This window comes from Blastococcus sp. SYSU D00813 (assembly GCF_054050735.1).
Window position 1 is genome coordinate 56,016 of the sequence record NZ_JBJGZX010000013.1, and the last position, 56,533, is coordinate 112,548.

The window sequence follows — 56,533 nt, forward strand, 5'->3', positions numbered from 1 at the left end:
GCTCGTCGCGCAGCTCGGGGGCCAGGCCCTGCTCCAGCTCGCGGATGGACGACGCGTGGATGTCGCGCAGCCGCTGCCGGCTGGCGTCGTCCAGCGGCGCGGCGCGGACCTCCTCGAGCAGCTGCTTGATCATCGTGCCGATCCGCATGACCTTCGCCGGCTGCTCGACCATGTCACCGACGCTCGCGGCACCGTCCTGGCCGCCGTCCTCGGCGCCGGCGGGAGCGAGGGGCATCGCGCCGACCGGGCGACCGTCCGGCCCGACGACGACGACCTGCTGCGGACGATCACTGCCGTTCCCGGGGATGGTCATGCCTCCATCCTGCCCCGGCCGGGGCGCCCTCCGCCCGGCCGGTGCGGACTCCCGCGCACCGCCGTTGCGTCTAGGGTCGGTGTACATGGGATCGGGGGACGCGCGGCTGGACGTCGCCCGCGTCCGCGGTCAGTTCCCGGGGCTCTCCGACGGGCTCGTGCACACCGAGGGCGCGATGGGCACGCTCGTGCCGGAGAACGTCGTCCACGCGATCACGCAGGCCATGCGCGTGCCGGTGGCGCCTCGAGGCGGGGTGTTCCCGGCCTCGGCGCGGGCGGAGGGGCTGGTCGCCGGTGCCCGGGCGGCGCTGGCCGACCTGACCGGCGGGGTGGCCGCGGGCGTCGTCCTCGGGCCGAGCGCCACGGCGCTGACCTACGTCCTGGCCGGCGCGCTCGCCCGCACCTGGCGGCCGGGTGACGAGATCGTGGTGAGCCGGCTGGACCACGACGCGAACATCCGCCCCTGGGTCCAGATGGCCGAGCGGCGCGGCGTGCAGGTCCGGTGGGCGGAGGTGGACATCGAGACCGGTGAGCTGCCCGCCTGGCAGTACGACGAGCTGCTCACCCGCCGGACCCGGCTGGTCGCCGTCACCGCCGCCAGCAGCGCGATCGGCACCCGACCCGACGTGGCCGCGATCGCCGCCCGCGCGCACGCCGTCGGGGCGCTGGTCTTCGTCGACGCCGTCCACGCCGCGGCCCACCACCCGGTCGACCGGCTGGCGCTGGGCGCGGACTTCCTCACCGTCTCCGCCTACAAGTGGTGCGGGCCGCACGTCGGCGCGGTGGTGGCCGACCCCGAGCTCCTCGCCGGGCTGCGGCCGGACAAGCTGCTGCCCGCGCCGGACCGGGTACCCGACCGGTTCGAGGTGGGCGGGCAGCCCTTCCCGCTGTACGCCGGCGTCACGGCGGCCGTCGACCACCTCGCCGGGCTGTGCGGCGAGGCCTCGGGGAGCCGGCGCGAGCGGCTGCGCCGGTCGATGGCGGCCGTCGCCACCTACGAGGGCCAGCTGTTCGACTGGCTGGACCAGGCCCTGCGCGCGATGCGGCACGTCACGGTGCTCGGCTCGGCCGGCGACCCGACGCCGGTGCTGTCGTTCACCGTGGCCGGCATGCGCCCGCGGCAGGTCACCGCCGACCTGGCCCGCCGGGGGATCTGCGCCTGGGACGGCGACCGCTACGCCCGCGAGCTCTTCGACGCCATCGGCGCCACCGAGCACGGCGGGGCGGTCGGGCTCGGGCTGATGCACTACAACACGGCCGAGGAGGTCGGCTACGTGATCGACGCGGTCGCCGCGCTGCGGCCGCGCTGAGCCGCCTCGTCACCTCGCCGTCCCCGGACCGCGACGCACCGTCAGGAACCGCCGCGACGGCGACCCCCGGGACGCCTGCCGTGCACCCGGTGAACCACCGGTCGGCTCCTCCCGTGCTCCCTGGTGTCGCGCCCGCGCCGGGCGGGCCGTGCCGGAGGGAGTCCCCATGCGCAGGACGTCGGGTAGTGCGGTCCCCACGCCGGTCCCCGCGCCCGGGTGGTGACGGACCGTGGACGGCACTTCCAGCCGGCCGGCCGCCTCGCGACCGCTGCTGCTGCTCCTGAGGATCGCCGGTGCGGCGCTCCTCGTCGCCATGGCCTGGATCCACCTGGACCTGTGGGGCGACGGCTACCGCACCATCGAGTGGATCGGCCCGCTGTTCGTGGTCAACGTCGTCGCCGGTGCCGCCATGGCGCTGGCCGTGCTCCTGGCCCCGGAGCGCTGGCTGTCCGCGGTCGCCGCGCTCGGCGCGCTCCTGATGGCCGGGACCCTCGGGGCGCTGTTCCTGTCGGTCTGGGTCGGCCTGTTCGGCTTCCAGGAGTCCACCCGCGCCGAGCTGTTCTGGGAGACGGTGTGGGTGGAGGCCGGCGGCACCGTCGTCCTCGCGCTGCTGGCGGTCCTCGCCCTGCCGCGGCAGCGGGTGTCCCGCGGCGGACGGAGCCGGGCGGACCGGGTCCGCGTGCGCTGATGAGGGCGGGCGGCAGCGACACGCGGGAGCAGACCCTGCGCGCCCTGTGCGACGCGCACGCCTCCGCGCTGCTCGGGTACGCCCTGCGGCTGTGCGGCGGGGACCGCGCCTCCGCCGAGGACCTGGTGCAGGAGACGCTCGTCCGGGCCTGGCGTCACCTCGACCAGCTGGACGAGCACGCGGCGCCCGTCCGGCCGTGGCTGTTCACCGTCGCCCACCACCTGGCCATCGACGCGCACCGGGCCCGGCACGCACGGCCGCACGAGGTCGCCGACGACGACGCCGTGGCCGCGATGCCCAGCCTGGACGCGCTCGAGGGGGCCCTGGACCGCATCATCCTCGTGGACGCCCTGGACTCCCTCTCCCGCGACCACCGCGCCGTCCTGGTGGAGACGTACTACCGCGGACGGAGCGTCGAGGAGGCGGCCGCGGTCCTCGGCGTGCCGCCGGGAACCGTGAAGTCGCGGTGCTACTACGCGCTGCGGGCACTCAAGCTGGCGCTCGCCGAACGAGGGGTGACCACGTGACCGGCCCGCACGCGGGAACCGACCTGGGCGCCTACGTGCTCGGGGCGCTGCCGCCGGACGACCGGCGCCGCGTCGACGCGCACCTGGGCGGCTGCGCGGCGTGCCGGGCCGAGCTGGCCGAGTTCCAGGCGCTGACACCGCTCCTGTCCCGCCTCGACGAGGCCGACCTGTCCGGCCCGCAGGCGCTCCCGCCACCGGACCTGTACGAACGGGTCCGGGCAGCGGTGGACGAGCAGACCCGGCCCGCGCGCCTCCGGCGGCGCCGGCTGCTGATCGCAGCGGCGGCGCTCCTGCTCGTCGTCGCGTCCGCCGTCGTCTGGGTCGTGCTCGCGACGCGGCCGGCCGACGGGCCGGCGACGCACACCGCGGTGGCCGGCCCGGTGCGCATCAGCGTCGTCGCGACGGGGGAGCCCGGGGGCACCGACCTCGACGTCACCGTCGCCGGGCTGGCGAGCTACACGGAGTGCCGGCTGCTCGTGGTCGACCGGGACGGCGGCTGGCACCCGGCAGGCGAGTGGGCGGCCACCTACGACGGCGAGGGGTGGTTCCGCGGCTGGACGGACGTCGAGCGGGAGGCGCTGGCCGCGGTCGTGCTGCGCGACGGGAGCGGCGAGGAGCTGATCCGGGTACCGGTGTGACCGCTCAGTCTGCGGTCAGCAGCAGCACCTTCCCGACGTGCTCGCTGGCCTCCACCACCCGGTGGGCCTCGGGCGCGCGGGACATCGGCAGCCGGCGGTCCACGATCGGCCGGACGACACCCCGCTCGACGTCGGGCCACACGTCGTGCCGCACCGCCGCGACGATCTCGGCCTTGCCGCCCGGGCCGTCGGCCGGCCGGGACCGCAGCGTCGTCGCGTGCACGGCGGCGCGCTTGCGCATCAGCTTCCCGAGGTCGAGCTCGGCCCTGGTGCCGCCCTGCATGCCGATGCACACCAGCCGCCCGCCGGTGGCCAGCGCGTCGACGTTGCGGGCCAGGTACTTCGCGCCCATGTTGTCCAGGACGACGTCCACCCCGGCGCCGCCGGTCTCCTCGCGGACCCGCTCGACGAAGTCCTCGTCCCGGTAGTTGATGCCCACGTCCGCCCCGAGCTCGCGGCACACGTCGAGCTTCGCGGCGGTGCCCGCGGTGGTGAACACCCGGGCACCGGCCCGGGCGGCGAGCTGGACGGCCATCGTGCCGATGCCGCTGGAGCCGCCGTGGACGAGGAAGGTGTCGCCGCGGCGCAGGCCGGCCAGCATGAACACGTTCGACCAGACCGTGCACACGACCTCGGGCAGCGCGGCGGCGGTGGCCAGCTCCACGCCGGCCGGCCGCGGGAGGAGCTGTCCGGCGGGGACGGCGACCCGCTCGGCGTAGCCGCCGCCGGACAGCAGCGCGCACACCTCGTCGCCCACCCGCCAGCCGGTCACGCCCTCGCCGACCTCGCTGACGACGCCGCTGCACTCCAGCCCGAGCACCTCGGTGGCGCCGGGCGGGGGCGGGTAGAAGCCCTGCCGCTGCAGCAGGTCGGCGCGGTTCACCGCGGTGGCGACGACGTCGACCACCACCTCGCCGGGCCCGCACACCGGGTCGGGGACCTCGCCCCAGCCCATGACCTCGGGACCGCCGGATCCGTCCAGGGTGACCGCGCGCATGGCCCGACACTAGAAGGGCCCGTGCAAGGCGGGTGCAAGCCGGTCACCAGCGCCCCGGGCCACCGTCTGGGCCATGACGACGACGTTGACCGCCCGCCCCGCCGCCCCGCCGAACGTGGTGCTGGACCTGCCTGCGATCCGGCCCGCCTCCGGCGACGTCCGCCCCGCCGTCCCCCCGGCCGGCTCCGCCGCGCCGTCCGCGGCCGCGCTCTGCCCGATCGAGCTGCGCGCCCTGCGCTGCGGCGCCCGGGTGCTGGCCGACGCGCTCACCGGCATCGCGCTCGACGCACCGTGCGACCGGGAGCGGCAGCGCGCCGTCCGCGACCTGACCCGCCTCGTGCTCGGCGGCGTGCGCGCCGCGGCGGAGCGGCTCGCCGACGAGGACGTCGACGCCGCCGCCGTCCGCGTGCGGGAGGCGCTGCCGACCTTCCAGCACGACGTCAGCGCCGGGGCGCCGGCGCTGGCCATGGCGTGCGCCGTGCTCGCCGACCGGCTCGACGCGCGGGCGGCGGACGTCGCCGCGCACGAGCACGGGTGGCGGGCGTCGCCGCTGGTGTGCGAGCGCCGCGTCCGGGCCGCCGCCGGCCTGGCGGCGCGGTCGGTGGTGCCGTGGTTCCTGGACGCGGCGCGGCCGGAGGAGCGGATGACCCTGGTGCGCGACGGCTCCCGCCGGCTGCGCTGGGCCCTCCGGTCCGGCGAGGACCGGTACCTGCGCACGGTGGCGCTCGTCCGCGGCTGACGGCGGGTCGCGACCGGCAGCACCACGGGGGCTGCCGTGAGCCGGAGTCGTCCTGAGACGACGGAGGCCGGGAGCGCAGGAGACCTGCGCTCCCAGCCTCCGCGGCGTCAGGCGCGGGCCTTGAGGTCCTTGCGCAGGATCTTCCCGGCCGCCGACTTCGGCACCTGCTCGATGAACTCGACGAACCGGATCTTCTTGTGCGGGGCGACGCGCTCGCTCATGTAGGCCATGACGGCGTCCTCGGTGATGTCCGAGCCGGGTGCACGGACGACGAACGCCTTGGGCAGCTCCTCGCCGCTCTCCTCGTCCTTGACCCCGATCACGGCCGCGTCGGCGATCTCCGGGTGGCCGATGAGCACGGCCTCCAGCTCCGCCGGCGCCACCTGGTAGCCCTTGTACTTGATGAGCTCCTTGACGCGGTCGACGACCGTGTACCGGCCGGCCTCGTCGACGACGGCGACGTCCCCGGTGTGCAGCCAGCCCTCGTCGTCGAGGGTGTTGCGGGTCGCCTCCTCGTTGTTGAGGTAGCCCTTCATCACCTGCGGCCCGCGCACCCACAGCTCGCCGCTCTCGCCGGGGGCGGCGTCCTGGCCGGTGCCGGGGTCGATGAGCCTGCACTCGGTGTTGGGCACCGCGTAGCCGACCGAGCCCTTCGGCACCTCGCTGGTGACGCCCGGGGGCTCCTGCCCGAGGTCCGGGGTGGTGTGCGAGACCGGGGAGAGCTCGGTCATCCCGTAGCCCTGCGCCACGGTGACGCCGTCCGGGTTCCCCTTGCGCAGCCGCTCCTGCGCGGCGTTGGCCAGGCCCTCGTCCAGCGGCGCCGCGCCGGACAGGATCGACGTCAGCGACGACAGGTCGTACTGGTCGACCAGCGGGTGCTTGGCCAGGGCCAGCAGGATCGGGGGCGCCACGAAGGCCCGGGTGATCTTGTGGTCCTGGATGGTGCGGAGGAAGTCCTCCAGGTCGAAGCGCGGCAGCGTCACGACCGCGCCGCCCCAGGCCAGCCCCTGGTTCATCAGCACGGTCAGCCCGTAGATGTGGAAGAACGGCAGGACGGCGATGATCCGCTCGTCCTCGCCCAGCGCGATCAGCGGCCGGCACTGGGCCACGTTCGCCACCAGGTTGCGGTGGGTCAGCATGACGCCCTTGGGCAGGCCGGTCGTCCCGCTGGAGTACGGGAGCGCGACCAGGTCGTTCGCCGGGTCGATGTCCACCTGCACCGACGGCGCCTCGCCGCCGAGCAGGTCGAGCATGCCGGCGTGGCCCTCCATGCCGTCGAGGACGATCACCTCGTCGACCGGGGACTTCTCCACGGCCGCGCCGGCGCGGTCCATGAACAGCGAGATGGTGATGAGGACCTTCGCGCCCGAGTCCTTGAGCTGGAAGGCGATCTCCTCGGGCGTGTACAGCGAGTTGATCGGCGACATGACGCACCCGGCCGCGGCGATGCCGTGGAAGACCACCGGGAACCAGGGCGTGTTCGGGCAGAAGACGGCGACGACGTCGCCCTTCCGCAGGCCGCGCGCGTGCAGGTTCGCCGCGACGCGGTCGACGTAGGCGGCGAGCTGACCGTGCGTGATGGTGTCGCCCTTGAGCCCGTCGATCAGGGCGGGGGCGTCGGGCCGCTCGCGGCCGGCCGCCAGGACGAACTGCGGCACGGACAGGTCCGGGATCTCGACGTCGGGATACGGGCTCCGCAGGGCCACGTGGCCTCCTCTTCTGTGCTGATGTGGCGCCAGTCTCACACTCCCCGACGATCAACGGCACGCCGGGGTTTCACGCGGTTCCCGTCAGCGGGGCCAGAGGACCGACTGCGTGCAGCGGAACAGCGCCAGGGTCCGGTCACCGGCGGTGACGACGGCGTCCCACACCTGCGTCGTCCGCCCGGCGTGCGCGTTGGTCGCCACGCAGCTGATCCGGCCCTCCCGGGCGGTGCCCAGGTGGTTGCTCTTCAGCTCGATGGTGGTGAAGCCGGTCGACCCCTCGGGCAGCAGCGCGCGGGTGGGCAGCCCGCAGCTGGTGTCGGCGAGCGTGACGACGGTGCCGGCGTGCAGGTAGCCGTTGGGGGCCAGCAGCTCGGGGCGGACGTCGAGGTGGCTGGTCAGCCGGCCGCGCTCGTGGGTGTCGACCACGATGCCGAGCAGGCCCGGGAGGGTGCCCGGCAGGAGGTCGTTGAGCTCGTCGGCGGTGAGGAACCCGGTGGCGGCCATGCCCGGCAACCTAACGACGGGCCGGTGCGGGCATCAGGCGAGGCCGCGCACCGTGCGGACGGGCGGACGGTCGCCGCGGATGGAGGCGACCATGTCGAGCGTCTGCCGGGTCGGCGCGACGTCGTGGGCGCGGAAGACCCGGGCGCCGAGCCAGGCGCTCACGGCGGTGGTGGCCAGGGTGCCGGTCAGCCGCTGGTCCAGGACGACGTCGAGGGTCTCGCCGACGAAGTCCTTGTTCGACAGCGCCACGAGCACCGGCCAGCCGGTGCCGACCAGCTCGTCGAGGCGGCGGGTGGCCTCGAGCGAGTGCCGGGTGTTCTTGCCGAAGTCGTGCCCGGGGTCGACGAGCACCCGGTCGCGGTCGACGCCGGCGGCGACGGCGGCCTCGGCCAGCGCCGTCGTCCGCGTCACGATGTCGGCGACGACGTCGTCGTAGGCGACCCGGTGCGGGCGGGTGCGCGGCGGCAGCCCGCCGGCGTGCGTGCAGACGATCCCCGCGCCGGCCTCGGCGGCGACGACGGCCAGCTCGGGGTCGACCCCGCCCCAGGCGTCGTTCACCACGTCGGCGCCGGCGGCCAGCACCTCGCGGGCGACCTCGGCGCGCCAGGTGTCGATCGAGATGGGCAGCGTCGGGTGCGCGGCGCGGATGGCGGCCACCAGGTCGACGGTCCGGCGGATCTCCTCCGCGGCGTCCACCTCCTCGCCGGGCGCGGCCTTGACCCCGCCGACGTCCACCATGTCCGCCCCCTCGGCGACCACCTGGTCCACCCGCTCGACGGCCTTGGCCAGCTCGTAGGTGGCCCCGCGGTCGTAGAACGAGTCGGGGGTGCGGTTGACGATCGCCATGACGACCAGGTGGCCGTCGGGCACGTCGAGCGCGCCGATGCGCAGCAACCCGTCCCTCCCTCGCCGGAGCCGGTGTGGTGGAGTTCGCCAACGTAGTCGAGTCGGAGGGACAGGACAGATGGCGCAGACGGTTGTCGAGGGCATCGAGGGCGTGCAGGGCCTCGTCGGCCAGCACATGGGCTACAGCGACTGGGTGACGATCACCCAGGAGCAGGTGAACCAGTTCGCCGAGGCGACCGGTGACCACCAGTGGATCCACGTCGACCCCGAGCGTGCCAAGGCCGAGAGCCCCTTCGGCGGGCCGATCGCGCACGGGTACCTGACGCTGTCCCTGGTCCCGAGCCTGCTGCCGCAGATCGTGGACATGCAGGGCTTCCGGATGGGCGTCAACTACGGCACCGAGAAGGTGCGCTTCCCCTCGCCGGTGCCGGTCGGCGCCCGGGTGCGGGCGGGCGCGACCCTGGCCGCGGCCACGCCCTTCGACGGCGGCGTCCAGGTGAACATCGACGTCACGATCGAGATCGAGGGCGGCACCAAGCCGGCGATGGTCGCCACCGTCGTCTACCGCCGCTACCTCTGACGAAGGACCCCGCTGCCCCCCACTCCTCGCGAGCTCGGCGCGGGCCCCTGCACCGGGGCCGGGGGGCAGCGGTGGTCACATCAGCGCCTGGTGCACCAGTGAGCGCAGGTAGGGGCGGATCGGCAGCGTGCTCGAGGGCAGCAGCTGCGTGTAGAAGGTGACCGTCAGGTCCTCGACCGGGTCCACGTAGAACGTGGTGGAGGCCGCCCCGCCCCAGCTGTACTCGCCGGGGCTGGCGACCACGCCGTAGCGGACCGGGTCGATCACCATGGAGAAGCCGAGGCCGAAGCCGACCCCGCGCAGCGGCGTCTCGGCGTACAGCGGCCGGCCGAAGGTCTCCAGGTCCTGGCCGCCGGGCAGGTGGTTGCGGACCATGTGGGCGAGCGTCCGCGCCGCCAGCACCCGTCCGCCGTCGTACGCGCCGCCGCGGCGCAGGCACTCGACGAAGCGCAGGTAGTCGCCCGCGGTCGAGACGAGCCCGCCGCCGCCGGAGAGGAACGCGGGCTTGCGGTGCGCGGCCGCGCCGGCCGCCTCGAGCAGGGCGAACGTCGTCTCCGGCCCCTCGGGGACGCCGGGGACGGCGCCGTAGAGCGCCGCCAGCGAGTCGGGGTCGTCGCCCTCGCGCAGCCCGAACGACGTCTCGGTCATGCCCAGCCGGCCGAACACCCGCTCGGCGAACACCTCGTCCAGCGGCTTGCCGGCCCAGATCTCGACCAGCCGGCCGAGGACGTCGGTGGAGACGCCGTAGTTCCACTCGCTGCCCGGCTGGAAGACCAGGGGGAGGGCCGCCCACTGCCGGCAGACCTCGGCGGAGTCCGCGCCGGGCGGCGTGCCGAAGCCGTGCTCGGCGGCCCGGTACATGGCGTCGACGGGGTGGGCCTCGTGGAAGCCGTAGGTGAGCCCCGAGGTGTGGGTGAGCAGGTGCCACACGCGGATCGGCTCGACCTGCGGGGCGGTGACCGGCCTGGTCGCCGAGCCGGCCACGTAGACGCGGGTCTCGGCGAACTCGGGCAGCCACCGGCTGATCGGGTCGGTGAGCTGGAAGGCGCCCTCCTCGTACAGCGCCATCGCCGCGACCGAGGTGACCGGCTTGGTCATCGAGTAGATGCGCCAGCGGGTGTCGTCGGTGACCGGCAGGCCGCGCTCGACGTCCCGCTGCCCGTACCGGCCCACGTGCACCAGCCGCCCGGAGCGCGCGACGGTGACGAGGAAGCCGGGCATGCGGCCCTCGTCGACGAAGCGGGCCAGCCGGCGGTCGAGGCGGGCCAGCCGTGCGGCGTCGACCCCGACCTCGGCGGGGTCGGTGTCGACCCTGAGTTCCGTCACGCCGTCTCCCCTCGCACGTCGTCGTCCTCCCTCACTGCAGCGCGTCCTCCCTCACCGCGCACGGTGAGGGAGGACGCAGCACGACCAGGTGACCTGATCGGAGCAGAGCGGCGCGGCTCAGACCGGGACGTTGCTCGCGGCCTTCTTGAGGTTCGAGCCGGCGGTCACCTTGACGGTGTTGGCGGCCGGGATCTCGATCGACTCGCCGGTCTGCGGGTTGCGGCCGGTGCGGGCCGACCGCTGGGTGCGCTCGACGGTCAGCAGGCCGGAGACGGCGACCTTCTCGCCACGGGTGATGGCGTCGACCAGCTCCTCCTGGAGCCCGGCGAGCACGGAGTCGACGGTCGAGGACGGGACGTCGGCGCGCTTGGCGATGGCGGAGACGAGTTCGGCCTTGTTCACGGGGGTCCTCTCGAGTGGGTGTGGCCGGCACCGGTGGTCGGCCCTGTCGGTACGGACGGTTCCGTCTCCTCGCCGGACGAGCCGGGAGTGGCGGACCGGGGGCGCACGTTGCCACGTTCGCCCGGGATCACGCCACTGTGGGGGTCTCGCTGCCCCGCAGGTCACAGCCGTCCCAGGGCGGTGACCGGCCCCGCGACCTACGGTGGGGAGGTGCCCCAGGTGCCCCGGACCGACCTCGTCGTCAGCGATCTGTGCCTCGGGGCCAACGTCTTCGGGTGGACGGCGGACGAGCCCACGTCGCACGCGCTGCTCGACCGCTTCGTCGACGCCGTGCCGAGCACGCAGCAGCCGATGGTCGACACCGCGGAGATGTACGGCGACGGGCGGTCCGAGCAGATCCTCGGCGCCTGGCTGGCCGCCGGTGGGCGCCGCGACCGGGTCGTCGTCGCCACCAAGGCCTCGCCCGGCCGCAAGGTGCGCCCGCTGTCGGCCGCCGAGATCCGCGCCGCCGCCGAGCGCTCGCTGAGCAACCTGCGCACCGACCGGATCGACGTCTACTACGCGCACTACGACGACGACGGCACGCCGCTGGAGGAGACGTTGCAGGCCTTCGACGACCTGGTGCAGGCCGGCAAGGTCCGCCACGCGGCGGCGTCCAACTACTCCGCCGCCCGGCTCACCGAGGCGCTGGGCACCGCCGAGCGGCTCGGCGTGGCCGGCTACGTGGCGCTGCAGCCGCACTACAACCTGGTGGAGCGGGCGGTCTACGAGGACGACCTGCGCGACGTCGTCGCCGGCGCGGACCTCGGCTGCTTCCCCTACTTCGGGCTGGCCAAGGGCTTCCTCACCGGGAAGTACCGCGCGGGGGAGCGCGTCGACTCGCCGCGCGCGAAGGGGGCGGCCGCCTACGTCGGCGAGCGCGGCGACCGGGTGCTGGAGGCGCTCGGCCAGGTGGCTGGCGCGCACGGGGTCCCGCAGGCCGCGGTGGCGCTGCGCTGGCTGGCCGACCGGCCGACCGTCACCGCGCCGATCGCGAGCGGCCGGTCGGTCGAGCAGCTGGCCGACCTGCTGCCGATGCTCGACCTCGTGCTCACCGACGACGAGCGCACGCTGCTGACCGACGCCTCGTCCTGAGCGGAGTGCGCGAGCGCAGGTCTCCTGCGCTCCGGCACTCCGCCTCAGGCGGCGTCGCGGATGTGGGCGCGGACGGGGCCGTCGCTGTCGGTGCCGGGCTCGGCCATGCCGTGCGCCTCGACGGCGTGCCGGCGGGTCTGCGCGAGGATGCCGCCCTCGTCGGGGGCGCTGAACGTGGCGCCGCAGCCGGGGATGATGTCGCCGCAGGCGAAGGTCTTCACGGGGTTCCTCCGGGACGGGGGTGGGACGGCGGCCCGTGGCCGGGGGCGGGCTCTGGGTGCGTCACGGCCGGGCGACGGCGGCGGCCAGGTCGTCGACGCGCAGCAGGCCGACCACCGCCCCGCTGGTGTCGGTGCAGACGACGGGGTCGAAGCGCTGGCCGGGCGCCCGGGTGAGGGCCCGCTGCAGGGTCTGGCGGACGTCGGCGTCGGGCGGCACCCGCAGGGAGACCGGCGCGGTGTAGCCCTCGCCGGTGCGCGGGTCGGCCAGCCGCAGTGCACGGGGCTCCCCGTCGTCGGAGACCAGGACGGCGGGCGGGACGGCGCGCGCCGCCTCGCCGGGGGACACCTGGCGCACGGGGCGGACCAGGCCGGCCACGGAGTCGGTGAGCCGGGCGCGGGCGGCGTGCGCGCGGACCAGGCGCGCCACCTCGGGCGCCAGCGGCCGGAACTCCGGCGCCGGGCGGCCCAGCAGCCAGCCCTGGGCCAGCGGCGTGCCCAGCCGGGCGAACGCGGCCAGTTCCGCCTGGGTCTCGATGCCCTCGGCCAGCAGCCAGGCGTCGATGCGGCCGGCGAAGTCGCCGACCATCTCGGCCAGGGCCAGCCGTGCCGGGTCGCCGTCCACGTCGCTGACGAGGGACCGGTCGAGCTTCACCAGCTGCGGGCGCACCGTCGTCAGCACCTGCAGCCCCGAGTAGCCGCTGCCGGCGTCGTCGAGCGCGATCAGCGCACCGCGCGCCCGCAGCACCTCCACCTGGCGGCGCAGCGCGGGGACGTCGTCGACGACTGCGTGCTCGGTGAGCTCCACGACCACCCGCCGCAGGTCCGGGACGGAGTGCAGCGCCGCCCGGACCACCGGCGAGTCCAGCAGGTGCGGGCTGACGTTGACGGTGAGGAACGTGTCGGGCGGCAGGTCGGCGCGGGCGGCCAGCGCCTTGTGCAGGGCCAGCGCCTCCAACTCCGCGCCCACGCCGGCGTCGTGGGCCGCGGCGAACCAGACCTCGGGTGAGGCGGTGCCGGGGAACCGCGAGAGCGCCTCGTAGCCGGCCACACGCGCGGCCGCGAGGTCGACGATCGGCTGGAACACCAGCGTCAGGTCGTCGGGGTCGGCCAGCAGGGGACGGCAGTCGGGCAGCGCGGTGCTGCGGGTGCGGGTCGCCGTCATGCGGGTCACATCGGACCGTGCGGCTCCCCGGTTGACGGGAGCCCCGGCCAGGCCACCCCACCGGGGGAGGCGAGGCGCGCGTCGGACGACTCCGTTCCGCGACGGCGTGTCAGCATGGTGCGACTCGTGGCCGGGGGGCGGCCGCGGTGGGCGCACCGAGGAGGAGCCGTGGCCGGCCCCGTGTCCCTCACCGCGCCCGACCCGCTGGCCGACCCGCACCGGATCGCGGCCGCCCGCCGGCTGTTCGTCGAGGTCCCCGGGCCCGCGGCCTTCGACCGGCTCTCCGGCCTCGCCGCCCGGCTGCTCGGCGCCGGCCAGGCCAAGGTCACCCTCTACACCGACCGGGAGACCGTCGTCGGGGGCCACGGCCTGCCGCCCGGCGTCGTCGGCGGGCGGGCGCTGCTCACCGGCCCGCTGTCCGCGCTCGCCATCCGCGCCGGGCAGCCGCTCGTCGTCACCGACGCCGCCGCCGACCCCCGGGTGGCCGATCTCCCCGCCGTCGCCTCCGGCCAGGTCGCCGCCTACCTCGGGGCGCCGCTGCTGTCGGCCTCCGGGCTCGTGGTCGGCGTCCTGGCCGTCTACGACGCCAGGCCGCGTCGCTGGACCGACGACGACGCCGCGCTGCTGCAGCAGCTGGCCGCCTCGGTCGTCGCCGAGCTCGAGCTCTCCGCGGCCCGGTCGGCGATCGGTTCCACGGCCGCCCGGCTCGACGTCGCCCTGGAGGCCAGCGGCATCGGCATCTGGGAGCGCGACCTGCGCACCGGCACCGTGTCCTGGGACGAGCGGTGCGCGGCGATCTTCGGCCAGGACGCGGCCCTCGCCGACGCCGACGTGGAGGAGGTGCTGCGCTCGAGCGTGCACCCCGACGACCTGGCCGCCGTCCGGGAGGCCATGGAGCGGGCCGACGCCGGCACCGGCGAGTACTCGCTGGAGTCGCGGGTGGTCCGCGCCGACGGGTCGGTGCGCTGGACGGTCTCCCGGGGCCGGCTGGTGCGCGACGTCCGCGGCGCGCGGGTGCGCATGGTCGGCACCATCCTCGACGTCACCGAGGCACGCGCGGAGGCCGAACGGCGGATGGCCGCCGTCCAGCGCGCGGGGGCGATCGCCGAGGTGGCGGCCCAGATGGCGAACGCGACCGCCGTCCCCCAGCTGGCCGAGATCGCGCTGCGGGGCGCGGCCGTGCTCGGCGCGTCGGCCAGCGGGCTGACCGTCCGCGAGCCCGACGGCAGCCTGCGGCTGCACCTCACCCGGCGGCTGGCCGACACCGTCGCCGACGTGACCGACGTGGAGCTGCCCCCCGAGGGCGTCGTCCTCCCCTCGGGCCGGGACCTGCCCACCGGCCACGCCGCCGAGACCGGTGAGCGGCTGCTGTTCGCCGACCGGGCCGCGGCCGAGGCCCGCTTCCCGAGGCTGGCCGAGATCAACGACGTGCTGGGCACCCAGGCCCTGGCGGCGCTGCCGCTGCGCGTGGAGGGCCGGCTGCTGGGCAGCTACGCGGTCGTCTGGGACACCGAGCACGGCTTCGCCGGCGAGGACGTCGACCTGCTGGAGGCCCTGGCGGCGCAGATCGCGCTCAGCGTCTCGCGGCTGCGGGCCGACGCCGAGCGGGACGCGGCCAACCGGCGGCTCCAGCTGCTGGCCGACGTCGGGCGGGTCCTCTCCGGCGACGTCGACATCTCCCGGCAGGTCGCCCAGCTGGCCGAGCTGGTCGTGCCGACGCTGGGCGACTGGTGCTGGCTCGTGGTCACCGACGACCAGGGCCGGATGGAGGAGCTGGCCTCGGCGCACCGGGACCCGGCCCGGGCCGCGGAGCTGGCCGACTACGTGCACGCCATGGTGGCGGTGATGAGCGACGAGGCCACCGCGCGCGTGGTCACCCGGACCGGCCGGCCGCTGGTCCTGCCGCACATCGACGCCGCCCGGATCCACCGCGCCCTGCCCGACCCGGCGACCCGCGAGGCGCTGGAGCGGCTGGACATGGAGGGCGGCGCGGTGGTGCCGCTGGTCGCCCGCGGGCGCACGATCGGTGCGCTCGGCCTGTTCAACGGCCCCGAGCGCGGCCCGCACGGCGCGGCGGAGGTGGAGGCGGCCGTGGAGGTGGGCCGCCGGGCGGGTCTGGCGCTGCACTCGGCGCGGCTGTTCGCCCAGCAGCGCGACCTCGCCGACGCCCTGCAGCACAGCATGCTCACCGCCCCGCCCGAGGTGGCCGGCTGCCGGATCGTCGTGCGGTACGTGCCCGCGGCGGCCGGCGCGGAGATCGGCGGCGACTGGTACGACGCCTTCCTCCAGGAGGACGGGACGACGGTGCTGGCCATCGGCGACGTCGTCGGCCACGACCGGCACGCCGCGGCGGCGATGGGCCAGGTGCGCGGGCTGCTGCGCGGCATCAGCCACTCCAGCGGGGCCTCCCCGGCCGAGGTGCTGACCCGGCTGGACCGCGCGATGGCCGGCCTCGCGCCCGAGGTCATGGCGACGGCGATCGTGGCCCGGCTCGAGCGTCCCGCCGACCTCCCGCCGGGCGCGGTGCAGCTGCGGTGGTCCGACGCCGGTCACCCGCCGCCGCTGGTCGTGGGCCCGGACGGCGAGGTCCGCGTGCTCGAGCTGCCCGGCGAGCTGCTGCTGGGCGTCGAGCCGGCGACGGCCCGCACGGACCGGTGCGTCGTCCTCCATGCCGGCAGCACGGTGCTGCTGCACACCGACGGCCTCGTCGAGCGCCGCGACCGCGACCTCGACACCGGCACCGCGGAACTGGTCGGGGTGCTGCGCGAGTCGGCCGGGCTCCCGCTGGACGAGCTGTGCGACCGGGTGCTGCAGCGGTTGTTCCTGCCCGACGCCGAGGACGACGTCGCCCTGCTGGCCCTCCGGCTGTCCTGAGGCCCCGCGCCGATCTGCGCACTCGTCGCATCACGCGCTGACGGCGACGAGTGCGCAGATCTCGTCAGCGCGCGGCGACCTCGTACGTGTGCCCGGCCGCCCGCAGGCGGTCGACGAGCACGTCGCCGAACGCGGTCGCGGGCGTGAGCGAGCCGGCGCGGGCGGGCAGCCGGTCCCCGTCCAGCGCGAGGGCCAGCGCGCTCTCGCCGAGCATGACCGCCGTCGCCTTGTAGCCGGGGTCGCCCTGCCCGGCCGCCGTCGCGCGGTAGCGGCGGCCGGACTCGGTGCCCGCGTCGACGACCATGCGGAAGAAGCCGCGCTCGCGGGCCTCCTCGTCGGGTCCGCTGCCGGGTGCGGGCAGCACCTTGTCGAGCAGCGTGCGGGTGGGCCCGAAGGACATGGCCCCCAGCGCGCCGGCCAGCCCCGCCGTCACGCCGACCGCGGTGACGCCGCCGGCCAGGCCCCGGCCGGTGCCCATCACCTCCCCGTAGCGCAGACCGCGGCCGTAGGCCCAGTCCTGCAGCGCGTTGCTGCGGCGCACCACGCGGGTGTTGTACGAGGCCATCACGAAGGGCGCGGTCCAGCGGCCCTCGCCGTCGCGGGCCGGCGGCGCGGCGTCCGGCGGCTGCTCGGTGTCGGGCTCGGCGGCGCGGTCGGGGCTGAGCGCGAACGGGTCGCCGAGCACCCGGCGCAGCGAGCGGTCGGAGCCCACGGCCTCCACCTGGGCGCGCATCGAGTCGATCGTGCCGCCGCTGAACCCGCCCTTGGCGGTCGCCACCAGCCGGACGTCGGTCAGGCCGCCGGCGCCGTCGGCCCGGGCGCACTCGGCGAGCAGGTACACCGACAGGTCGGAGGGGATGGAGTCGTAGCCGCAGGAGTGCACGATCCGGGCGCCGGACCCCTTCGCGGCGGCGTCGGCGCGGTCGATGGCGTCCCGGTGGAACAGCACCTCGCCGGTCAGGTCGGCGTAGTGGGTGCCGGCGCGGGCGCACGCCTCCACCACCGGCAGGCCGTATCGGGCGTAGGGGCCGACCGTCGTCGCCAGCACCCGGGTGCCCTCGGCGAGCGCGGCGACCGCCGCCGGGTCGGTGGAGTCGGCCTCCACCAGCGGCCAGTCCCGCGCCGCCTCCGGCAGCCGGGAGCGGACGGCGGCCAGCCGGTCGGCCGACCGCCCGGCGAGGGCGATCCGCAGGCCGGCGGGGGCGGCTCCGGCGAGGTAGGCGGCCAGCAGCTCGCCCACGAAGCCGGAGGCGCCGTAGACGACGAGGTCGTGCGTGCGGTCGGGCATGCGGCCCATCCTCACCGAGCCCTGCGCCGACCGCCCTCCGGTGGCCGGTTCCGGCGCCGCCAGCGGATCCGGCCCAGGTGCGTGCGGGCGCGCGCGGGCAGGTCGACCGCGACCGGCGCCTCCCAGCCGCGCCACACCGACAGCACCCGCAGCACCGCCACCAGGACGATCACCAGGGCGGCCACCGGGAGCGGGTCGAGCCCGGCCGGCCCGGCCAGCAGGGTGAGCGCCGCCGCGCCGATCAGCGCGGCGACGGCGTTGTACGGGCCCGGCTGCACGATGTCGGCCCGCTGGGCCAGCAGCACGTCGCGGATCACGGCGCCGCCGACCGCCGTCAGCGTGCCGATGAACACCACCGACGCGCTCGGGAGCCCGGCCAGCTGCGCCTTCTGCGCGCCGATCACCGTGAAGAAGCCGAGCGTCACCGCGTCGAGGACGACGAGCAGCCCGGTGAGCCGCGAGAGCCAGCCGGAGAAGAAGAACGTGACCATGGCGGTGATCGCCACGGTGGGCAGGTAGGCCTCGTTGGTCAGCGCGACCGGTGGGCCGTCGGCGAGCAGCACGTCGCGGATCAGCCCGCCGCCCAGACCGCCGCTGACGGCCAGCAGCAGCACGCCGGAGACGGCGAAGCCCTCGCGGGCGGCGAGCAGCCCACCGGTGAGCGCGCCGACGACGATCGCGGCCAGGTCCACGGCCTGCGGCACGCGCAGGGTCTCCGCGGCCGCGGCGAGGGTGCTCACGATGGGAGTCTCCCTGGCCGCGCCACGGGTCCCCGGGACGGCCTCGTCCCAGGGGCCCGCGGCGGGCGGAGCGTGTCGTGGGGAGGACGAGGTCCTTCGACTACTGGCCGGGCGGGACGTCGACCGAGGTCGCGGTGTCGCCGGGCGGGGTGCGGCCGGTTGCGGCGCGCAGCTCCGCGTCGCGGGCCGCCATGGCCTCCTGTCGGCCGGCCTCCTCGCGGAGGACCGCCGCGTTCTTCCACGCCGCCGGGATGGCGAACCCGTCGACGAGCGTGACCAGGTGCGGCCGCAGCTCCTTCAGCAGCTGGTTCACCGTGGCCGTCAGCGCCTTCGACCGCGCCGGGGTCAGCTGCCCGTGCTCGAGGAACCAGCCCTTGTCGGCCTCGATCGTCGTCAGCGCGTACAGGTCGCAGACCGCCGACAGCAGCGCCTGCGCGTCGGGGTCGGTGGCCCGGTCCACGCCCGCCACGAAGGCCTCGAGGACGATCCGGTCGATGTGCGTCTGGGCGGTGCGCAGCACGTGGTCCTGCACGTCGTTGAACATGTCGAAGGGTTCCATGCCCTCCGTCTCGGAGTTGCGCCGCAGCCGCCGGATCGCGCCCTCGAGCGTGTGCTTCTCGCGGAACTCGAACATCTTCAGCTGCCAGCCGCGGTCCAGCAGCGGGACGTCGTCGTCCCGGCCGGGCACCGCGTCGACCAGCCGGGCGATCAGGCCGCGGGCCGCCGTCCGCTCCAGGACCGTCTCGCGGACCATGTCGGCGAAGAAGGAGACCTTGCCCCAGCCGTCCAGCGAGCCGAAGGCGTCGCGGTAGCCGGTCAGCAACCCCTTGGCCACCAGCTGCAGCAGCACCGTGTTGTCGCCCTCGAAGGTGCTGAAGACGTCGGTGTCGGCCTTGAGCTGCGGCAGCCGGTTCTCCTGCAGGTAGCCCGCGCCGCCCAGGGCCTCCCGGCACATCTGGATGGTGCGGGTCGCGTGCCAGGTGTTGGCGGCCTTGAGGCCGGCCGCGCGGGACTCGAGCTCCCGCTGCGCGGCCTCGTCGACCTCCTCGCCGTGCTCGTGCACCGCGGTCTGGACGTCGTGCATGGTGCCGACCAGCTCCTCCTGCGCGAAGTGCAGGGCGTAGGAGGTGGCCAGCGCCGGGAGCAGCTTGCGCTGGTGCACGAGGTAGTCGTTGATGACGATCTCCCGGTCGCGACCGGGAGCGGCGAACTGGCGGCGCACCTCGCCGTAGCGGACGGCGATGTCCAGCGCCATCTTGGTCGCCGACCCGGCCGAGCCGCCGACGCTGACCCGGCCGCGGACCAGGGTCCCCAGCATCGTGAAGAAGCGGCGGGTCTCGTTCTCGATGGCCGAGCTGTAGGTGCCGTCGGGGGCGACCTGGCCGTAGCGGTCCAGCAGCATGTCGCGCGGGACGGTGACGTGGTCGAAGGTCAGCCGGCCGTTGTCGACGCCGAGCAGGCCGGCCTTGGGGCCGTCGTCCCCGATCGTCACGCCCGGCACCGGGTTGCCCTCGGCGTCGCGGATCGGCACCAGCCAGGCGTGCACGCCGTGGTTCTCGCCCCGGGTGACCAGCTGGGCGAAGACGACGGCCATGCGGCCGTCCTTGGCCGCGTTGCCGATGTAGTCCTTGCGGGCGGCCTCGTGCGGGGTGTGCAGGTCGAAGGTCTGCGTCTCGGGGTCGTAGGTGCACGTGGTGCGCAGCTGCTGGACGTCGGAGCCGTGCCCGGTCTCGGTCATCGCGAAGCAGCCGGGCAGGTCGAAGCTCATGATGTCGCGCAGGTACGCGTCGTGGTGCCGCCTGGTGCCGAGCAGCTGCACGGCGCCGCCGAACAGCCCCCACTGGACGCCGGCCTTGACCATCAGCGACAGGTCGCCGAAGGCCAGCATCTCGATCGAGGTCACCGAGCCGCCGGCGTCGGCCTCGCCGCCGTACTCCTTGGGGAAGCCGAGACCCACCCGCCCGGTGCCGGCCAGCTTGGCGGCCAGCCGGGTGATCCGGTCGCGGGCCTCCTGCATCGTCTCGCCGTAGACGGGCGCGTACTCGGGGTCGCCGAGCTGCTCGCGGGCGTCGCGCCGCACGTGCGACCAGCGTCCGTCGAGCACCTCCTGCAGGCGGGCCGGGTCGACGGTGCGGGGCAGGGACTGGGTCACTGGTCCTCCTCGGACTCGGGGACGGCGGGGCTCGGGACGGCGGGATCGGCGGGGACGGCGGGTCGGGTGCCCGGGAGCACGCCGGCGAGGCCGGCCCAGGCGAGCTCGGTGAGGTGGGCGGCGAGATCCGCCCGGAGCAGGGGGCGGTCGGCGGCCAGCCACCAGTCGGCGGCCGAGCGGACCAGGCCCACCAGGCCGTGGCCCCACGGCTCGGCCGGCGCCGGGTCGCGGCCGGCCGCGGTCAGCGCGGCGGCCACGAGGGCGGCGGCCTGGCCGCCCACCAGGTCGGACAGCGTGGTGATCGGGTCGGCGTCGACGGGCCGGTCGAGCAGCGGGTGCTGGACGACGAAGCGGTAGAGCTCCGGGTCGGCCTCGAGGAAGGCGAGGTAGGTCTCGACGGCCGCGCTGACCATCGCGCGCGGGTCGGTGCTGCTGGCCATGGCCTCGCGCAGCCGCGCGGTCAGCTGGTCGGCCACCCGGGTGCAGACGGCGACGTACAGCTCCCCGCGGTCGGCGAAGTGCCGGTAGACGACGGTCTTGCTGGTGCCGGCCGCGGCGGCGATCTCGTCCATGCCGACGCCGGCGCCGTGCCGGGCGACGGCGGCCAGCGTGGCGTCGACGAGCTGCTCGCGGCGGGCGCGCCGGTGCTCGTCCCAGCGCGAGCTGCGCCGGTCGCGGGCCGGCACCGGCTCGCGGCGGGGACCGGCGGCAGCCGACCGCTCCGACTCGCGGCGCTCCCCGGGGTGGGTGACCTTGTCCTGCGACGTGCCTCTCACAGCGTCGAGTTTCATGTAACCGAAGGTACTGGGTACTCTTGGTACCGGCAACGCGAGACCAGGGGGGCACTTCGCGCGCGAAAGGCTCCCCACGACCCCTGGAGGTCCTCATGGCCAGCACTCGCAAGGCGGCGATCGTCGGCGGCAACCGGATCCCGTTCGCGCGGTCCAACTCCGCCTACGCGCAGGCGTCGAACCAGGACATGCTCACCGCGACGCTCGACGGGCTGGTCGCGCGCTTCGGGCTGCAGGGCGAGCAGGTGGGCGAGGTCGTCGCCGGCGCCGTCCTCAAGCACGCGCGCGACTTCAACCTCACGCGCGAGGCGGTGCTGGGGTCGCGGCTGTCGGCGTCGACCCCGGCCTACGACGTCCAGCAGGCGTGCGGCACCGGGCTGGAGGCGGCGGTCCTCGTCGCCAACAAGATCGCGCTCGGGCAGATCGAGTCCGGCATCGCCGGCGGCACCGACACCACCTCCGACGCGCCGCTGGCCGTCAACGAGGACCTGCGGCGGGCGTTGATCAGGCTCAACTCCGCCAAGACGTGGCAGCAGCGGCTCAAGGCGCTGTCGGGCATCCGCCCCGGCCAGCTGGCGCCCGAGATCCCGCGCAACGCCGAGCCGCGCACCGGCCTGGCGATGGGCGACCACGCGGCGATCACCGCCAAGGAGTGGGAAATCGGTCGCGAGGAGCAGGACGAGCTGACCGTCCGCTCGCACCGCAACCTCGCCGCCGCCTACGACCGCGGCTTCTTCGACGACCTGGTCACGCCCTACCTCGGCCTCTCCCGTGACCAGAACCTGCGCCCGGACTCCTCGATGGAGAAGCTGGCCAGGCTCGAGCCGGTCTTCGGCGAGGGCCCGGACGCGACGATGACGGCCGGCAACTCCACCCCGCTGACCGACGGCGCCTCCGCCGTCCTGCTGGCCTCCGACGAGTGGGCAGCCGAGCGCGGGCTGCCGGTGCTGGCCCACCTCGTCGACGCGCAGACGGCGGCGGTCGACTACGTGCACGGCGGCGAGGGCCTGCTCATGGCGCCGGCCTACGCCGTGCCGGTGATGCTGGCGCGCCAGGGCCTGACGCTGCAGGACTTCGACTTCTACGAGATCCACGAGGCGTTCGCCTCGACGGTGCTGGCGACCATGAAGGCCTGGGAGGACCCGCGCTTCTGCAAGGAGCGGCTGGGCCTCGACGCCCCGCTGGGCACGATCGACCGGTCGAAGATCAACGTCAACGGCTCGTCGCTGGCCGCCGGCCACCCGTTCGCCGCGACCGGCGGTCGGATCGTCGCGATGCTCGCCAAGACGCTGCACGAGGCCGGGCCCGGCAAGCGCGGCCTGATCTCCATCTGCGCCGCCGGCGGCCAGGGCGTCGTCGCGATCCTCGAGTCCTGATCCCCCTGACGTTCCACGTGCAACTGCGCGGTCCTGCCCCGGGCGGGACCGCGCGGGCGCACGGACGACCCGGAAGGAGCACCTCCCGTGAGCGACTGGTACCGCGACTTCGCCAACTCCGGCCTCGGCACGACGATCACCAGGCAGCTGGGCCTGCCCCGCCCGGCGGTGCTGCGCCGGTACGAGCCCGGCCAGTCCCTGCTGCCCGGTCCGGCCGTCGTCGGCACGGCCGGCGAGGGCCGGCTCCGCGACACCCTGACCCGGGTGCTGGCCGACGCCGACGTGACCCTGCTCCCGGCGGTGGACCCCGACGGCGAGAAGCCGGCCGCCGTCCTCCTCGACGCGACCGGCGTGACGGCCCCCGGCCAGCTGGCCGCGGCGCACGAGTTCCTCGCCCCGGCGGTCAAGCGGCTGCGGCCCTCGGGCCGGGTGCTGGTCCTGGCCGACCCGCCCGCGGCCACCGACTCCCCGGCCACGGCCGCGGCCCGGCAGGCGCTCGACGGGCTGGTCCGCTCCATCGGCAAGGAGCTGCTGAACGGCTCGACGTCCAACCTCGTGTACGTGCCCGAGGGCGCCGAGGTCGCGCTCGCCTCCCCGGTCCGCTTCTTCCTCTCCGGCCGCTCGGCATACGTCGACGGGCAGGTGCTCACCCTGTCGGCCGCCGACGTCCCCGCCGGTGGGGACGCGGAGCGGCCGCTGGCGGGCGAGGTCGCCGTCGTCACCGGGGCGGCGCGCGGCATCGGTGCCGCGATCGCCCGGGTGATGGCGCGCGACGGCGCCCACGTCGTCGCCGTCGACGTGCCGGCGGCGGGGGAGTCGCTGGCCGAGGTCGCCAACGAGATCGGCGGGACGGCGTTCCAGCTCGACATCACCGCCGCCGACGCGCCGGCCCGGCTGGTGGAGCACCTGCGGGAGCGGCACGGCGGGGTCGACGTCGTCGTCCACAACGCCGGGATCACCCGCGACAAGCTGCTGGTCAACATGGACGCCGCCCGCTGGAACTCGGTCATGGCGGTGAACCTGCAGGCCCAGCTCGACATCACCGAGGCGTTGCTGGCCGCCGACGGGCTGCTGCGCGAGAACGCCCGCGTGGTCTGCGTCAGCTCGCAGTCGGGCATCGCCGGCAACCGCGGCCAGACCAACTACGCGGCGAGCAAGGCCGGGATCATCGGCATGGTCCGCGCCTGGGCGCCGGCGTTCGCCGCACGCGGGGCCACCATCAACGCCGTCGCGCCCGGGTTCATCGTCACCGAGATGACCGCGAAGATGCCGTTCGGCACCCGGGAGGTGGGCTCGCGGATCAACTCGCTGCAGCAGGGCGGCCTGCCCGTCGACGTCGCCGAGACGATCGCCTGGCTGTCCCAGCCGGGCAGCGCCGGCGTCAACGGCCAGGTCGTGCGGGTCTGCGGCCAGTCGATGCTGGGGGCCTGACGTGGGCACGACCGTGCTCGACGCGCCGCCCAACATGGCGGCGCTGTTCGCCCGCGCCGCGCTCACCGCCCGTGGCCGCGGCGGCGGCCTGCCGGACACCCGGCTGGCCCGCCGTGGCGTCCCGGTCGACCCGGCCGAGGTGGCCGCCTACGCCCGCGTGTGCCGCTTCCCGCTGGCCGACGCGTCGCCGGTGACCTACCCGCACGTGCTGGCGTTCCCGCTGCAGGTCGCGCTGATGACCGACCGCTCCTTCCCGCTGGCGCTGCCCGGTCTCGTGCACGTGCGCAACCGGGTCGAGCAGCTGCGGCCGGTCGGGCTGGGGGAGGCCCTCGACCTGGAGGTGTGGGCCGAGCGCTTCGCCCGGCACCGCAGCGGGGCGACCGTCGACCTGTGCGCCTCTGTCTCCGCCGGCGGTGCCGAGGTGTGGCGGGGCCGGTCGACCTACCTGGCGCGCGGCGCGACGGCGCCGGAGGGCGCGCCGGACGCCGACGTCGAGGTGGACGTCGCCGACCTCCCGCCCGGCACGATCACCTGGCGGGTGCCCGACGACGCCGGCCGCCGGTACGCCGCCGTCTCCGGCGACGTGAACCCGATCCACCTGTCCGGGCTCACCGCCAAGGCCTTCGGCTTCAAGCGGGCGATCGCGCACGGCATGTGGGTGAAGGCCCGGGCCCTGGCTGCGCTGTCGGGCCGCCTGCCCGACGCGGTCGCCGTCGACGTCGCCTTCCGCAAGCCGCTGTTCCTGCCCTCGACGGTCACCCTCGCCACCGCGCCCCGCGGTGCGGGGTGGGACCTCGCCGTCCGCAACGCGAAGGCCGGCACCGAGCACCTGTTCGGCACCACCCGCCCGCTCTGAGCCACCCCGACCGAGGAGACCGCCCGCATGCCCGTGTCGTTCGACCTGACCCCCGACCAGACCGAGCTGCAGAAGTGGGTGCACGACTTCGCCGCGGACGTCGTCCGCCCGGCGGCCGCCGACTACGACGAGCGCGAGGCGTTCCCGTGGCCGGTGCTGCAGGAGGCGGCGAAGATCGGCCTCTACTCGCTGGACTTCTTCGCCACCCAGTGGTTCGACGAGTCGGGCCTCGGCATCCCGATCACCATGGAGGAGCTCTTCTGGGGTGATGCCGGGATCGGGCTGGCGATCGTCGGCACCACGCTGGCCGCGGCGTCGGTGCGGGCCAACGGCACCGACGAGCAGGTGGGCACGTGGATCCCGGCGATGTTCGGCACCGAGGCCGAGCCCAAGGTGGCCGCCTTCTGCTCGAGCGAGCCCGACGCCGGGTCCGACGTCGGCGCGATGCGCACCCGCGCCGTCTACGACGAGGCGACCGGCGAGTGGGTGCTCAACGGCACCAAGACGTGGGCGACCAACGGCGGCATCGCCGACATCCACGTGGTGAACGCCGTCGTCGACCCGCAGCTGCGGGCGCGCGGGCACGCCAGCTTCGTCGTGCCCCCGGGCACGAAGGGCATCAGCCAGGGGCAGAAGTTCCTCAAGCACGGCATCCGCGCCTCGCACACGGCCGAGGTGGTGCTCGAGGACTGCCGCATCCCCGGCGACTGCCTGCTCGGGGGCCGGGAGAAGCTCGAGGAGCGGCTGGCCCGGGCCCGCGAGGGCGCGCGCACCGGCCGCACGCAGCCGTCGATGGCCACCTTCGAGCGCACCCGCCCGGCCGTCGGCGCCCAGGCCGTCGGCGTCGCCCGCGCCGCGTACGACTACGCGCTCGAGTACGCCAAGCAGCGCGAGCAGTTCGGGAAGCCGATCGTCGAGAACCAGGCGATCGCCTTCATGCTCGCCGACATGAAGACGTCGATCGACGCCGCCCGGCTGCTCGTCTGGCGGGCCGCCTGGATGGCGCGGGTCGGCGAGCGGTTCACCGCCGCCGAGGGCTCGATGTCCAAGCTGGTCGCCGGCGAGACCGCCGTCCGGGTGACCGAGAAGGCGATGCAGATCCTCGGCGGGAACGGCTACACCCGCGAGTACCCGGTCGAGCGGATGGCCCGCGACGCCAAGATCTACACGATCTTCGAGGGGACGTCGGAGATCCAGCGGCTGGTCATCGCGCGGACCATCTCTGGTGCACAGTTGCGCTGAACAGTGACGTGTGGGGTCTGAAACGGGCAGATCTCGACAAGGAGGAGCTGCTCGGTTCATCGTCTTTCGGCGCGAGAACGCCTCCCGCTCATCGCGGGCCACATGGTCTCGTCTCGCCTCGTCCGGCACACCGGACGAGCGAGCCCGGCGCGTACCGGGCACAGACCCGGGAGTTCCCGTGCAGATCGCGCCCCTGACCCGGCGTGCGCTCGGCCTCGCAGCCGCCAGTGCGATAGCCGCGTCGTCGTCCGTCCTCGTCCTGGGCGGCATCGCCCAGGCCGCTCCGGCACCCCTGCCGGAGATCACCTTCTCCACCGACCCCGCACGCGCCACCTACGGCGCCACCGTCATCGACGGCTCCTTCGACGTGCAGGAGGGCTACTGCGGCATCGAGTGGGCCGTCGTCGGCGGCCAGGGCGGCTCCAGCTCCGACGGCTCCGGCGACGCCGGCACCTCCGCCGACGAGGTGACCGGCATCGGGCCCGCCACCCCGGGGACCTACACCGTCGTCGTCGGGGGGCTCGGCTCACCCGGGACCCCCGAGGCGGGCGGGGCCGGCGGCACCGGCGCCACGCCCGGTCAGGACGGCGCCGGCGCCGCGACCGGCGGCGGTGGCGGCAGCACCCAGGTCACCGGCCCCGGCGGCCTGTCGATCACAGCGGCGGGTGGCGACGGCGTGGGCGTCGGCGGCGCCGCGGGCGGTGCCGGTGGCGGCACGAGCGGGTTCACCCCCGCGGACGCCGAGATGTCCGTCGCCCCCACCGGCCGGGTCGGCGCCGGGTTCGTCGAGGCGACCCTCCTGCCGTGCCAGGTGGACGAGGCCGCGCCGGCGCCGGGCGTGCCCGACGACGTGACGGTGGAGGACGGCGACGGCGAGACCCTGGTCCGCTTCGCGCAGACCTTCGGCGACGGCGAGACCACGGGCGACCCGGAGTCCTACGAGTACCGGGTCGACGGCGGCCCGTGGCTGCCGGCGACCACGGCGTGGGACGAGGCGCACCAGCGCGTGTCCTTCCCGGTGACCGGTCTGGAGAACGGCGAGGCCTACGAGATCCAGGTGCGGGCGCTCAACCACGAGGGTCTCGCCGGCGCGCCGACCGAGCCCGTCACCGCCCGCCCGTTCGTGACCGCCGGACCGCCGACCGCCGTGACCGCCACCCCGGGCGTCGCCTCGGTGCGGGTGGACTGGGACCCGGTCGCCGACCCGGGCACCTACGGCGTCGACCACTACGAGGTCGACCTCGTCTACTCGGGCAACGGGACCAGCGGCCGGGAGAACGTCTGCCAGACGACCGACGTCTTCTCCTGCCTCATCGGCCTCGACACCGAGGTCGGGTTCGCCTACAGCGTGGTCGTGACGTCGGTCGACGACCACGGGCACCGCGGGGAGGACTCCGTCGTCGTCCCCGTGGCCGGCCCCGCCTCCCCGGCGGTCCCGGCGACGGTCCCGGCCTCGGACGGCACCATCGTCCGGGGCGACGGCGGCACCGGCTCGCTGCCCGCGGGCTCGTCGGTGACGCTGTCGGGTGACGGGTACCTGATCGGCTCCACGGTCACGGTGGCGATCTACTCGGCGCCGCAGGTGCTCGGGCACACGACCGCCGGCGTCGACGGTCGCTGGGAGCTCACCGTCACGCTGCCCGCCGGGCTGGCCGACGGCACGCACACCCTGGTGGCCTCCGGCGTCGACGCCGACGGCAACCCGCGCTACCTGACCCTGCCGGTCACGGTCACCGGCGGGACCGCGGCCCCGGCCGGTGCCGCGGGCGGCTCCTCGGGCGGCTCCTCGGGCGGCTCGTCGGGTGGGCTCGCCTACACCGGCGCCGACGTCGCCCTGCCGGCGATCGGCGGCCTGGCCGCCCTCGCCATCGGCGGCGGGCTCGTCCTCGCCGGGCGGCGCAAGCGGGCCGCTGCGGCCGAGTAGTCACAGCACCCCACGGCGGCCGCCGTCCCCCTCCGGGACGGCGGCCGCTGTCGCGTCCGGCGGCCGGAACGCGATCGGGCTGAACTGATCCGCACAACGGCGTCCCCTCCGGTTCGTCGACTTCCGGCTGGAGTCGCGCCCCGCTGACCTGCGCTTTCCCGTCCGCCGGTCACGATCCGGTCTCGTGACGCCCCAGGCGTTCCGTGCCGTGCGGCGTGGCGTGCCGGGAGCCGGCGGCGTGGTCCCGTTCCGCCGAGGCCCGGGGACCCCGGGCCGGCGAGCCCGGCGCGACCGGGCGCATCTCGGGGAGTTCCCGTGCACCTCGCAGCACCGTCCCGGCGCGCGCTCGGCCTCGCGGCCGTCGGCGCGATCGCCGCGTCCACCAGCGTCCTCGGCGTCGGTGGTGTCGCGCAGGCCGCGCCGCCGCCGTCACCGCTGCCGATGCTGGCCTTCTCCACCGATCCGGACCGCGTGGCCGACGACTACCAGCTGATCGAGGGCTCCTTCGAGGTCCCGACCGGCTACTGCTCCATCGACTGGTTCGTCCTCGGCGGTGCCGGCGGCGCCGGCACCGGCGGCGCCGGCGCGGCGGGCGGGATCGTCGCCGGGCTCACCGACGCGGTCCCGGGCACGTACACGCCCGTCCTCGGTGACGCCGGTGCCGACGGCCTGGGCACGACCCCCGGCGCCGGCGGGGCCGGCGACCCGGCGGGGGCGGCCGGCGCGACGGGGATGACGATGGCGCCCACCGGTCCGGGCGGGGCGCTCGTGCCCGTGCCCTCCGGCGCGGGGGGTGGCGGCGGTGGCGGGACGTCGGTCGCCGGTCCCGGCGGCGGCTTCATCCGGGCTGCCGGCGGCGCCGGCGGCATGGCCGACGCGGGCATGGGAAGCGGTGCCGGCGGCGGGGTCAACGGCTTCGACATGGCCGGCGACGAGGGCCTCAGCGCGGGCGTCTCCGACTACGACGGGTGGAGCGGCGTCGTCGAGGCCGTCCTGACCCCGTGTGAGGAGGAGGTCGTCGAGCCGGCGCCGCCGGCGCCCGACGACGTGACGGCCGAGGACCGCGACGGTGAGGCGCTCGTGCGCTTCACCGAGACCTGGGGCGATGGTGAGGCCACGGGCGACCCCGCCTCCTACGAGGTCAGCGTCGACGGCGGCGCGTTCGAGCCCGTCGCCACCGCCTGGGACGAGGCCTGGCAGCGCGAGTCGTTCCTGCTCTCCGGCGTCACGACCGTCGTCAACGGGCAGGAGTACGAGATCGCCGTCCGCGCACTCAACGCGGACGGAGTGCCCGGCCCGGCCGGCGAGGTCGTCACGGCGCGGCCGTTCGTCCCGGCGAGCCCGCCCACCGGCGTCAGCGTCGACCCGGGCGTCGCCTCGGTCCGGGTGGACTGGGATCCCGTCGCCACCCCCGGCACCTATGGGGTCGACCACTACGACGTCGACCTCATCTACTCCGGCGGTGAGTTCGGCGGGCGGGAGAACGTCTGCAGCACCACGGACGTGTTCTCCTGCCTGATCGGTCTCGACACCCAGGTGGGCTTCACCTACAGCGTCGTGGTCACCACCGTCGACGCGTGGGGCCACTACGGTGCGGACTCCGTCGTCGTCCCCGTCGGGGCTCCGGCCGCGCCGTCGGTCCCGGCGACGGTCCCGGCCTCGGACGGCTCCATCTCGCGGACGGACGGCGGCTCAGGAGTGGTGGGCGCGGGCTCCACGGTCACCCTGTCCGGCGACGGCTACCTGCCGGGGTCGACCGTGACGCTGATCGTCTACTCGACGCCGCAGGTGCTCGGCCACACGACCGCCGACGTCGACGGCCACTGGGAGGTCAGCGTCGTGATCCCGGCGGGCCTGGTCTCCGGTGCGCACACACTGGTCGCCTCCGGGGTCGACGCCGCGGGGAACCCGCGGTTCGTGACCCTGCCCATCACGGTCACCGGCGGTGCCGCCGGTGGTGGCACGGGCGCCGGCGGGGGTCTGGCCTACACCGGTGCCGACGTCGCCGTCCCGGCGATCGGTGGCCTGGCCGCCCTCGCCGTCGGCGGCGGGCTGGTCCTCGCCGGCCGGCGTCGCCGCACGGCCGAGTAGCGCCCGCTGCACCCGGCGGCCGCCGTCCCTCCCCGGGGACGGCGGCCGGCCGCGTTCTGGCAGCCGAATTGATAACGGTCAGATAACGGAACGCCTCGCTGGTGCCAGTACGGGGCGTCACCCGCTCGGGCGGATGAGCACGCCTGGTGAGGTGAACGACACGAACCGTCATGTCCAGTGAACCGCGGGCGATCCCGAGGAGTAGGCGTGCACGTGTCCCACCGGAGCCCGGGCAGCCGCCGGGCGAGCATCGTCACCGCCGCGTTCGCGGCCGCCCTGGCCGGCGCCGCCGTCGCGGCCCCCGCCGCCGTGGCCGCGCCCGACGGGCTGGGCGGGACCGTCGTCGCAGCGCCCGGCCTGGGTGTGGTCCCGGTGACCGTCCCCGCCGGGCAGTGCGCCGTCACCCTCGACCTGGTCTCCGGGGCCGGCGACGACCCGGCCGCCCAGCGCGCCGTCTTCGCCGCCGTGGACGTGTCCAGCGGGGAGCAGCTCCTCCTGGCTCCGGGCCTGACCGGGTCGCCCACGGGCGTCCCGTCGGAGGTCCTGGCCGCGGGCGGCACCCCCGAGACCCTCCTGAGCACCACCGACCCCGACGCCGCGCAGCCGTACCAGGCCGAGGACCAGGGCCGGGTCACCTACGAGTTCCTCCCGTGCCTCAAGCCGCGCAGCCCCAACCTCCAGTCGGTCACCCCGGACGGCCCGGACGCGCTGACCCTGCGGTTCCTGCCCTCCCCGCACGAGCCGGGCAGCGGGCTCGACCGGGTCACCGGCTACGAGGCCAGCACCGACGGCGGCGAGACCTGGGTGCCCGTGACCACCTGGCAGGAGGACGGCGACGCCGCCCTGTACGCCACCGTCGACGGCCTGCCCCGCGCCGACCACGTCGTCGGCGTCCGCGCGACGAGCGCCACCGGCCCGAGCCCGACCGACGACGCGGACTTCGTCGCGGCCTCGCTGCTGCTGCAGCTGGGCACGCCGACCGGCGTCACGGCGACGCCGGGCACGTCCTCGCTCGCCGTCGGCTGGACGCCGCCCGCGGACGCCGCCGGCATCACCGGCTACCGCGTCGTCGCGACCCCCGTCGGCGGCGGGGCCCCGGTCGTCTGCGACGTCGCGGCCGGCGTGACCGGCTGCCTGATCGGCGTCCCGGCCGGGGTGGCCTACGGCGTCGTCGTCTCCTCGGTGGGGCCGGCCGGCGAGTTCGTGACCGTGCCGGCTGCCCCGGTCACCACCGCGGTGGTGCCCGCACCCGCCGTCCCGGCGGCGGTGCCGCCGGCTGCCGGGCCGCTCGACGTCCCCACCTCGGCGGTCCCCGGCGGATCGCTGCCCGTGCGCGGCGCCGGCTTCCTGCCGCACTCGACCGTGACCCTCGTCGTCTACTCCACGCCGACGGTCCTCGGGACGGTGGTCACCGACGCGACCGGCGCGTTCTCCGGCACCGTCGTGCTGCCCGCGGGGCTGGCGCCCGGCGCGCACACGCTCGCCGCCGTCGGGGTCGGCCCGGCCGGGGACGCCCGCTCCCTCGTGTCGGCGGTGACCGTCGCCGGGGCGGCGCCGGCCGCCCGTGCGGGGACGGGCGTCGCGCTGGCCTACACCGGCGTCGAGGTCACCGGCCCGGCCGTGACCGGGGCGGCGGCGCTCGTGCTCGGCGGCGTCCTCACCCTCGCCGGCCGGCGTCGCCGTCCCACCGGGTAGCGCGCCCGGCCGGACCCCGGGACGGCCGGCCCGGGGGCTGTAACGAGCGGGTGACGATCGCCGCCCCACCCTGCGGGCTCCGGGCACCAGGAGCAGGGTCGGGGACGGACGACGTCGCCGAGCCGCTCGGAGGTCCCCGTGCGCACGACCCGACTGCTGCCCCTGCTCACCGCCGGCGTGCTGGTCCTGGCCAGCTGCGGAGGAGGCGACGAGGTCGACACCGGCGGAGGCGGCGGGGGCGGTGGGGACGACGTGCTGGTCGCCGCGGTCAGCGCCGAGCCCGACCAGTTCGACCCGCACGTCACCAACGCCTACGCGAGCTTCCAGGTGCTGGAGAACGTCTACGACACCCTCGTGGTCCCCAACGCGCAGGACCTGACGATGGAGCCGAGCCTGGCGGAGTCGTGGACCACCAGCGACGACCAGCTGAGCTGGACGTTCACCCTCCGCGACGGCGTCACCTTCCACGACGGCAGCGAGTTCGACTCCGCCGACGTGGTCTACAGCTACCGCCGGATCATCGACGAGGAGCTGTCCAACTCCTACCGGTTCGAGACGGTCGCCGACGTGACCGCGCCCGACCCGCGGACCGTCGTCATCACGCTGACCCGGCCCACGCCGAACCTGCTCGAGCAGATCGGCGCCTTCAAGGGCATGGCGATCGTCTCCGAGGGCGCCGCCGACGAGTTCGACCTGCAGTCGGAGGCGAACGGCACCGGCCCCTTCCGGCTGGAGAGCTCCGACGCCAACAGCACCGTGCTGACCACCTTCGACGACTACTGGGGCGACGCGCCGAGCATCGGCGGCGTGGAGTTCCGCTACATCAGCGAGCCGACCTCGGCGCTCACCGCGCTGCGCAACGGCGAGGTGCGGTGGACCGACAACGTGCCGCCGCAGAACGTCGAGTCCCTCGAGGGCGACGACGAGGTGGAGCTCGGCTCGGTCACCAGCGTCGAGTACTTCTACCTGTCGATGAACTACGCCGTCCCGCCGTTCGACAACCGGGACGTCCGCCGGGCCATCGCCACCGCCATCGACCGCGACGAGGTCACCCAGGCCGCCCGGTTCGGCGCCGCCCAGGTCAACCAGACGGCGATCCCCGAGGGCAGCCCCTGGTACACCGACTACGCCCCGTTCGAGCCGGACCAGGAGGCCGCGCGGCAGCTGCTGGAGCAGGCGGGGGTGCAGACCCCGCTGACGATGGGGCTGATGGTCACCGACGAGTACCCCGAGACGGTGGCCGCTGCGCAGGTCATCGCCGCCCAGCTCGAGCCGGTCGGCATCGAGGTGGAGATCCAGGAGGAGGACTTCGCCACCTGGCTGGCCCGGCAGGGCGACGGCGACTTCGACGCCTTCATGCTCAGCTGGATCGGCAACATCGACCCGGCCGACTTCTACGAGAACCAGCACCTGTCCACCGGCGGCAGCAACTACCAGGGCTACAGCAACCCGCAGGTCGACCAGCTGCTCACCGCGGCGGCCACCGAGGTCGACGAGACCGCCCGCAAGGACCTCTACGACCAGGCCGCCCGGATCATCGTCGACGACGTCTCCTACCTGTACCTCTACAACCCCGACGAGGTGCAGGCCTGGGCGCCGGGGCTGACCGGCTACGAGGTGCGCGCCGACGCGGCGATCAACTTCGAGAACGTGGAGCTGCCCTGACCGGTTACCTGCTCCGGCGGGTCGGCCAGGCGCTCGTCGTCCTGGTCGGGGTCAGCGTCCTCGTCTTCTCGCTGATCCACCTCGTCCGGGGCGACCCGATCCGGCGCGCGCTGGGCACCCGGTTCTCCCAGGAGACCTACGACGCCCTCCGCGAGCGCAGCGGGCTGGACCTGCCGCTGGTCCAGCAGTACTTCCGCTGGGCGGGCAACGCCCTCACCGGCGACCTCGGCGTCAGCTTCCGCACCGGGCAGACCGTGAACTCCATGATCGCCGAGCGGCTGCCGGCCACCCTGACGCTGGCCTTCGCGGCGCTGGTCGTCGCCCTGGTCATCGCGCTGCCGCTGGGCATGCTCTCGGCGCTGCACCCGCGGTCGTTCGTCGACCGGATCGCCACCGTGCTCAGCCAGATCGGCATCTCGGTGCCGGACTTCTGGCTGTCGATCATGCTGATCCTGCTGTTCGCCGGGACGCTGGGCTGGCTGCCCTCGGGCGGCTACGTCTCGCTGACCGAGGACCCGCTGGGCTGGCTCGAGCGGCTCGTGCTGCCGGCGGTCGCCACCGGCGTCGTCTCCGGCTCGGTGATCACCCGCTTCGTCCGGTCGAGCATGCTCGAGGCGCTGGGCTCCGACCACGTGCGGACGGCGCAGGCCAAGGGGCTGCCGACCCGGCAGGTGCTCGGCTGGCACGTGCTGCGCAACGCCCTGCTGCCGCTGGTCACCGTCACCGGCGTCCAGCTGGCCTACCTGCTGTCCGGCGTCGTGGTCGTGGAGATCGTCTTCTCCTGGCCCGGGCTCGGGCAGCTCGCGCTGCAGGCGGTCCGCGACCGCGACTTCCCGGTGCTGCAGGGCGCGGTCCTGCTGTTCGCCCTCGTGTTCCTGGTGATCAACCTGCTGGTGGACCTGCTCTACAGCCGGATCGACCCGAGGATCTCCCGCCGATGACCCAGCTGCCGACCCCCGGGGCGAACCCCGCCGAGCCGCCGCCGGCCGAGCTGCCGCCCAGCCGCCCGGCCCGCCCCCGCTGGCGGGAGACGCTGGGCCTGCTGGCGCGCAACCCGACGGCGGCCGTCTCGGCGCTCGTGCTGATCGCGATCGTCCTGGTCGCCGTCCTCGACGAGACCCTCGCCCCCGACGGGCCCAACGACCAGGACCAGTCCCGCAGCCTGCAGCCGCCGAGCTGGGACCACCCGTTCGGCACCGACGAGTTCGGCCGCGACATCCTCAGCCGGGTGGTCCTGGGCGCCGCGACGTCGCTGCGCGTCGGCTTCCTGTCCGTGGCGTTCGCCCTGGTGGTCGGCACGCTGATCGGGCTGCTGGCCGGCTACTACGGCCGGTGGGTGGACGACGTCCTCATGCGGCTGATGGACGTGCTCTTCGCCTTCCCCGCGGTGCTGCTGGCCATCGCCATCGTCGGGATCCGCGGCGCCGGCCCCACCAACGCGGTCCTCGCCATCGGCATCGTCTACGTGCCGATCTTCGCCCGGGTCACCCGCGCCAGCGTGCTGGGCGTCCGCGAGGAGGTGTACGTGCGCGCCTCGCGGTCGGTGGGCGCCTCGGACCTACGGCTGATCACCCGGCACGTGCTGCCCAACGCCGCGCCGCCGATCATCGTGCAGACCTCGATCAGCCTCGCGTTCGCCGTCCTGGCCGAGGCGGCGCTGTCGTTCCTCGGCCTGGGGCCGCAGCGGCCCGACCCCTCGTGGGGGCTGATGCTCTCCGACAGCCGCGGCTTCATCGACCAGGCCTGGTGGTACTCGGTGTTCCCGGGCCTGGCGATCGTGCTGACGGTCCTGTGCTTCAACCTGCTCGGCGACGGGCTGCGCGACGTGCTCGACCCGCGGCAGCGGACGCTGATGGCCGGGGGCGGCCGATGAGCTCCCCGGTGCTGGAGGTCGAGGACCTGCGGGTGCGGCTGCGCACCCCGCGGGGGACGGCGCACGTGGTCAACGGGCTGGACTACACCGTCGGGCCCGGCGAGACGGTCGCGGTGGTGGGGGAGTCGGGCAGCGGCAAGAGCGTCTCGGTGCTGGCGCTCATGGGGCTGCTCCCGGCCGGGACGGCGACGGTGACCGGCCGGGCCCTGCTCAACGGCGAGGACCTGCTGGCCATGCCGCCGGACCGGCTGCGGCGGGTCCGCGGACCGGGCATGGGCATGGTGTTCCAGGACCCGATGACCTCCCTCAACCCGGTGCTGACGGTGGGCCGGCAGCTGGTCGAGGGCATCCGCGCGCACCAGCGGGTGTCCAAGCAGGCCGCCCGGGCCCGCGCCGTGGAGCTCCTGGCGGAGGTGGGGCTGCCCGACCCGGGGAGGGCGGTCGACCGGTACCCGCACGAGCTCTCCGGCGGGATGCGCCAGCGCGTCATGATCGCCATCGCGCTGAGCAACTCACCGGCGCTGCTGGTCGCCGACGAGGCCACCACCGCCCTCGACGTCACCGTGCAGGCGCAGATCCTCGACCTGGTCGAGCGGCTGCAGACCGAGCACGGCACCGGCGTCGTCTGGATCACCCACGACCTCGGCGTCGTCGCGGGGATCGCCGACCGGGTCCTGGTGATGTACGGCGGGCGGTGCGTGGAGGACGGCACGGTGGACGACGTCCTGGAGCGGCCGGCCCACCCCTACACCCGCGGCCTGCTCGGCGCCCTGCCCGACCTCGCCGAGCCGCTGGCCGACGGGAGCCGGCGCGACCTGGCCACCATCCCCGGGGTCCCGCCGCCGCCGACGGACCTGCCGGCCGGGTGCGTGTTCTGGCCGCGCTGCCCGGTGCGCGGCGACACCCGGTGCGAGACCGAGCAGCCGCCCCTGGCCGAGGTGGGGAGCACCCCGCGCGCGGAAGTCCCTCCGGTGGAGAGCACTTCGCGCGCGAAAGGCTCCCCCGGGCCGGCGCACCGGGCGGCCACCTGGTGCGGGGAGGGCCCGCGATGACGGACGACGTCCTGGTCTCCGTGCGCGGCCTCGAGGTGCACTTCCCGGTCCGCGGGGGTGGGGTCCTGCGGCGGGGCACCGGCGCCGTCCGCGCGGTCGACGGCGTGGACCTCGACATCCGCCGGGGCGAGACCCTCGGCCTGGTGGGGGAGTCCGGCTGCGGCAAGTCCACGCTGGGCAACGCGCTGCTGCGGCTGGTCGAGCCGACCGGCGGCACGGTGACCTTCGACGGCACCGACGTCACCGCACTGGGCCGGCGCGAGCTGCGGGAGCTGCGCCGCCGGGCCGGCATGGTGTTCCAGGACCCGTTCGCCTCGCTCGACCCCCGCCGCACGGTCGCCCAGACGGTGTCCGAGCCGCTGGAGGTGCACCGGCTGCGCTCCGGCCGCCGCGAGCGCGCCGCCCGGGTGGCGGAGCTGCTGGAGCTGGTCGGCCTGGACCCGGCCGTCGCCGGCCGCTACCCGCACGAGTTCTCCGGCGGCCAGCGGCAGCGGGTCGGCATCGCCCGGGCGCTGGCCGGCGAGCCGGACTTCCTGGTCTGCGACGAGGCCATCGCCTCCCTCGACGTGAGCGTGCAGGCCCAGGTGCTCAACCTGCTCCGCCGCCTGCAGCGGCAGCTGGGGCTGACCCTGCTGTTCGTCTCGCACGACCTGTCGGCGGTCCGGCACGTCGCCGACCGGATCGCGGTCATGTACCTCGGGCGGGTCGTCGAGATCGGGCCCGCGGAGGCGGTCGGCGGGGACCCGCAGATGCCCTACACCCAGGCGCTGCTCTCGGCGGTGCCGGTGCCGCACCCGGAGCTGGAGCGGTCCCGGCAGCGGATCGTGCTGCGCGGTGACGTCCCCTCGCCCTCGGCGGTGCCCAGCGGCTGCCGCTTCCGCACGCGCTGCCCCTCGGCCTTCGAGCCGTGCCCGGACGTCGACCCGGCCCTGCAACCGGTCGGGTCGGCGCCGGGCCACGTCGCGGCCTGCCACCTGCACGGCGTCGTCGGCACGCCGGTGGCCCGGGAGGACGACGTCCCGGAGGGTCCCGCACCGGCCGACGCCGCCCGCGCGCCCCGCCCGGCGGGACGGGAGGCCGGCTGACCGGCCACTCCCCGGGCGCGTTCCGGACGTCGCGGGCGGGATCGGGCCGGTGGGGTCCGGGACCCGCCCGCACAGTGCGCTAGGGCTGCGGTCGCGGTGGGGACGGCGGGGACGGCGGCCGCGGCGGGAGCTGGACCATGACCGTCGCCGACGTGGACCCCGTGGCGGGGGGAGCGGGCGGCTCGGGCTCTCCGGCGGGTGGGGGCCCGGGCTCGGGCTCCGGCGCGACCAGCTCGGCGGCCGGCGCCGGCTCGACCGGCTCGACCGGCACCGGGGCCGGATCGACCGGCTCGGCCGGCACCGGGGCCGGCTCCGGCTCCGGGGCCGGCGCGGCAGGGAGGTCGAGCGCGACCGAGCGCAGCACCCCGTCGAGCACCTCGGCGACCGACCCGTACGAGGCCGCCGGGGCCGTGGCGGTCGCGGTGACGCCGGTGCCGCCCGCGGTCGCGCAGACCTGCACCTGCACCACCCGCGTGCCACCGGAGGCCGTCCAGGAGAACAGCCGCGCGTAGGCCGGGCCCGAGGCCAGCGGCACGACGGTGAGCGCGTGCTGCTGGTACTGCGGGTACTCGGCGGCCAGCCGGTCGCCCCGGCCCTGCGCGTACTGCTCGGTGCCGACGTCGGGCGGCAGCGGCTCGCGCGTCACCACGACGTCCGCCTGGCCGTCGGGCGCCCGCAGCGTCCACGACTCGGTGACCGACCAGCCCTCGGGCACCGCCGCGCGCAGCCGGCTCGTGTTCTGCGTCGGCCCGCTCACGACGCCGTCCCCACCTGCAGCAGCGCGGGCAGGGAGCGCAGGGCTCCCGGCGGGGCCGGCCGGCCGGGTGCGGTCAGCCGGCCGTCGCGCAGGTCGAGCAGCGGCGCTCCCGGGAGCGGCGCGGTGACCACGACGGCGTCCCCGGCGGCGGCCACGACGGTCACCGGCTCCCGGGTCTGCAGGACCGGGCGCAGGGGCGCCCCACCGGTTCCCACGCACAGGACCGCCGGCTGCTCGGGCCCGGCGAGCGCGTACCAGCGGGCGCCGGTGCGCGGGTCGGTCGCCGCGCTGCCCTGCGCGCTCCTCGGGGTGGTGGCGATCGACGTCCACGCCCCGTCGCGGAGCTCGTACAGCTCGGTGCCCGAGCCGTCGGCGGCCACGGCGACGGCCGCGGGCACCGGGCCGGGCAGCAGGCGGGTGCCCACCCGGCCGGCCGACGGGGGTCGGGCGCCGTCGACCGCCGGTCCGGCGGAGTCCCCGGTGAGCAGCAGGTCGCCGTGCCGGAGCCGGGCGGTGGTCCACGGCGGTCCGCCGGAGTCGGTCTGCAACGCCAGGGCCCCCTCGGCGGTGACGGTGAGGTGGTGCTGCGCCGGGCGGTCCCACGCGTCGCGACCGGGGACGGCGAACCAGAAGCCCTCGCCGCGGGTGTCGGCCGGCGTCGGCTCGACCCAGCCGGGCAGCTCGGTCGGCGCCGAGGCGGGGTAGATCCCGCTCACCGGAAGGTCGGTCTTCTGCCAGGGGTTGCCCATCGGGTCGGCGAGCCGGGCCAGCTCCAGCCGGTGCAGCTTGTAGCGGTGCACCGTCGCGCCCTGCGCCGCGGCGCGCCGGCCGGCGTCGTCGGGCGCGTCGGCCGGCCCGGCCGCCTCGGTGACGAGCACGTGCACCGTCGCGGGGGAGGCCACGAGCTGCAGCGCGCCCTCCGGCGGGAAGGTCGCCCGGTGCAGCAGCTCCAGCCCCGCGTCCAGCACCAGCAGCTCCCGGCCGACCAGGACGGCGGCCCCGCCGCGGTGGACGACGCACTGCTGCGGGGCGCCGGGCAGGTCGAGCCCGGCATCGGGGGCGGTGGCGCCCGGCGGGAACCGGCGCAGCTGCCAGCGGCCCTCCCAGTCCGCGCAGGCGGCCAGCACCCCGGCCTCGGTGGCGCCCGCGGTGTGCACCAGCGGGGCGAGCACCCCGGGGTGCCGGGCGAGCTCGAGCACCGGCGTGGAGACCGGCCGGTCGCCGGAGCCGGGGACGCCGAGCGGCGCCTGCGCCTGCGGGACCGTCGGCGGACGGGCGGTCACCACCAGCGGCGGCTCGGGGTCGGGGGAGAGCTCGGGCGCCAGCTCCCCGACCGTCCCGGCGAAGACGGCGGTCAGCCGGCCGGCCGCGGTCACCGTCGTCCCGGCCGCGGGGACCTCGGCGAGCACCTCGGGAGCAGCGCACACGTCGAGGGCCAGCCCGGAGGTCTCGACGGTGAGCACGGTGAAGGCCCGGCCGGTGCGGCCCGACGTCCGCCGGGCCGCCGCGCGGACGACGCCGGTGACCTCGGCGACCGGCTGGTTCGCGGCGCAGGACAGCGCCGCCGGCCGGTCCGTGCCCCCGGTCGTCACCCGCTCGGCGGCCAGCGACAGCCGCAGCCGCACGGTGCGGCCCCGGCGGTAGGCGCCCGGGCCGGCGTGGGCGAGGTCGACCAGCCCGGTGACCACCGGCACCGGCTCCGCACCGGGGACCTCGGCCACCAGCCGCGACCGCCAGAAGTCCTCGCGGTCGGCCAGCAGGTCGCGGACGACCACGGCCGTGACCGGCGCGGCCCAGAAGCCGGGGACCGCGCTGTCGCCGTCCCCCTCGGCCGAGGTGACCCCGAGCAGCGCGCCGCTGGGGTCGACGTCGAGGTGGAAGGTCACGCCCTCCACGGTCGGCGACAGGGGGAGGCGGCTGCGGCGCACCGCGAGCGCGTGCTGCGCCAGGTCGGTGTCGTCGCCGCCGACGCTGGCGTACGGGGTCGGCACGGGCACTCCTGCTCGTCGCGCGGGCGGTCGCCGCAGCATGCCACGAGGGCCTGGGGTCGGCGGGCGCTCCGGGCCGCGCCGCCGTCCCCCGACCTCGGCGCGTGGTGGACGGGCAGGTCGTCGACGTCGACGGCGGCCGGCTGCTGACGGCGCCGAGGCCCCCGCGCCGGGGTCTAGGGTGGCGGCGGGCTGCGGTGACAGGCCGCGCCTCGTGTCGTCCGAACGGGAGGCGGGAGTCCGTGGCGCTGCCCGCCGTGCCGCCGGCCGACGACCCGCTGCCCGTGCCGGTCCTGGCCGGCTGCCTCCCGCTGCCGGACGACGCGCCCGTGTCGGAGGCGTCGGACGAGGCGTTCGAGCGGTTCGTCCGGCTCGTCCGGCTCCAGCTGGGTGTGCCGGTGGCGCTGGTGTCGCTGGTGACCGCCACCGAGCAGGTCTTCCCGGGCGCCGCCGGGCTGCCCGAGCCGTGGGCCACCACCCGGCGGACGCCGTTGAGCCACTCGTTCTGCCAGCACGTCGTCGCCTCGGCCCGCCCGCTGGTCGTTCGCGACGCCCGCGTGCACCCGCTGGTCGCCGACAACCTCGCCGTCCCCGAGCTCGGGGTCGTCGCGTACGCCGGCATGCCGCTGACCGACGTCGACGGCCGCGTCGTCGGGTCGCTGTGCGCCATCGACACCCGGCCGCGCACCTGGACCGACGCCGACCTGGCGGTGCTGGCCGACCTCGCCGGGGCCTGCTCCGACGCGCTGCGCCTGCGGATCATGGAGGCCCGTGCCGTCCGCGCCGCCGACGTCGCCCGCCGCGAGGTCGAGCGCACCCGGCAGCTGCTGGCCGAGCGCAGCCGCATGGCCGAGACGCTGCAGCGGGCCATGCTGCCCCGGCTGCCCACGCCGCTGGGCCTGGCCCTGGCCGGCCGGTACCTGCCCGCCCACTCGGCCGACCAGGTGGGTGGCGACTGGTACGACGGGTTCTGCACGCCGGAGGACGCCACCGTGCTCGCGATCGGCGACACCGTGGGCCACGACATCGCCGCCGCGGCGGACATGAGCCAGCTGCGGACGCTGCTGCGCGGGTACGCCGTCGACCGCTCCGAGGTGCCGTCGGAGACGATGACCCGGCTGGACCGGGCCCTGGCGCAGCTGCCGGTGCAGGCCATCGCCTCGATCCTGCTGGCCCGCATCGAGCCCGGCGCCCGGCGCGGGCACCGGCGGGTCCGGTGGACCAACGCCGGCCACCCGCCGCCGCTGCTGGTCACGCCCGGCGGGGACGTCCGGGTGCTCGCCACCCCGCCGGACCTGCTGGTGGGCGTCGACCCGGACCGCCCGCGCGGGGACCACACCGTGGAGCTGCCGCCGGCCTCCACCCTGCTGCTCTACACCGACGGGCTGCTCGAGCGGCGCACCAGCGGCCGCAGCATCGACGCCGGGCTCGCCGAGCTGGTGGCCAGCGTGTCGGCGGCGGGGGACGCCGACCCGGAGACGCTGCTGGACCGCGCGCTGGAGCCGGTGCTCGACCGCCACGAGGACGACATCGCCGCCCTCGCGATCCGGGTGCTCCCGGCGGCCTGACCGCCAGGAGCGCCCGGGACGCTAGCCTCGGGTCGCCAGGAGGGCTCGCCTAGTGGCCGATGGCGGCGGTCTTGAAAACCGCTATGGGGTTACACCCATCGTGGGTTCGAATCCCACGCCCTCCGCTCCGCACCCGGCGCGGCCCTCAGGCCGCCGGCGCGAGGACGACGACCTTGCCGGTCAGCCCGCCGGCGGCGGCGCGCGCGTGGACGGCGGGCAGCTCCTCGAGCGGGACCCGCTCCGCGACGTCGACCCGCAGCTCGCCGCCGTCGACCAGTGCCGACAGCTGCGCCAGCTGCCCGGCGTCGCTGCGGACGAACAGGTCGACGCCGCGGACACCCCGCTCCTCGTCGCCGGGGGCGGGCATCCACACCGTCGTGTTGACCAGGACGCCGCCGGGCCGGACCAGGCCCACGAGGGCGGCCAGCCGGGCGGGCTCCACCGGCGCCAGGTTGAGCGCCAGGTCGACCGGCTCGATGCCGGCCGCGGTCACGTCGGTGGTGGTGTGGTCGACCACCTCGTCGGCTCCGGCCGCCCGGACGCGCGCGGCGCTGCCCGGCCCGGCCGTCGCGACCACCTGCGCCCCGGCCCGCGCGGCCAGCTGGACGGCGTAGCCGCCGACGGCCCCGCCCGCGCCGTTGACCAGCACGCGCTGCCCGGCGGTGAGCCCGCCGTGGTCGAACAGCGCCTGCCACGCGGTGAGCCCGACCACCGGCAGCGCGGCCGCGTCGGCCAGCGGGATGCTCGCCGGCGCCGGCGCCAGGATCTCGGCCGGCGCGAGGACGTACTCCGCCGCGGCGCCGGTCCCGGTCATCGGCAGGAAGCCGACGACCCGGTCGCCGACCGCGACGCCGTCCACGCCGGCGCCGAGGGCGTCGACCGTGCCGGCGACGTCGAGACCAGGCGTGTGCGGCAGCGCCACGGGGATGGGGCCCTGCATGAACCCGGCCCGGATGTTGCCGTCGACGCCGTTGAACGACGTCCCGGCGACGCGGACGCGCACCTGGCCCTCGCCGGGGACGGGCAGCGCCACGTCCTCGAGGCGCAGGACGTCGGGGTCGCCGTACCGGTGGAAACGCACTGCCTTCATGACCGGACCTCACTCTGAGTCGCATCGGGCTGCTTCGAATTCGAAGTAGCTGTCGGCGACGGTAGACCTGCTTCGGATTCGAAGCAAGTAGGCTCCCGGCATGGCCGACGACCCGCCGCCGCTCGACCGCGTCCAGCTCGGCGCCTACTTCGCGCTGATGGAGGTCGCCGGGCTGCTGCGGCACGCGGTCGAGCAGCAGCTGAAGGAGGCCGGCGGGCTGAGCTACGTGCAGTTCCAGCTGCTGGCCCGCCTGGGCCTGGACTCGCCGTCCGGCAGCAGCCGCATGACCGACCTGGCCGACGGCGTCGTCTACAGCCGCAGCGGCCTGACCTACCAGGCGGGGCTGCTCGAGCAGGCGGGGCTGGTGGTCCGTGCGCCGTCGCCCGACGACGAGCGCGGCGTCACCGTCACCATCACCGACGCCGGGCGTGCGCTGCTCGCCGACGTCCTGCCCGGCCACGTGGCCGTCGTCCGCGACCTGCTCCTGGCGCCGCTCTCGCGCGAGGACGTGGCGGCCCTCGCCGACCTGCTCACCCCGGTGCGCGACCACATGCGGGCGGCGCCACCCCGCTCGGCGGCGCCCCGCCGCCGCAGGTCGGGAGCCTGAGGACCCGCCCACGGGACCCGCCGGGCGTGTACGACTGACCCGTGATCGAGGACTCGGTGCTGTCGGCGCCCGTGAACCTGCGCGACCTCGGGGGCATCCCGGCGGCGGGCGGCACGGTGCGCCGGGGCGTGGCCATCCGCGCCGACGACCTGTCCCTCACCCCGCGCGAGGACGCCGAGACGCTGGTCGAGCAGGGGCTGGCCGCGGTGATCGACCTGCGCACCCCCGGCGAGGTCCGCGCCACCGGCCGCGGGGTCTTCGGCGAGCTCCCCGTCGCCTACCACCACCTGCCGCTGATGCCCGGCCTGCGGCCGTCCTCCGGTCCGGGCGCCGGGGTCGACCCGCGGGACCCGGTCGGCATGGGCGGCATGTACGCCGACCTGTTCTCCTCGGCCGCCGCGAACATCGTCACGGCCCTGGCCGTGCTCGCCGTGACGCCCGGGGCCGCGGCGTTCCACTGCTCGGCCGGCAAGGACCGGACGGGGGTCCTGGCTGCGGCGTTCCTGCTGACCCTCGGCGCGGACGACGACGACGTCGTGGCCGACTACGCGCTCACCGGCGCCAACATCGAGGCGATCGGGCGCCGGCTGCAGCCGCTCATGAGTGCGATCCTCGCCGCGCACGGCGTCGACCGGAACACGTTCACCCGCACCGCGATCGGTCAGGACTTCTCCGCGACGGCCATGGAGACCGCACTGGCCGCGCTCCGCGCCCGGCACGGCGACCCGCTGCAGCCCCTGCGCGCCGCCGGGCTGACCGACGGGCTGGTCGAGCTGCTGCGCCGGCGGGCGGTCGACCCCGACCGCTGACGCCCCCGGCCCGCCCCGCGGGTGCGGGACGGGCCGGGGGACGGACGACGCTCAGCCGAGCAGCTTGGCCTTCTGCGCGGCGAACTCCTCCTCGGTGAGGATCCCGGCGTCGCGCAGCTCGCCGAGCTTGCGCAGCTGCTCCACCAGGTCCGGCTTGGCCTCGGCCTGCGGGGCGGGCGCCGGCGGCTGCGGGGCGCCGTAGGCCATCCCCGGGTTCACGTGGTGCACGTACTGCGACTGCCGCTCCATCGTCTTCTTGTGCCGCGCCTCGCTCACCAGCGGGGACAGCAGGTCGAACACGTGGTGCGGGTTCTCGATGTTGTCGAGGACGACCTGGCCGCTCGTGGTCCCGCTCTCGAGGACGCCGGTCAGGTTGAAGGTGTCCTGCGAGACGCCGTACGCCGGGTCGTCGAGGCCGAGGACGAGGTCGCCGACGTCCTTGCCGCGCTGCCAGACCGCCTGCCGGATGTCCATGTCGCGGACCGCCCACAGCGGCACGCTCTCGGTGCGGGTGCCGAGCAGGCCGCTCTCGATCCAGATGCGGTCCTTGGTGATCCGGTACCGCGCCTTCGCGACGCCGGCCGCGCCGGTGGCGCCGCCCTTGCTCTCGCCGAACCACAGCGTGTTCGGGTCGTTGGCCCACTGCTCGGTGCGCTTGGCCGACTGCTCGGCGAGCTTGGCCTTGCCCTGCTCCGCCACGGCCTTGCCCTGGTCGGCCACCTGCTTGAGGCGGTCCTTCCAGCTGGGCTTGGCCGCCGGCGCCTGCTGGGGCTGGGCGTAGGGCTGCTGCTGGCCGTACTGCGGCTGCCCGTACGGCTGCTGCGCGGCGGTGCCGGCGGCCGTCGCGCCGTAGCCGGCCGGCTGGGTCTGGTCCGGCTGCGCGAAGCCGGCCTCCGACGAGCCGTAGTACTGCACGTTCGCGTCACCCGGCGGCGGCGGGGGCGGCGGGGCCGCGGCACCGGGCAGCGGCAGGTCCGGGCTCGGCGCGTCGATGCCCGTCGTCCCCTGGTCCGAGACGTGCTCGGTCCAGGCGCTGCCGTTCCAGTAGCGCAGCTCGTGCGACCCGCTCGGGTCGGGCAGCCAGCTCGCGTCGACCATCAGATGTCCCTCCAAGTTCCCGGGACCTCCCCGGTGACCGCGACACTGTGCCAGCGGCCCGCCCGCTCGGGAACACCTCCGGACGCGGTGCGCGGACTCCCCCGGACGGGTGGTGGCGGCCTCCTGCGGGAACGGGCCGGTGCCGATTCCCCGGGGGTGAGGCTGCCGTCGACCTTCCGGGCACGCGACGCGCGGAGCACCGTGCGCTCCGCCGTCCTGATCGTCTGCGTGTGCGCCGTCGTCCTGGTCGTCTTCACCGGCTTCGGGCCCAACGCGGTCAGCGCGACGTCGCGGGCGGCGTCGGTCGGCGGTGCGCTCGTCCTCCTGGGCGTGGCCGGGGTGTGCCGGCTGGCCCGTCCCGAGACGCTCGACCGGCGCGGGGCGTTCGTCGCCATCGGCGTCGGCGGGGCGCTGCTCGTCTGCGTGATGAACGTGCTGACCCGCGACCCGTCGGCCGCCGCGCAGGCGTTCCTGGCGTTCCCGGTGCTGTGGGCGGCCACCCACCTGCGGCGCGGGGCGGTCGTCGTCGTCACCGGGGCGGCGATCGCGGGCGACGCGGTCAGCCTGCTGCTCCTGCTCCCCCTGACCGAGGCGCTGGTCGACGTCGTCTTCTTCGGCGCGGTGCTCGTGGTGACGGCGGCCATGCTGGACCGGGCCGCCGCGGTGCAGGACCGGCTGGTCGCCGCGCTGCAGCAGCAGGCGACGGTCGACTCCCTGACCGGGCTGCTCAACCGGCGGGTCTTCGAGGAGGCCCTCGAGCACGCCCTCGACCGGGCGCCGCACCGCGAGGGCACCGCGCTGGTGCTGCTCGACGTCGACTCCTTCAAGCAGATCAACGACCGCCACGGCCACCCCGTCGGCGACGACGCGCTGATCCACCTCGCCGGGCTGGTGCGCCGGGTGGTCCGCGCCGGGGACGCCGTGCTGAGCCGGCTCGGCGGGGACGAGCTCGCCGTCCTGCTGCCGGGCTGCCCGCCGCGGGTCGCCACCGAGCGGGCCGAGGCGCTGCTGCAGTCGGTGCGCGCGACGCCGCTGCGGCTGCCCGACGGCGGGCTGCTCGCGCTCTCGGTCAGCGTCGGCGTCGCGCACGCGCCCGTGCGCTCGGGCGACGTCCGCACCCTGTACGCCGCGGCGGACGCCGCCCTGTACGCGGCCAAGCGCGACGGCCGCGACCGGGTCGCGGTCGCCGGCTAGCCGTCAGGACCGCGGGCCCCGCAGGTTCCGCGCCGCGGCGGCGAGCGTCCGCGCGGTGAGCCGGCCGTCGGCCAGGCCGAGTGCGACGACGTCGTCGAACACCCGCTGGTCGGCGGCGGCGCCGCGGACGGCGGCGTCCATCAGCCGCGGCCACCGCGACAGCTGCGAGGCCGTCGTCGTCGCCCGCAGGTGGCCGCCCAGCCGCCGCTCCAGCGCCGCGCGGTAGGCCGCCCCGGCGTCCGCGCCCGCCGCGGCGGCGGCCCCCGCGAGCGCCCCGGACAGGACGGCGTAGAAGATCCCCTCGCCGGTCAGCGGGTTGATCAGCGAGGCGGCGTCCCCGGCGAGCAGCACCCGGCCGTCGGGCTGCCGGCGCCGGCCGGTCGACAGCGGCAGCCGGTGCGCGCGCAGCTCCCCCGGCTCGACACCGGGCAGCAGGCGGTGCAGGCCGGCGACCAGCTCGGCCCGGCTCGCCCCGCCCGACACCAGCTCGCCGTAGCCGACGTTGGCCCGCCCGTCGCCCAGCGGGAACGACCACGCGTAGGCCGGCCACCGCTGCTCGGTCAGCACCAGCGCCTGCGCGCCCGGCCGCAGCCGTGGCTCGGGCGCGTAACCGCGGATGGCGACGGCGATGCGGTCGTCGCGCGTGCGCGGCAGCCCGAGCGCCCGGCGGACGACGGACTCGGCGCCGTCCGCCCCGACGAGCACGCCCGCGCGGACGGCGTCGTCGACCACCACCCCGCCGTCCTCGACCACCAGCGACCGGACCCGGTGGCGGCGGAAGGCCGCGCCGGCGGCCAGCCCTGCCTGCAGGATGCGCGCGTCCAGCACCTCCCGGGGGACGACGTGCGACGGGCGGGCGGTCTCCCGCTCGACCACCGCGCCGCGCGGCGCCCGCAGCGACAGCCGCGGCACGGCCGGGTACCCGTCGACCAGCGCGTCCGGGTCCGCGCCGAGGACGGCGAGCACGTCGAGCGCCTCGGGGGCGATCCCGTCGCCGCACACCTTGTCGCGGGGGAAGTCGGCGCGGTCCAGGACCAGCGCGGTCAGGCCGGCCCGCCGCGCGGCGAGCGCCGCCGCCGCGCCCGCCGGGCCGCCCCCGACGACGACGACGTCCCAGGTCTCCACCCGGGGGACGCTAGATCAGCGGTCCTGGGCCAGCAGCGCGCGCCAGCTGTCCCGGTCGTGGGCGGCGGGCACGGTGTCGCGGAGGAACTCCGCCACGACGCGGCAGAAGCGCGCGGGGTCGTCGACGTGCGGCCAGTGCCCGGCGCCCTCGAAGACCTCGACGCGGGCGCTGGGCACGAGCGCGCGGACGGCGTCGGCGTGGCTGGTCGGCACGATCGGGTCGCGGCTGCCCCAGATGACCAGCATCGGGATCGCGTCGGCCAGGTAGAGGCGGTCGAGCGCGGTCACGGCCTGGCCGCGGGCGTCGACGACGCTGCGCAGGGTCCGCAGGAACGCCCGGCGGGCCTCGACGTCCTTGAGCGCGAGCAGCGCCTCGCCGGCCTCGGCCAGGTCCCGCGCCTGCCGCCACCCGGCCACCCGGCCGACGCCCTCGACCACCCGCAGCCCCGCCCGCAGGACGCCGGAGACGCCGGCCAGCCCCGTGAGCACGAGCTCGGCGCCGGGAAGGGTCGCCGCCCGCAGCGTGGCCGACAGCTCCGGGCCGAGCCCGCCGCTGCCGACCAGCACCAGCCGCTGGCAGCGCTCGGGGAACTGGTAGGCGAACTGCAGGGCCACCCCGCCGCCGAGCGAGTGGCCGACCACGGTGACCTGCTCGACGTCGAGGACCGACAGCAGGTCGCGCATGCCGTTGGCGTAGCCGGCGATCGAGTAGTCGCCGCGCGGCTTGTCGGAGTCGCCGTGGCCGAGCAGGTCCGGCGCGATGACGGTGTGGTGCTCGGCGAGCGGGCCCAGCACGCCGGCCCAGGTCTGCGCGTTGTTGCCGATGCCGTGGATGAGCAGCAGCGGCGGGCCGCTGCCGGCGCGCAGGAACGCCCGCAGGTGGCCGTGCACCACCCGGGTGTCGCGCACGATCCGCACCGGTCCAGTGGAGCACCGCTGGTTTTCGACGGCGTTACGCCCCGGCCCCCTCGAGGGGTCAGGGCGGCGTCGGCGTCCACTTCCGCGGCGGGTGCTCGTAGGACTCCACGAAGGCCAGCAGCCCCGCCGCGTCATTCACGACACCGAGGGCGTCGAGGCGGCGGCGGTCGAGGTAGCCGTCGTCGGCCATGCGGCGCAGCTGGGCCAGCAGCGGCTGCCAGAACCCGTCGACGTCGACCAGCACCGTCGGCTTGGCGTGCAGGCCGAGCATCCCCCAGGTCCAGGCCTCGAACAGCTCCTCGAGCGTGCCGGCGGCGCCGGGCAGCGCGACGAACGCGTCGGCGAGCTCGGCCATCCGCGCCTTGCGCTCGTGCATCGACGCCACGACCTCCAGCCGCGGCAGCCCGGGGTGGGCCAGCTCGTCGTCCACCAGGTGCTGCGGGATGACGCCGACCACCTCGCCGCCGGCGGCCAGCGCCGCGTCGGCGACGACACCCATCAGCCCCACGTGCCCCCCGCCGTAGACGACGCCCACGCCGGCGCGGGCCAGGTCGGTGGCGAGCGCGGCGGCCGCGGCGCGGTGGGACTCCGGCCCGCTCTGCGAGCCGGTGAAGACGGCGACCCTCATGCCCGCGGCGCCAGGACGTCCTCGACGAAGCCGTTGACCTGCTCGGTGATCACCCGCGGGAAGGTCTCGAAGGCGGCGGCCTTCTCCGGGGACGCGTCGTAGGCCTGCACCGCGGCGGTGAACGCGGCCTCGTCGCCGTCGTACGCCACCGCCCACGTGAAGGTGTCCAGCGCGTGGTCGGCGTAGGCGGACACGACGCGGAAGCCGAACTGCTCCCGGACGGGCAGCACGGTGGGGAACCAGGCGAGGAACTCGGGCAGGCGGCCGGGCTCGAGGCGGTAGCGGCGCAGCTGGACGGTGGTCACCGCGTCGATCCTGCCAGCGCGGCGGTGCTGTTCACTGGGCGGCGTGGTGTTCTCGCCGACCGACGGCTGGACGACGTGCGACCTCGGCCACCGGCACTGGGGGCGGGCCGGCGCGGCCGGGCTGCTCCTGCACCGCGACGGCGACACCGGCCCGGAGCTGCTGCTCCAGCACCGCGCCGAGTGGTCGCACCACGGCGGCACCTGGGGCACGCCCGGCGGGGCGCTGCACCTGGACGAGGCGCCCGAGCGCGGCGCCCTGCGGGAGGTGCGCGAGGAGCTCGGCCTGGCCGAGGACGACGTCGTGCTCGGGGCGCGGTCCGTCGACGACCACGGCGGATGGGCCTACACCACCGTGCTGGCCACCCCGGCCCGCCCGATCGAGCCGGCGGACCTGCGGCTGGACGGCGAGAGCACCGCGGTCGGCTGGATCCCGCTGACCGAGCTGGAGCGGGTGCCGCTGCACCCCGGACTGGCCGCCTCCCTGCCCCGCCTGCTGCCGCTGCTGCTCGCCTAGGCGCGGGGGTCCGTGGGCGTCAGGGCGGCGGATCCCCTCCGCGCACCGGGGCGACGAGCGCGCGGTGGTCGCCGACGGCGAGGACGGTCGCGGTCCCGGGGCCGGCGGGTCCGGCGCCCAGCGACACCAGGTGGTCGAGCTGCACCCGGGGCCCGGCCGCCGGGAAGGTGGCCGCCGCGACCAGCGCGACGCCGCCCAGCAGCCGCGCGGGCAGCCCGCCGGGCAGGTTGAGGTCGCCGGCCACCACGACCGGGCCGGGCAGCGTCGCCGTCCAGCGGCGCAGCGCCCGGAGCTGGCGGACCGCGGTCGGCGGGGAGAAGGACAGGTGGGTGCCGACGACGGTCAGCCCGTCCAGGACGGCGGCGACGGCGACCCGCGGCTCGTCGGGGACCCACCACCAGCGCGGCCGGCCGGTGCGCGGGTCCGGCGCCCGCACCGGCAGCCGGGCCCGCCCGCCGCCGAGGCCCAGGACCGCCCACCGCAGCACCGGCCGCCGGCTGACCAGGGCGATGCCGTAGAGGGGGCCCGGGACGGCGTCGCCGGGGCCGCGCAGCACCGGCGGGTCGACCGGCGTCCAGCTGCGCACCGGGCCCGGGGTGCCGGCGACCGTGGCGGCGGCCCGCCAGTCGGGGGCTCCGAGGGCGGCGGCGACCACGGCGGGCTGGTCGGCGCCCGACGAGCGCGGCTGCCCGGCGTCGAGCTCCTGCACGGCCAGCACGTCGACGTCCAGCCCGTCGAGGGCCGCCCGGATCCGCTCGGCGGGGAGGACGCCGCCCGAGGGGCCGCGGCCGGAGGCGAGGTTCAGCGTGCCGACGCGCAGCACCGGACGGTCGGCCACCCGCCGGACGGTACGCGGCGGGGCCGGACCGGTCCGTCCGGGGCGGCCGAGGTGGTGCGGCCGGCCACCCGCACGGCTGACCTGCACTGGAGCCCCGACGGAAACCATGTGACAGTGATGTGTGACACGGTTACGCGCGGGTAAGGGAGGCGCCGTGAGCAGCCGTCAGAAGGCGTCCGGAGCAGCAGGACGCTCCTCGTCGTCCCGTTCCGCACCGCGTGCCACCGCTGCGCGGGCGGCCGCCGACCCCGCCGGGCTGGCGGCCGACCGCCGCAACTGGCGGGTGCTGATGACCGCCGCCGTGGCCGGCCTCGTCGCCGCCCCCGTGCTGGCCCTGTCCGGCACCGGCGCAGCCGACGCGGACGACACCGCGTCGGCCGCGGGTGGCGCCGGCGGCGGCAGCGGCGCGGTCGCGGGCGGCCCCGACACGTCGGCTCCCGGCGGCTTCGGCCGGCTGTCCCCGCTGATCGGCGCCGAGGGGCTCGACGGCTGGCCGTTCACCACCGTCATCGGCCCGGCGAACGCGGCGCAGTTCCAGAGCCTGAGCACCGCCACCGGCCGGCTGACCCAGGCGCTCGGCGGCACGGTCGCCGCCCCGGCGCCCGGCGGCGTCGGCGCGCTGCCCGGCGCTCCCGCGCCCGGCGCGCCGGCCCCGGGGGTCGCGGCCCCCGGCGCCCCCGCGGCGGGCGGCGGCAGCGGCACCGGCGGCCCCGGCGGTACGGGAGGCACCGGCTCCACCCCGGTGCCGGGCTCCGGCGGCGGGTCCACCACCCCGCCGCCGGTCTCCAGCCCGGCGCCGCCCGCCCCGGCCCTGCCCCCGCCGCCGCCGGTCGTGCAGCAGACGACGGAGGCCGTCGAGGAGACCCTCGGCGGCGTGACCGACGGGCTCGGCTCGGTCGTCGAGGGCGCGACCGGGGGCGATCCGGTGGGCGGGCTGGTCGACGGCACCGGCCAGGTGCTCGGCGGCGTGACGAACGGGGTCGGCGGTCTGCTCGGCGGGTGAGCCGGCCGGCGGACCGGCCGGAGCACCCTCGCCGGGCGGCACTACCGTGCGGGTCATGAGCGCGCGCGACGACGTCTCGGAGATCTTCGACGCGGGTGCGTGGCGGCCGGTCGAGGGGTTCGACTTCGCCGACATCACCTACCACCGGGCCGTCGACGCCGGCGTCGTCCGCATCGCCTTCGACCGGCCCGAGGTGCGCAACGCGTTCCGGCCGCAGACGGTCGACGAGCTGATCACCGCGCTGGAGCACGCCCGGCTGTCGACCGACGTCGGCTGCGTGCTGCTCACCGGCAACGGCCCCAGCCCCAAGGACGGCGGCTGGGCGTTCTGCTCCGGCGGCGACCAGCGGGTGCGCGGGAGGTACGGCTACGAGCACTCGGCGGGCTCGAGCGGCCGGCTGCACGTCCTGGAGGCGCAGCGGCTGATCCGGTTCATGCCGAAGGTCGTCGTCTGCGTCGTCCCCGGCTGGGCGGCCGGCGGCGGGCACAGCCTGCACGTGGTCAGCGACCTGACCCTCGCCAGCGCCGAGCACGCCCGCTTCAAGCAGACCGACGCCGACGTCGGCAGCTTCGACGGCGGCTTCGGCTCGGCCTACCTCGCCCGCCAGGTCGGGCAGAAGTTCGCCCGCGGGGTCTTCTTCCTCGGCGAGGAGTACAGCGCCGCGGACGCCCACGCGATGGGCATGGTGAACCGGGTGGTGCCGCACGCGGAGCTCGAGCGCACCGCGCTGGACTGGGGACGCCGGATCGTGGCCAAGAGCCCGACCGCCCAGCGGATGCTCAAGTACTCGTTCAACCTGATCGACGACGGACTGGTCGGTCAGCAGCTGTTCGCCGGGGAGACGACCCGGCTGGCCTACATGGCCGAGGAGGCCGTCGAGGGCCGCGACGCCTTCCTCGAGAAGCGCGACCCGGACTTCTCGCAGTTCCCCTGGCACGTGTAGGCCGCACACCGAGACCGCAGGAGGTCGCCGTGATCGTCGAGGTGGTGGGAGGCGCCGACCAGCGCCCCGAGGTGCGGGTCGTCGAGGTCGACGACCTGACCAAGGTGTTCGTCGCCGTGGGGGAGGCCACCGACGAGGAGGCCGGCGAGGCGCTCGCCGCCGCCGGGCTCGGCCGCCTCGAGGACGCCGACACGGCGGTGCTGGACGCCGCCGCCGTGCGCACCGCGGCCGAGCCGCAGGCCGGCGGCGCGGACTGGGCGGAGCGCTGGGAGCGCCTCGCCGCGTCCGCCGGGGACGACGGGACCCTGCGCGTACCGGTGCAGAGCGCCGCTGGTGCGTGACCTGGTGGCACACCACCGACTTGGGTGTGTGAAGCTCCGATCCTTGTGGTCGCTCCACTGAACGGCCAGGATGGCGCGCGTATGCGCCTGTAACAGGACGGGAGCGCGTTGTGAGTGGGACCCCCGGACGGCCGCTGAGCTCCGAGCTGTCGGAGCAGCTGCTGTCGGTCGCTGTCGACATCCTCGCCGAGGAGGGATGGGGTCGGCTCAACAGCGATCGCGTCGCTGCCCGGGCACGAGCGGGCAAGGCGGGCATCTACCGCCGCTGGCCGACGATGTCGGCCCTGGCCCGGCACGCGGTGAGCCGGTTCACGCTGGTCGACGAGCCGGCCGACACCGGCACCGTGCGCGGCGACCTGGCCTCGCTGGTCGACCGCTGGCGCCGGCCGCTGGACCGCGAGGAGCGGGCCGCGGCGAGCATCGTCGGCGCCGCACGCCACGACGAGGAGCTGCGCGCCGGTCTCGACGCCGCGCTCACCCGTCCGCTGGCGACCGCGGTCGCCGCGATCGGCGAGCGCGCCGCGGCCCGGGGCGAGGAGGTGCCCGAGGCCCGCCTGGCGCTGCTGGGCTCCGTCCTCGAGGCGTTCCAGTGGCAGCGGTACACCGCTGCCGGTGACGGCGCGATCGTGGCCGAGCGGCTGGACCGGGTCGTGGACGAGGTGCTGCTGCCGGTCGTCCAGGGCGACCGGCAGACCGCCGCCGCCTGACGCGGGCTCAGCGCTCGTCGCGCGGGTCCACCGAGTCGCTGGTCCGCAGCGCCGCCTCCAGGCCGGAGAGCACCTGCTCGGCCAGGGTGGCGGCCGCCTTGGCCCGGTCCGGCGCCTCGGTGGGGTCCGGGAGCGGCTGACGGGTCTCGGCGGCCACGGTGCGGGCGGCCGCCGTCCAGGTCGCGGCCACCAGCGCGGCGGTGAGGTGGACGTCGGGCGGCCGGTGCGCGCCGTCCGCGGTCGACCAGGCGTCGACCAGCGCCCCCTGCAGCCTCGCCCGGGACTGGTCGTTGAGCTCGCGCTCGCGCGCCTGCAGCGCGGGGGAGGCGGCCATCGTGGTGACCATGCCGCGGTGCGCCGGGTCGGCGAGCCCGGCGATGTGCGCCTCGATCTCCGCCACCAGCGCCGGGCGCAGCGCGGCCAGCGGCGAGACCCCCTCGGGCCGGTGCTGCACCGCCTCGGCCGGCGCGTCCACCCACGGGGTGCGCCCGGTGAAGAAGAGCTCCTCCTTGGTGGCGAAGTGGTTGAACACCGTCTGGACGGCGACGTCGGCGGTCGCCGCGATGTCGGCGATGGTCACCGCGTCGAACCCGCGCTCGGCGAACAGCCGCTGCGCGGTCTCCAGCACCAGTGCCCGGGTCGCCGCCTTCTTCCGCGCTCGGCGGTCACCCCCATCACTCACGGCTAACACGGTAACAACGCTGCGTAGTCCGCGCGTCCCGGGCGTCAGGAGCGGGTGGCCCGGCTCCAGTCCTCGGCCACGGTGCGCGCCCACGTCTCCACCAGCGTCTCGAGACCGACGACGTCGAGGTCGGCGGCGATGTCGGCCGGGGTCATCTGCCAGGCCCGCGGGCGCTGCGGCGCCGGGTCGGGGTTGGGCTCGTCACCCAGGCGGCGGACCAGCGTGTCGAGCACCGGGTGCACCGCCCGCGGGTCGGCCGGGTCGGGGTGCTGGGCGGCGTAGGCGGTGTCGGCCAGCGCGACGGTGACGGCGGCCCGCGGGTCGGCGGCGGCCTCCTCGCGCAGGCCCCGGGTCGTCTCCTCGAACAGCCGCCGGCACGCGGCGGCCGCGCCCGCGGGCCCGTCGGAGCCGGGGAGGGGCGCGAGCACCGCGCCGCAGCCGGGGCAGGCCGCCGGTTCCGGGGCGCCTCCGGGAGCCGGGGCCGGGCCGGCGTGGGGTGCGGACACACCTCCATCGTCCTCCTGCCTGGGCCGATCCGCCTCGCCGGCCGGACCCGGTGGGCCGCCGGCCGCGCCGTCCGGGGAAGCTGGGGCCGGCGTCGGCGCAGGTGCGGAAGGAGACCGGGACCCGGTGAGGACCACAGGAGCGGTGCTGTTCGAGCCCGGCACGGAGTACCGGGTCGTCGACCTCGAGGTGGTCGACCCCGGGCCGGGCGAGGTGCTGGTCGAGATGGCCTACGCCGGCCTGTGCCACTCCGACGAGCACCTGCGCCACGCCAACCCCGGCGGCTCCTACCCGATCGTCGGCGGCCACGAGGGCTCCGCCGTCGTCCTGGCGGTGGGGCCGGGCGTCACCCGGGTCGCGCCCGGCGACCACGTCGTCACCAGCTTCCTGCCGGCCTGCGGGCACTGCCGCTACTGCGCCACCGGCCGGTCGAGCATCTGCGACGCCGGGGCCACGATCGCCACCGGGCAGCTGCCCACCGGCACGCTCCCGTTCCGGCTGGACGACGGCCGCGAGCTCGGCGGGTTCTGCATGGTCGGCGCCTTCGCCCGGCACTCGGTGCTCAGCGAGTTCTCCTGCGTGCGCATCGACCCGTCGGCGCCGCTGGACGTCGCCGCGCTCCTGGCCTGCAGCGTGCCGACCGGCTGGGGCTCGGCGGTGTACGCCGGCGGGGTGCGGCCCGGCGACACGGTCGTCGTCGTGGGGCTGGGCGGGGTGGGCGTGAACGCCGTCCAGGGGGCGGCGCACGCCGGCGCGCTGCACGTCGTCGGCGTCGACCCGGTGGAGATGAAGCGGACGTTCGCGGAGTCCGTCGGCGCCACGCACACCGTCGCCGACGCCCGGGAGGCGGCCGGGCTGGCCCGCGAGCTCTCCCGCGGCACCGGCGCCGACGTCGTGGTGGTGACCGTGGGGAAGATGTCGGCCGAGGTGGTGGCCGACTCGACGCGCTGCGTCGGCAAGGGCGGCGCGCTGGTGCTCACCGCGCTCGCCGACCGCCCCGCCGACGGCATCGGCACCCTGAACGGGCAGCTGACCACGGTGTTCGAGCACCGCGTCCAGGGCTCGCTGTTCGGCAACTGCAACCCGTTCACCGACATCCCGCGGCTGCTGCGGATGCACGAGGAGGGCCGGCTGGAGCTCGACCGGCTGATCACCCGCCGGTACGGCCTCGACGAGCTCACGCAGGGCTACCGCGACCAGGCGGCCGGCGAGACGGTGCGCGGCCTCCTGGTCCACGGCTGACCCCCGACGGGGTTGCGGGGACGGCGGGGCGGGCAACGGTGCGCCCATGGCCGCCTCCGCGATCGCCGTCCTCGACGTCGACGGCACCCTCGTCGACACCAACTACCAGCACGCCCTGGCCTGGTACCGGGCCTTCCGCTCGCTGGGCGAGACGTTCCCGATCTGGCGGATCCACCGGCTGATCGGCATGGGCGGGGACCAGCTGGTCGCCGCGATCGGCGGTGACGAGCTCGAGGAGCGGATCGGCGAGCAGGCCCGGGAGCGCTGGGTGGAGGAGGCCGACCCGCTCATGCGGGAGGTGGCCGTGCTGCCCGGCGCCCGCGACCTGCTGCTCGCCGTGAAGGAGCGCGGGCACCGGCTGGTGCTGGCCAGCTCGGGCAAGCCGCACCACGTGGACCTGTCGCTGGACCTGCTCGACGCGCGCGACGTCGCCGACGCCTGGACC

At 76.1% G+C, this 56,533-nt stretch carries 55 protein-coding genes and 1 tRNA gene (2 of these 56 only partly in view); 32 read left to right on the forward strand and 24 right to left on the reverse strand.

What is annotated here, in order from left to right:
- Positions 1–313, reverse strand: partial view of a bacterial proteasome activator family protein gene (locus ACI8AX_RS11485; protein WP_456549941.1) — the 5' portion only. Its footprint begins 248 nt before the window's first position; the window shows 313 of its 561 coding nt (coding positions 1–313); it begins with the start codon at positions 311–313; its stop codon lies beyond the left edge, outside the window.
- 85 nt (positions 314–398) lie between these two features.
- Here ACI8AX_RS11485 and ACI8AX_RS11490 point away from each other — a divergent pair, with 85 nt between their 5' ends.
- The 4 genes from ACI8AX_RS11490 (at position 399) to ACI8AX_RS11505 (ending at position 3,475) form a co-directional block, all read left to right on the forward strand.
- Positions 399–1,622 (forward strand): cysteine desulfurase-like protein, encoded by a 1,224-nt coding sequence (locus tag ACI8AX_RS11490; protein WP_456549942.1) that lies wholly within the window; start codon positions 399–401, stop codon positions 1,620–1,622.
- Between the two features lie 229 nt (positions 1,623–1,851).
- On the forward strand, positions 1,852–2,310 hold the full coding sequence (locus ACI8AX_RS11495; RefSeq protein ID WP_456549943.1) for a hypothetical protein: 459 nt from the start codon (positions 1,852–1,854) through the stop codon (positions 2,308–2,310).
- Positions 2,310–2,837 (forward strand): sigma-70 family RNA polymerase sigma factor, encoded by a 528-nt coding sequence (locus ACI8AX_RS11500; RefSeq protein ID WP_456549944.1) that lies wholly within the window; start codon positions 2,310–2,312, stop codon positions 2,835–2,837. Before ACI8AX_RS11495 ends, ACI8AX_RS11500 begins: the two co-directional genes overlap by 1 nt.
- The gene (locus ACI8AX_RS11505) at positions 2,834–3,475 is read left to right on the forward strand and encodes an anti-sigma factor family protein (protein ID WP_456549945.1); all 642 of its coding nucleotides are present in this window, start codon (positions 2,834–2,836) and stop codon (positions 3,473–3,475) included. The genes ACI8AX_RS11500 and ACI8AX_RS11505 overlap by 4 nt, the downstream gene beginning before the upstream one ends.
- Before the next feature lie 4 nt (positions 3,476–3,479).
- Here the strand turns inward: ACI8AX_RS11505 and ACI8AX_RS11510 are convergent, their stop codons facing one another.
- Positions 3,480–4,472, reverse strand: a complete 993-nt coding sequence (locus ACI8AX_RS11510; protein ID WP_456549946.1) for an NAD(P)H-quinone oxidoreductase — start codon at positions 4,470–4,472, stop codon at positions 3,480–3,482.
- A 73-nt stretch (positions 4,473–4,545) separates the two neighbouring features.
- Here ACI8AX_RS11510 and ACI8AX_RS11515 point away from each other — a divergent pair, with 73 nt between their 5' ends.
- Positions 4,546–5,211: a hypothetical protein gene (locus tag ACI8AX_RS11515; protein WP_456549947.1), complete on the forward strand. Its 666-nt coding sequence runs from the start codon at positions 4,546–4,548 to the stop codon at positions 5,209–5,211.
- 107 nt (positions 5,212–5,318) lie between these two features.
- Here ACI8AX_RS11515 and ACI8AX_RS11520 read toward each other — a convergent pair whose 3' ends face one another.
- From ACI8AX_RS11520 to folP, 3 genes are all read right to left on the reverse strand, one after another.
- Positions 5,319–6,917, reverse strand: coding sequence for a 4-coumarate--CoA ligase family protein (locus tag ACI8AX_RS11520; protein WP_456549948.1), 1,599 nt, complete (start codon positions 6,915–6,917; stop codon positions 5,319–5,321).
- An 84-nt stretch (positions 6,918–7,001) separates the two neighbouring features.
- The gene (locus ACI8AX_RS11525) at positions 7,002–7,421 is read right to left on the reverse strand and encodes a PaaI family thioesterase (protein ID WP_456549949.1); all 420 of its coding nucleotides are present in this window, start codon (positions 7,419–7,421) and stop codon (positions 7,002–7,004) included.
- 33 nt (positions 7,422–7,454) lie between these two features.
- A complete protein-coding gene (folP, locus tag ACI8AX_RS11530; RefSeq protein WP_456549950.1) occupies positions 7,455–8,315 on the reverse strand; it encodes a dihydropteroate synthase in 861 nt (286 codons plus the stop codon).
- A 70-nt stretch (positions 8,316–8,385) separates the two neighbouring features.
- On the opposite strand from folP, the gene ACI8AX_RS11535 reads away from it, so the two are divergent.
- The gene (locus ACI8AX_RS11535) at positions 8,386–8,847 is read left to right on the forward strand and encodes a MaoC family dehydratase (RefSeq protein WP_456549951.1); all 462 of its coding nucleotides are present in this window, start codon (positions 8,386–8,388) and stop codon (positions 8,845–8,847) included.
- A 75-nt stretch (positions 8,848–8,922) separates the two neighbouring features.
- On the opposite strand, the gene ACI8AX_RS11540 is transcribed toward ACI8AX_RS11535, so the two are convergent.
- Positions 8,923–10,173, reverse strand: a complete 1,251-nt coding sequence (locus tag ACI8AX_RS11540) for a serine hydrolase domain-containing protein (RefSeq protein ID WP_456549952.1) — start codon at positions 10,171–10,173, stop codon at positions 8,923–8,925.
- Positions 10,174–10,290: 117 nt separating this feature from the next.
- Positions 10,291–10,575, reverse strand: a complete 285-nt coding sequence (locus ACI8AX_RS11545; protein ID WP_456546071.1) for an HU family DNA-binding protein — start codon at positions 10,573–10,575, stop codon at positions 10,291–10,293.
- Between the two features lie 210 nt (positions 10,576–10,785).
- Between ACI8AX_RS11545 and ACI8AX_RS11550 the strand changes: the two genes are divergently transcribed.
- Positions 10,786–11,709, forward strand: a complete 924-nt coding sequence (locus tag ACI8AX_RS11550; RefSeq protein WP_456549953.1) for an aldo/keto reductase — start codon at positions 10,786–10,788, stop codon at positions 11,707–11,709.
- A 44-nt stretch (positions 11,710–11,753) separates the two neighbouring features.
- Here the strand turns inward: ACI8AX_RS11550 and ACI8AX_RS11555 are convergent, their stop codons facing one another.
- Positions 11,754–11,930 carry a DUF1059 domain-containing protein gene (locus ACI8AX_RS11555; RefSeq protein ID WP_456549954.1) on the reverse strand — a complete coding sequence of 59 codons (177 nt, stop codon included), beginning with the start codon at positions 11,928–11,930 and terminating at the stop codon, positions 11,754–11,756.
- A gap of 61 nt (positions 11,931–11,991) precedes the next feature.
- Positions 11,992–13,092, reverse strand: coding sequence for an EAL domain-containing protein (locus ACI8AX_RS11560; RefSeq protein WP_456549955.1), 1,101 nt, complete (start codon positions 13,090–13,092; stop codon positions 11,992–11,994).
- A 168-nt stretch (positions 13,093–13,260) separates the two neighbouring features.
- Between ACI8AX_RS11560 and ACI8AX_RS11565 the strand changes: the two genes are divergently transcribed.
- Positions 13,261–15,966 carry a SpoIIE family protein phosphatase gene (locus ACI8AX_RS11565; RefSeq protein ID WP_456549956.1) on the forward strand — a complete coding sequence of 902 codons (2,706 nt, stop codon included), beginning with the start codon at positions 13,261–13,263 and terminating at the stop codon, positions 15,964–15,966.
- A gap of 64 nt (positions 15,967–16,030) precedes the next feature.
- On the opposite strand, the gene ACI8AX_RS11570 is transcribed toward ACI8AX_RS11565, so the two are convergent.
- The 4 genes from ACI8AX_RS11570 to ACI8AX_RS11585 form a co-directional block, all read right to left on the reverse strand.
- Positions 16,031–17,254 carry a saccharopine dehydrogenase family protein gene (locus ACI8AX_RS11570; protein ID WP_456549957.1) on the reverse strand — a complete coding sequence of 408 codons (1,224 nt, stop codon included), beginning with the start codon at positions 17,252–17,254 and terminating at the stop codon, positions 16,031–16,033.
- A gap of 11 nt (positions 17,255–17,265) precedes the next feature.
- Positions 17,266–17,994 (reverse strand): trimeric intracellular cation channel family protein, encoded by a 729-nt coding sequence (locus tag ACI8AX_RS11575; protein ID WP_456549958.1) that lies wholly within the window; start codon positions 17,992–17,994, stop codon positions 17,266–17,268.
- A gap of 100 nt (positions 17,995–18,094) precedes the next feature.
- Complete coding sequence (locus tag ACI8AX_RS11580; protein WP_456549959.1) at positions 18,095–20,146, reverse strand: acyl-CoA dehydrogenase family protein; 2,052 nt, start codon at positions 20,144–20,146, stop codon at positions 18,095–18,097.
- Positions 20,143–20,922, reverse strand: a complete 780-nt coding sequence (locus ACI8AX_RS11585) for a TetR/AcrR family transcriptional regulator (RefSeq protein ID WP_456549960.1) — start codon at positions 20,920–20,922, stop codon at positions 20,143–20,145. Before ACI8AX_RS11585 ends, ACI8AX_RS11580 begins: the two co-directional genes overlap by 4 nt.
- Before the next feature lie 110 nt (positions 20,923–21,032).
- On the opposite strand from ACI8AX_RS11585, the gene ACI8AX_RS11590 reads away from it, so the two are divergent.
- The 12 genes from ACI8AX_RS11590 to ACI8AX_RS11645 all read left to right on the forward strand — a co-directional run bounded on the left by ACI8AX_RS11590 (position 21,033) and on the right by ACI8AX_RS11645 (position 37,227).
- Complete coding sequence (locus tag ACI8AX_RS11590; RefSeq protein WP_456549961.1) at positions 21,033–22,313, forward strand: acetyl-CoA C-acetyltransferase; 1,281 nt, start codon at positions 21,033–21,035, stop codon at positions 22,311–22,313.
- 87 nt (positions 22,314–22,400) lie between these two features.
- Positions 22,401–23,744, forward strand: coding sequence for a 3-oxoacyl-ACP reductase (locus tag ACI8AX_RS11595; protein ID WP_456549962.1), 1,344 nt, complete (start codon positions 22,401–22,403; stop codon positions 23,742–23,744).
- A gap of 1 nt (position 23,745) precedes the next feature.
- Positions 23,746–24,600, forward strand: coding sequence for a MaoC family dehydratase (locus ACI8AX_RS11600; RefSeq protein ID WP_456549963.1), 855 nt, complete (start codon positions 23,746–23,748; stop codon positions 24,598–24,600).
- 27 nt (positions 24,601–24,627) lie between these two features.
- Positions 24,628–25,842, forward strand: a complete 1,215-nt coding sequence (locus tag ACI8AX_RS11605) for an acyl-CoA dehydrogenase family protein (RefSeq protein ID WP_456549964.1) — start codon at positions 24,628–24,630, stop codon at positions 25,840–25,842.
- Positions 25,843–26,020: 178 nt separating this feature from the next.
- Complete coding sequence (locus tag ACI8AX_RS11610; protein ID WP_456549965.1) at positions 26,021–27,766, forward strand: hypothetical protein; 1,746 nt, start codon at positions 26,021–26,023, stop codon at positions 27,764–27,766.
- Positions 27,767–28,081: 315 nt separating this feature from the next.
- Positions 28,082–29,857: a hypothetical protein gene (locus ACI8AX_RS11615; RefSeq protein WP_456549966.1), complete on the forward strand. Its 1,776-nt coding sequence runs from the start codon at positions 28,082–28,084 to the stop codon at positions 29,855–29,857.
- A gap of 207 nt (positions 29,858–30,064) precedes the next feature.
- The gene (locus tag ACI8AX_RS11620; protein WP_456549967.1) at positions 30,065–31,552 is read left to right on the forward strand and encodes a hypothetical protein; all 1,488 of its coding nucleotides are present in this window, start codon (positions 30,065–30,067) and stop codon (positions 31,550–31,552) included.
- A gap of 138 nt (positions 31,553–31,690) precedes the next feature.
- On the forward strand, positions 31,691–33,217 hold the full coding sequence (locus ACI8AX_RS11625) for an ABC transporter substrate-binding protein (RefSeq protein ID WP_456549968.1): 1,527 nt from the start codon (positions 31,691–31,693) through the stop codon (positions 33,215–33,217).
- 8 nt (positions 33,218–33,225) lie between these two features.
- The gene (locus ACI8AX_RS11630; RefSeq protein WP_456550005.1) at positions 33,226–34,158 is read left to right on the forward strand and encodes an ABC transporter permease; all 933 of its coding nucleotides are present in this window, start codon (positions 33,226–33,228) and stop codon (positions 34,156–34,158) included.
- Positions 34,155–35,090 (forward strand): ABC transporter permease, encoded by a 936-nt coding sequence (locus tag ACI8AX_RS11635; protein WP_456549969.1) that lies wholly within the window; start codon positions 34,155–34,157, stop codon positions 35,088–35,090. Before ACI8AX_RS11630 ends, ACI8AX_RS11635 begins: the two co-directional genes overlap by 4 nt.
- Positions 35,087–36,142, forward strand: coding sequence for an ABC transporter ATP-binding protein (locus tag ACI8AX_RS11640; RefSeq protein WP_456549970.1), 1,056 nt, complete (start codon positions 35,087–35,089; stop codon positions 36,140–36,142). Before ACI8AX_RS11635 ends, ACI8AX_RS11640 begins: the two co-directional genes overlap by 4 nt.
- Complete coding sequence (locus ACI8AX_RS11645) at positions 36,139–37,227, forward strand: ABC transporter ATP-binding protein (RefSeq protein ID WP_456549971.1); 1,089 nt, start codon at positions 36,139–36,141, stop codon at positions 37,225–37,227. The genes ACI8AX_RS11640 and ACI8AX_RS11645 overlap by 4 nt, the downstream gene beginning before the upstream one ends.
- Before the next feature lie 79 nt (positions 37,228–37,306).
- On the opposite strand, the gene ACI8AX_RS11650 is transcribed toward ACI8AX_RS11645, so the two are convergent.
- Positions 37,307–37,984 (reverse strand): DcrB-related protein, encoded by a 678-nt coding sequence (locus tag ACI8AX_RS11650; protein WP_456549972.1) that lies wholly within the window; start codon positions 37,982–37,984, stop codon positions 37,307–37,309.
- Positions 37,981–39,975, reverse strand: a complete 1,995-nt coding sequence (locus ACI8AX_RS11655) for a hypothetical protein (protein ID WP_456549973.1) — start codon at positions 39,973–39,975, stop codon at positions 37,981–37,983. The genes ACI8AX_RS11650 and ACI8AX_RS11655 overlap by 4 nt, the downstream gene beginning before the upstream one ends.
- A 239-nt stretch (positions 39,976–40,214) precedes the next feature.
- Between ACI8AX_RS11655 and ACI8AX_RS11660 the strand changes: the two genes are divergently transcribed.
- Together ACI8AX_RS11660 and ACI8AX_RS11665 are read left to right on the forward strand one after the other, a co-directional pair.
- On the forward strand, positions 40,215–41,540 hold the full coding sequence (locus tag ACI8AX_RS11660) for a PP2C family protein-serine/threonine phosphatase (RefSeq protein ID WP_456549974.1): 1,326 nt from the start codon (positions 40,215–40,217) through the stop codon (positions 41,538–41,540).
- Between the two features lie 38 nt (positions 41,541–41,578).
- Positions 41,579–41,665, forward strand: a tRNA-Ser gene (locus ACI8AX_RS11665).
- Positions 41,666–41,685: 20 nt separating this feature from the next.
- Here ACI8AX_RS11665 and ACI8AX_RS11670 read toward each other — a convergent pair.
- Positions 41,686–42,630: an NADP-dependent oxidoreductase gene (locus ACI8AX_RS11670; RefSeq protein WP_456549975.1), complete on the reverse strand. Its 945-nt coding sequence runs from the start codon at positions 42,628–42,630 to the stop codon at positions 41,686–41,688.
- A gap of 100 nt (positions 42,631–42,730) precedes the next feature.
- On the opposite strand from ACI8AX_RS11670, the gene ACI8AX_RS11675 reads away from it, so the two are divergent.
- Positions 42,731–43,237 carry a MarR family winged helix-turn-helix transcriptional regulator gene (locus ACI8AX_RS11675; RefSeq protein WP_456549976.1) on the forward strand — a complete coding sequence of 169 codons (507 nt, stop codon included), beginning with the start codon at positions 42,731–42,733 and terminating at the stop codon, positions 43,235–43,237.
- 41 nt (positions 43,238–43,278) lie between these two features.
- Positions 43,279–44,046, forward strand: coding sequence for a tyrosine-protein phosphatase (locus ACI8AX_RS11680; protein WP_456549977.1), 768 nt, complete (start codon positions 43,279–43,281; stop codon positions 44,044–44,046).
- A gap of 51 nt (positions 44,047–44,097) precedes the next feature.
- Here ACI8AX_RS11680 and ACI8AX_RS11685 read toward each other — a convergent pair whose 3' ends face one another.
- Positions 44,098–45,144, reverse strand: a complete 1,047-nt coding sequence (locus ACI8AX_RS11685; protein ID WP_456549978.1) for a PH domain-containing protein — start codon at positions 45,142–45,144, stop codon at positions 44,098–44,100.
- A gap of 201 nt (positions 45,145–45,345) precedes the next feature.
- Here ACI8AX_RS11685 and ACI8AX_RS11690 point away from each other — a divergent pair, with 201 nt between their 5' ends.
- Entirely contained in the window at positions 45,346–46,338 is a 993-nt protein-coding gene (locus tag ACI8AX_RS11690) for a GGDEF domain-containing protein (protein ID WP_456549979.1), read from the forward strand.
- Between the two features lie 3 nt (positions 46,339–46,341).
- Here the strand turns inward: ACI8AX_RS11690 and ACI8AX_RS11695 are convergent, their stop codons facing one another.
- The 4 genes from ACI8AX_RS11695 to ACI8AX_RS11710 are packed head-to-tail and all read right to left on the reverse strand — an operon-like array spanning position 46,342 to position 49,314.
- On the reverse strand, positions 46,342–47,463 hold the full coding sequence (locus ACI8AX_RS11695; protein ID WP_456549980.1) for an NAD(P)/FAD-dependent oxidoreductase: 1,122 nt from the start codon (positions 47,461–47,463) through the stop codon (positions 46,342–46,344).
- 15 nt (positions 47,464–47,478) lie between these two features.
- A complete protein-coding gene (locus ACI8AX_RS11700) occupies positions 47,479–48,381 on the reverse strand; it encodes an alpha/beta fold hydrolase (protein WP_456549981.1) in 903 nt (300 codons plus the stop codon).
- 58 nt (positions 48,382–48,439) lie between these two features.
- The gene (locus ACI8AX_RS11705) at positions 48,440–49,009 is read right to left on the reverse strand and encodes an LOG family protein (protein WP_456549982.1); all 570 of its coding nucleotides are present in this window, start codon (positions 49,007–49,009) and stop codon (positions 48,440–48,442) included.
- Positions 49,006–49,314, reverse strand: coding sequence for a hypothetical protein (locus tag ACI8AX_RS11710; RefSeq protein WP_456549983.1), 309 nt, complete (start codon positions 49,312–49,314; stop codon positions 49,006–49,008). The genes ACI8AX_RS11705 and ACI8AX_RS11710 overlap by 4 nt, the downstream gene beginning before the upstream one ends.
- Positions 49,315–49,357: 43 nt before the next feature.
- On the opposite strand from ACI8AX_RS11710, the gene ACI8AX_RS11715 reads away from it, so the two are divergent.
- Complete coding sequence (locus ACI8AX_RS11715; RefSeq protein WP_456549984.1) at positions 49,358–49,828, forward strand: NUDIX domain-containing protein; 471 nt, start codon at positions 49,358–49,360, stop codon at positions 49,826–49,828.
- 19 nt (positions 49,829–49,847) lie between these two features.
- Here the strand turns inward: ACI8AX_RS11715 and ACI8AX_RS11720 are convergent, their stop codons facing one another.
- Positions 49,848–50,666 carry an endonuclease/exonuclease/phosphatase family protein gene (locus ACI8AX_RS11720; RefSeq protein WP_456549985.1) on the reverse strand — a complete coding sequence of 273 codons (819 nt, stop codon included), beginning with the start codon at positions 50,664–50,666 and terminating at the stop codon, positions 49,848–49,850.
- Between the two features lie 154 nt (positions 50,667–50,820).
- Here ACI8AX_RS11720 and ACI8AX_RS11725 point away from each other — a divergent pair, with 154 nt between their 5' ends.
- The 4 genes from ACI8AX_RS11725 to ACI8AX_RS11740 all read left to right on the forward strand — a co-directional run bounded on the left by ACI8AX_RS11725 (position 50,821) and on the right by ACI8AX_RS11740 (position 53,660).
- Positions 50,821–51,669 (forward strand): hypothetical protein, encoded by an 849-nt coding sequence (locus tag ACI8AX_RS11725; protein ID WP_456549986.1) that lies wholly within the window; start codon positions 50,821–50,823, stop codon positions 51,667–51,669.
- Between the two features lie 55 nt (positions 51,670–51,724).
- On the forward strand, positions 51,725–52,612 hold the full coding sequence (locus tag ACI8AX_RS11730) for a 1,4-dihydroxy-2-naphthoyl-CoA synthase (protein WP_456549987.1): 888 nt from the start codon (positions 51,725–51,727) through the stop codon (positions 52,610–52,612).
- A gap of 29 nt (positions 52,613–52,641) precedes the next feature.
- A complete protein-coding gene (locus tag ACI8AX_RS11735; protein ID WP_456549988.1) occupies positions 52,642–52,953 on the forward strand; it encodes a hypothetical protein in 312 nt (103 codons plus the stop codon).
- 110 nt (positions 52,954–53,063) lie between these two features.
- Entirely contained in the window at positions 53,064–53,660 is a 597-nt protein-coding gene (locus ACI8AX_RS11740) for a TetR-like C-terminal domain-containing protein (RefSeq protein WP_456549989.1), read from the forward strand.
- A gap of 7 nt (positions 53,661–53,667) precedes the next feature.
- Here the strand turns inward: ACI8AX_RS11740 and ACI8AX_RS11745 are convergent, their stop codons facing one another.
- Both ACI8AX_RS11745 and ACI8AX_RS11750 read right to left on the reverse strand, forming a co-directional pair.
- A complete protein-coding gene (locus ACI8AX_RS11745) occupies positions 53,668–54,342 on the reverse strand; it encodes a TetR/AcrR family transcriptional regulator (RefSeq protein ID WP_456549990.1) in 675 nt (224 codons plus the stop codon).
- Between the two features lie 44 nt (positions 54,343–54,386).
- Positions 54,387–54,848, reverse strand: coding sequence for a DUF5946 family protein (locus ACI8AX_RS11750; protein WP_456549991.1), 462 nt, complete (start codon positions 54,846–54,848; stop codon positions 54,387–54,389).
- Positions 54,849–54,972: 124 nt separating this feature from the next.
- Here ACI8AX_RS11750 and ACI8AX_RS11755 point away from each other — a divergent pair, with 124 nt between their 5' ends.
- Both ACI8AX_RS11755 and ACI8AX_RS11760 read left to right on the forward strand, forming a co-directional pair.
- Positions 54,973–56,088, forward strand: coding sequence for an NDMA-dependent alcohol dehydrogenase (locus tag ACI8AX_RS11755; protein ID WP_456549992.1), 1,116 nt, complete (start codon positions 54,973–54,975; stop codon positions 56,086–56,088).
- Between the two features lie 46 nt (positions 56,089–56,134).
- Positions 56,135–56,533, forward strand: partial view of an HAD family hydrolase gene (locus ACI8AX_RS11760; RefSeq protein ID WP_456549993.1) — the 5' portion only. Its footprint extends 267 nt past the window's final position; 399 of the gene's 666 nt are visible here — the first part of the coding sequence; the start codon lies at positions 56,135–56,137; its stop codon lies off the right edge, out of view.

Coding starts and splice junctions, on each gene's coding strand:
- ACI8AX_RS11490 (WP_456549942.1), top strand. CDS start 399: ATGGGATCGGGGGACGCGCGGCTGGACGTCGCCCGCGTCCGCGGTCAG.
- ACI8AX_RS11500 (WP_456549944.1), top strand. CDS start 2,310: ATGAGGGCGGGCGGCAGCGACACGCGGGAGCAGACCCTGCGCGCCCTG.
- ACI8AX_RS11510 (WP_456549946.1), bottom strand. CDS start 4,472: ATGCGCGCGGTCACCCTGGACGGATCCGGCGGTCCCGAGGTCATGGGC.
- ACI8AX_RS11515 (WP_456549947.1), top strand. CDS start 4,546: ATGACGACGACGTTGACCGCCCGCCCCGCCGCCCCGCCGAACGTGGTG.
- ACI8AX_RS11525 (WP_456549949.1), bottom strand. CDS start 7,421: ATGGCCGCCACCGGGTTCCTCACCGCCGACGAGCTCAACGACCTCCTG.
- ACI8AX_RS11535 (WP_456549951.1), top strand. CDS start 8,386: ATGGCGCAGACGGTTGTCGAGGGCATCGAGGGCGTGCAGGGCCTCGTC.
- ACI8AX_RS11560 (WP_456549955.1), bottom strand. CDS start 13,092: ATGACGGCGACCCGCACCCGCAGCACCGCGCTGCCCGACTGCCGTCCC.
- ACI8AX_RS11570 (WP_456549957.1), bottom strand. CDS start 17,254: ATGCCCGACCGCACGCACGACCTCGTCGTCTACGGCGCCTCCGGCTTC.
- ACI8AX_RS11590 (WP_456549961.1), top strand. CDS start 21,033: ATGGCCAGCACTCGCAAGGCGGCGATCGTCGGCGGCAACCGGATCCCG.
- ACI8AX_RS11605 (WP_456549964.1), top strand. CDS start 24,628: ATGCCCGTGTCGTTCGACCTGACCCCCGACCAGACCGAGCTGCAGAAG.
- ACI8AX_RS11635 (WP_456549969.1), top strand. CDS start 34,155: ATGACCCAGCTGCCGACCCCCGGGGCGAACCCCGCCGAGCCGCCGCCG.
- ACI8AX_RS11640 (WP_456549970.1), top strand. CDS start 35,087: ATGAGCTCCCCGGTGCTGGAGGTCGAGGACCTGCGGGTGCGGCTGCGC.
- ACI8AX_RS11645 (WP_456549971.1), top strand. CDS start 36,139: ATGACGGACGACGTCCTGGTCTCCGTGCGCGGCCTCGAGGTGCACTTC.
- ACI8AX_RS11670 (WP_456549975.1), bottom strand. CDS start 42,630: ATGAAGGCAGTGCGTTTCCACCGGTACGGCGACCCCGACGTCCTGCGC.
- ACI8AX_RS11675 (WP_456549976.1), top strand. CDS start 42,731: ATGGCCGACGACCCGCCGCCGCTCGACCGCGTCCAGCTCGGCGCCTAC.
- ACI8AX_RS11685 (WP_456549978.1), bottom strand. CDS start 45,144: ATGGTCGACGCGAGCTGGCTGCCCGACCCGAGCGGGTCGCACGAGCTG.
- ACI8AX_RS11705 (WP_456549982.1), bottom strand. CDS start 49,009: ATGAGGGTCGCCGTCTTCACCGGCTCGCAGAGCGGGCCGGAGTCCCAC.
- ACI8AX_RS11730 (WP_456549987.1), top strand. CDS start 51,725: ATGAGCGCGCGCGACGACGTCTCGGAGATCTTCGACGCGGGTGCGTGG.